A 57,671-nucleotide genomic window follows, 5' to 3' on the forward strand; every position below is an offset into this window, starting at 1 on the left:
TTCGGCCAAAGATGCTCAAGGCCTTCCCACAACTCAAGGATGTGAAGATCGACTACGCCTGGACCGGCAACTTCCTGCTGACCCTGTCACGCCTGCCGCAAGTTGGCCGCCTGGGGGACAACATCTATTACTCCCAGGGCTGCAGTGGCCATGGCGTGACCTATACCCACCTGGCGGGCAAGGTCCTGGCAGAGGCCCTGCGCGGCCAGGCAGAGCGTTTCGACGCCTTCGCCGACCTGCCCCACTACCCCTTCCCTGGCGGCCAGCTGTTGCGCACGCCATTCACCGCCCTGGGCGCCTGGTACTACAGCCTGCGGGATAAATTCGGTTTCTGAGCAAAGGCTTTTCGCAACCCCAAAAAAACCGCCATGCAGGCGGTTTTTTTATGGTTTGTCATCGCGGCCGACAACCGCCGGAAAAACATGAATCCCGAAAACAAAAAACCCCGGTCTTTCGACCAGGGTCTTTGCTATCGATCCGAAACAAGCCTTCGGCTTTTTTCGTTGCTTCAAGGCGTTCAGTGATCCTTGAGGCAGATATGGCGCAGCGGACGGGACTCGAACCCGCGACCCCCGGCGTGACAGGCCGGTATTCTAACCTACTGAACTACCGCTGCGTATCGCTTGGACTTGCGTCCATGTGAACCTTTTGAATTGTCCGACTGATCAGCCTAGAGGCTTTTCAATCTCAAACCAGGCAAGCCTGATCTGGAAAATATGGCGCAGCGGACGGGACTCGAACCCGCGACCCCCGGCGTGACAGGCCGGTATTCTAACCGACTGAACTACCGCTGCGCGTCGGTTGGATGCTTCTGTGGAAGCTTCCACCTTTCTTGCGAAAGGTACTCAGGAAGTGGTGGGTGATGACGGGATCGAACCGCCGACATTCTGCTTGTAAGGCAGACGCTCTCCCGGCTGAGCTAATCACCCTTTGCTTCGTTGAGGCCGCGAAATTTACGCAGGTATCGAAGCTAAGTCAATAGCAGGGTTGAAGTTTTTTTCAAAAACAGCGGTAAACCCCACGCTTCAGACCAGCAGCAAACACAACCACGTCATCAGGCCTTTCCCTGTCGCTCGAAGCCTGAAGCGTGAAGCTCGCCACACCTTAGCCCTGATAAATCATTTTCCTGGTCATGCCGCCGTCCACCACGAATTCCTGGCCGGTGACAAAACCCGAATTGCGCGACAGCAGCCAGGCCACCATCGACGCCACATCCTCCACCGTCCCCACCCGCCCCGCAGGATGCTGGGTATGGTCGGCATCAGACAGAGGCTCGGCACGGCGCGCTGCAGGGTCACGGGCATCGATCCATCCAGGGCTGACCGCATTGACCCGGACCTCCGGGCCCAGGCTGATCGCCAGGGCGTGAGTAAGGGAGAGTAAACCACCCTTGCTCGCCGCATAGGCCTCACTGTCGGGTTCCGATTGCCGGGCACGGGTGGACGCCAGATTGACGATCGAGCCGCCATGGGCCCGCAGGTAGGGTGCACAATGCTTGGCCAGCAGCATGGGGCCACTCAGGTTCACGGCCAGCACCCGATTCCAGTACGCCAGATCCAGGCTTTCCAGGGTGATGTTGTGCGGCTCGGCCATAGCAGCGTTGCACACCAGGCCGTCGAGACGCCCGAACTGCCCCAGCACCTCGGCAATACCTCGAGCCACCTGTTCTTCATCCGCCACATCCATGGTGATGAACCAGGCGCTGTCACCCAACGCCTTGGCCACCTTGGAGCCCCGCTGCCGATCCAGATCAGCCAGGACCACCTGCCAGCCTTCACTGATCAGCCAGGCCGCGATACCAAGGCCAATTCCCCGCGCCGCGCCAGTAACCAGCGCGACACGACCGATGCCAGCCACCTGAGGTGCGGACAACTCGATCACAAGGCTGCCAACCCGCGGGCCAGGTCGGCCTGCAGGTCAGCCACATCCTCAAGCCCCACGGCGATACGGATCAGGCTGTCGCGAATACCCGCCGCTTCACGTTCCTGGGGTGCGAGGCGTCCATGGGAAGTGGTGCTCGGGTGGGTGATGGTGGTCTTGCTGTCACCCAGGTTGGCGGTAATCGAAATCAGGCGAGTGGCATCGATAAAGCGCCAGGCCCCCTCCTTGCCTCCCTTGACCTCGAAACTCACCACCGCGCCAAAGCCACGCTGCTGGCGCTTGGCCAACTCGTGCTGCGGGTGGCTGGCCAGGCCGGCGTAGTGCACCTTCTCGACTCCGTCCTGCCGCTCCAGCCACTCGGCCAGGGCCAAGGCATTGGAGCAATGGGCGCGCATCCGCAGGTTCAGGGTTTCCAGGCCCTTGAGGAAAATCCAGGCATTGAACGGACTCAGGGTCGGCCCCGCGGTACGCAGGAACCCCACCACTTCCTTCATCTGCTCGCTGCGCCCCGCCACCACGCCGCCCATGCAACGACCCTGGCCGTCGATGAACTTGGTTGCCGAGTGCAGCACCACGTCTGCCCCCAGCTTCAGCGGCTGCTGCAAGGCCGGCGTGCAAAAACAGTTGTCGACTACCAGCATTGCGCCCTTGGCGTGGGCCACCTCGGCCAGCGCGGCGATATCCACTAACTCAGCCAGGGGATTGGACGGCGACTCGACGAACAGCAGCTTGGTATTGCCCTTGATTGCCGCATCCCAGCCGGAGAGATCCGCCAGGGGGACATAATCGACTTCCACACCAAAACGCTTGAAGTACTTCTCGAACAGACTGATGGTCGAACCGAACACGCTGCGCGACACCAGCACATGATCACCCGCACTGCACAAGCTCATGACCACCGACAGAATCGCTGCCATGCCGGTGGCCGTGGCCACCGCCTGCTCCGCACCTTCCAGCGCCGCGATACGCTCCTCGAAAGAGCGCACGGTCGGGTTGGTGTAACGGGAATAGACATTGCCCGGCACTTCGCCAGCGAACCGTGCGGCCGCATCGGCGGCCGTGCGGAACACATAGCTGGAGGTGAAGAACATCGGATCACCGTGCTCACCTTCCGGCGAACGGTGCTGGCCGGCGCGCACCGCCAGGGTATCGAACGCTACGCCTTCAAGGTCGCTGTCCAGCCGACCGGCATCCCAATCCTGACTCATGCCGCCTACTCCTAATGTCTTCTTGAATGCTCTGAATCAGTTGTTGTACAGATCGATGATGGCGCTGACCGCCTGGGTCTTGACCTTGGACGCGTCGTTACGGGCGTTCTCGATCTTGTTCAGATAGGCCTCGTCGACGTCGCCGGTGACGTACTTGCCATCGAACACGGCGCAATCGAAATGCTCGATCTTGATCTTGCCGCCACCGACCGCCTCGATCAGGTCAGGCAGGTCCTGGTAGATCAGCCAATCGGCACCGATCAGGTCGGCCACATCCTGGGTCGAACGATTGTGGGCAATCAGCTCGTGAGCACTCGGCATGTCGATGCCGTACACGTTTGGATAACGCACGGCCGGCGCTGCGGAACAGAAGTAGACGTTTTTCGCACCGGCTTCACGGGCCATCTGAATGATCTGCTTGCAAGTGGTGCCACGCACGATGGAGTCATCCACCAGCATCACGTTCTTGCCGCGGAACTCCAGCTCAATGGCGTTGAGCTTCTGGCGCACGGATTTTTTCCGTGCAGCCTGGCCCGGCATGATGAAGGTCCGGCCGATGTAGCGGTTCTTCACGAAGCCTTCGCGGAACTTGACTCCCAGGTGGTTGGCCAGCTCCAGGGCAGCGGTGCGGCTGGTGTCCGGGATCGGGATCACCACATCGATATCGTGCTCGGGACGCTCGCGTAGGATTTTCTCCGCCAGCTTCTCACCCATGCGCAGCCGGGCCTTGTAGACCGATACACCGTCGATGATCGAATCGGGACGCGCCAGGTACACGTGCTCGAAGATGCACGGAGTGAGCTGCGGATCGTTCGCGCACTGACGGGTATACAGCTTGCCCTCTTCAGTGATGTAGACCGCCTCGCCCGGGGCCAGGTCGCGGATCAGGGTGAAACCCAGCACGTCCAGGGACACGCTTTCCGAGGCGATCATGTACTCCACGCCCTCGTCGGTATGGCGCTGGCCGAACACAATCGGACGGATGCCATGAGGATCCCGGAACCCCACGATGCCGTAGCCGGTGATCATCGCCACCACCGCATAGCCGCCTACACAACGGTTGTGCACGTCGGTTACCGCGGCGAACACGTCTTCTTCGGTAGGCTGCAGCTTGCCGCGCTGGGCCAGCTCGTGGGCGAACACGTTGAGCAGCACTTCAGAGTCGGAGTTGGTGTTGACGTGGCGCAGGTCAGACTCGTAGATCTCCTTGGCCAACTGCTCGACATTGGTCAGGTTGCCGTTGTGCGCCAGGGTGATGCCATACGGTGAGTTGACGTAGAACGGCTGGGCCTCGGCCGAGGTCGAGCTGCCCGCGGTTGGATAGCGGACATGACCGATGCCCATGTGACCGACCAGGCGCTGCATGTGGCGCTGCTGGAACACATCACGGACCAGGCCATTATCCTTGCGCAGGAATAACCGGCCATCATGGCTGGTCACGATACCGGCAGCGTCCTGGCCGCGGTGCTGGAGGACGGTTAGCGCGTCATACAGCGCCTGATTGACGTTCGACTTACCGACGATACCGACGATGCCACACATGCGACGCAACCCCTACTTAATGAAACTGAACTGAACCCATCTTACTGAGGCGTTTTGGCCGGTAAGAGGTGCTCCTTGAACGGTATATCAGCGGGTACGCTGATACCGCTGGCCAGCCACTGACTGCTCCACCCCAGAATGAGGTTCTTGGACCAGTCTGCAACCAATAGAAATTGTGGCACCAGTCGCGACTGTTGCCACCAGGAATCCTGCTGTACCGGCCCCAGGCTCAGAAGCCCGACCGCCACGACCACCAGCAACGCGCCACGCGCCGCGCCGAAGGCCATGCCGAGGAATCGATCGGTTCCGGAGAGGCCGGTGACGCGAATCAATTCGCCGATGAGATAGTTGACCATTGCCCCCACCAGCAAGGTGGCGACAAACATGATTGCGCAGCCCGCGATCACGCGAGCCGAAGGAGTTTCGATATAACCGCCGAGGTACTCGGACAGTGAGCCACCAAACATCCAGGCAACGACTCCTGCGATGATCCAGGTAAGCAACGACAAGGCTTCTTTGACGAAACCGCGGCTCAAGCTGATCAAAGCGGAGATGGCGATTATTGCAACGATCGCCCAGTCAACCCAGGTAAATGGCACAGTGCAGCCTACAGACGGATAAGGCGGCGCATTTTAACAGAGCGCTTGGCTGTCGGTAAGCTGCGATTCACTGTGCTTTTAAAATCAGCCAGATAGCTTCAGCCACGCTCTGGCTGGAAGCGCACCACGAAGCCCTTGAGGTTCTGCTGACGCCCCAAAAGGTCACGCAGGCGATCTGCCTCGGCACGCTCGATCAACGGGCCGACAAACACTCGATTCTTACCTTCGGCCGAACGGATATAGGCGTTATAACCCTGGCTGCGCAGGGTTTTCTGCAGGTTTTCCGCACTTTCACGACTCGACAGGCTGGCCAATTGCACCGACCAGCTGACGGACAGGCCATTGGCATCTACCCGGCTCTGGGTCGTATCGGGCTTGGCCACGGCCACCGGCTGAGGTGGCGCCGGAACAGGTTTCGGCGCCGGCGTCGGCTTGCTCGCCACAACGGGCGCCGCAGCGGCCACTGGCGCGCTTGGAGCAATCGGCATCGAAGGCGCCGACTGCTGAACCACTGGCTCATCGGCCGGCACCGAGCCTTCAGGCAACGCCTGAGGCTCGGGCACCACCACCGGCTCGACCTGAACCTGGGGCATCACCGAAGCCTGAGGCGCCGGCGGTGCTTCGACCGTAACACGGCGCTGCTCGTCCTCTCGCGAGAACAGCATCGGCAGAAAGATCACCGCCAACGCCACCAACACCAGAGCCCCCACCATTCGCTGCTTGTAGACGTTATCCAACATAGCCATGTGCAGCTTCCTCCGTGGAGCGCCGGGCGAGCCACTCGAGCGCCTCGGCAACACAATAAAAAGACCCGAACAGCAGGATTTCGTCATCGGCATCCGCTTGCGCACACTGCCCTTCCAACGCTGCCGCCACACTGGCATAGGACGTTACTGGCGCCCCCAGGTTCTCCAGCGCCGCTTGCAGATCCTCGACCGGGCGTGCCCGCGGCGAATCCAGAGGTGCCACCGCCCAGTGCTGGACAGCCGCCTGCAGGCAGCCAATCACACCAGGAAGATCCTTGTCCGCCAGCAAACCGAACACCGCCAGGCGCCTGCCCACCACCGGACGACGCGCCAGGCGCTCGGCCAGATACTGCGCCGCATGGGGGTTATGACCAACATCCAGCAACAGGTTCAGGCGCTTGCCATGCCAATCGATCTGTCGACGATCCAGTCGACCGGTTACCCGGGTCTGCTGCAAGGCTGCCGCGATCTGCCCAGGCTGCCAAGGCAAGCCCATGAGCAGGTAGGCCTGCAAGGCCAGCGCGGCGTTTTCCATCGGCAGATCGAGCAGCGGCAGCCCTCTCAGTTCGACCTGGTTGCCCTGGGCATCAAGACCGCGCCACTGCCAATGCTGCTCAGTCAGGCCCAGGTCGAAATCCCGCCCGCGGAGAAAGAACGGACAGCCCAGTTCCCGCGCCTTGTCCAGCAACGGCTGCGGCGGATTCAGATCGCCACAGAGTGCCGGCGCGCCAGGACGGAAGATCCCGGCCTTCTCGAAGGCCACGGACTCACGAGAATCACCCAGGTATTCGATATGGTCGACGCCAATGCTGGTGACCAATGCCAGGTCGGCATCCACCAGATTGACCGTATCCAGGCGACCGCCCAGGCCGACTTCCAGGACCACGGCATCCAGTGCCGACTGCTGAAACAGCCAGAACGCAGCCAGTGTCCCCATCTCGAAGTAGGTCAGGGTAATGTCACCGCGCCCCGCCTCGACCGCCGCAAAGGCCTCGCACAACTGCTGGTCAGTGGCTTCCTCGCCATTGACCTGCACCCGCTCGTTGTAACGCAGCAGGTGCGGAGAGCTGTAGACACCGACCTTCAGGCCCTGGGAGCGCAGCAAGGACGCGACAAAGGCACAGGTGGAACCCTTGCCGTTGGTCCCCGTGACCGTGACGACCCGGGGCGCCGGTTTGCCCAGCCCCATCTGGGACGCTACCTGTTGCGAGCGCGCCAGCCCCATGTCGATGGCCGAAGGGTGCAACTGCTCGAGATAGGCGAGCCATTCGCCCAGGGTACGTTCGGTCATAGGTTTGCAGGAATCGGCGGAACCACGATCGGCTCGACAGGTGCAGCCACGAACTCCGGCGTCGGCAGGCCCATGAGCTGAGCCAGCAGGTTACCCAAGCGCGGACGCAGTTCCTGACGGGAAATAATCATGTCGATCGCACCGTGCTCCAGCAGGAACTCGCTGCGCTGGAAACCTTCCGGCAGCTTTTCCCGCACGGTCTGCTCGATCACGCGAGGGCCGGCGAAGCCAACCAGGGCCTTGGGCTCGGCAACGATCACATCACCCAGCATCGCCAGGCTGGCGGAAACACCACCATAGACCGGGTCGGTCAACACGGAGATGAACGGAATGCCCTCTTCACGCAGGCGCGCCAGCACCGCGGAGGTCTTGGCCATCTGCATCAGGGAAATCAGTGCCTCCTGCATCCGCGCACCACCGGATGCGGAGAAGCAGATCATCGGGCAGCGGTTTTCCAGGGCATAGTTGGCCGCACGCACGAAACGCTCACCGACGATGGCGCCCATGGAACCGCCCATGAAGGAGAATTCGAAAGCCGAGACCACCACCGGCATGCCCAGCAGGGTGCCGCTCATGGAGATCAGCGCATCTTTCTCGCCGGTCTGCTTCTGCGCCGCGGTCAGGCGGTCCTTGTACTTCTTGCCGTCGCGAAACTTCAGGCGATCCACGGGCTCCAGGTCGGCCCCCAGCTCATCGCGGCCCTCGGCGTCGAGGAAGATATCGATACGCGCGCGTGCGCCGATCCGCATGTGATGGTTGCACTTGGGGCAAACATCCAGGGTCTTTTCCAATTCTGGGCGATAGAGCACCGCCTCACAGGATGGGCACTTGTGCCAAAGACCTTCGGGCACCGAGCTTTTCTTCACCTCGGAACGCATGATCGAAGGGATCAGTTTGTCTACCAACCAGTTGCTCATGCTTTCTTTCTCCAGTACCGGCGACCCGAACGCTTTGGTTCGCAGCCCCGTGTATGCCCTTGAGCTAAATTCATGTGTGCGGCGATGATCGATTCGCTACCGCGGTCAGCACCCGGCTCGACCTGCCTGCAGCGAACCTTTCCTCAGCCATCCCGGCACCCGCAATAGAGCGGTTGCCACTCGATTCCAACCCCGCCTGAAGGCGGCGCCTGCCTGTTTTGTACAGTGGTGTTATGGACGGCGGCAGACTGCCAGCCGTCACATCGACTCACTGCCGCGACGCACGGCCTGCATAAATGCATGAATCTTCGCCTGATCCTTGATGCCCTTGCTTTGTTCCACGCCACCGCTGACGTCCACGGCATAAGGACGAACCTGGGCGATGGCCTCACCGACGTTTTCCGCCGACAGGCCACCGGCGAGAATCAGCGGCTTGCTAACCTCCCGAGGAATCAGGGACCAGTCAAAGGTCTCGCCGGTTCCGCCCGGCACACCTTCGACGTAGGCATCCAGCAGAATCCCGCTGGCCCGAGGGTGCGCCAGGCAGGCCGCGGCGATATCGTCCCCGGCCTTGACCCGCAAGGCCTTGATATAGGGCCGGTGATAGCCTTCGCAGTCAGCCGCCGACTCATCACCGTGAAACTGCAGGAGGTCCAGCGGCACCGCATCGAGTATCTCCCCCAACTCGCAGCGACTGGCATTGACGAACAGGCCCACGGTGGTCACGAACGGCGGCAAGGCGGCAATGATCGCCCGCGCCTGCTGCACCGTTACCGCCCGCGGGCTCTTGGCGTAGAACACCAGGCCGATGGCGTCAGCCCCCGCCGCCACTGCCGCCAACGCATCTTCTATGCGGGTAATCCCGCAAATCTTGCTGCGAACAGCTGGCATGTCGTTTGAACCTCAGGGGTAAATCCGGAAAGTCCCGGATGGTAGCAAATGCTTTTCCGGGCGTCAGCCGTCAAGTTCCGAGAATCCACTGAGGAAATGTGGCCCGATGTATCGCTCGGGCAACTGGAACTCATCGTTGTATTCGACCTTGACCAGGTACAGGCCGAAAGGATGGGCCGTCACCCCACCGGTACGGCGAATGCGGCTCTCCAGCACCTCCCGCGCCCACTCCACCGGGCGCTCGCCGGCACCGATGGTCATCAATACACCGGCGATATTGCGCACCATGTGATGAAGGAAGGCACTGGCACGAATATCCAGGACGATCATCTTGCCGTGCCGGGTGACCCGCAGGTGATGAAGCTCCTTGATCGGCGACTTGGCCTGGCACTGCCCCGCCCGGAACGCACTGAAATCATGGGTACCGACCAGAAACGCAGCCGCCTGGGCCATCCGCTCGACGTCCAGCGGCCGATGGTTCCAGGTGATTTCTTCGTTGAGATGGGCCGGGCGGATCTGATCGTTATAGATCACATAGCGGTAGCGCCGGGCAATCGCCTTGAACCGCGCATGAAAATGCGCCGGCATCTCCTGGGCCCAGCTGACGCTGATGTCATGGGGCAGGTTAATGTTGGCGCCCATGACCCAGGCCTTCGCCGAGCGCACGGCCTGGGTATCGAAATGCACCACCTGACCACAGGCATGCACACCGGCATCGGTGCGCCCGGCACAAGAAAGCAGTACCGGAGAGTCCGCCACTCTGGACAGGGCCTTCTCCAGGGTTTCCTGGACACTGGGCACGCCAGACGCCTGGCGCTGCCAGCCGCGATAGCGCGAACCCTTGTATTCAACACCCAGAGCGATTCGGGAAAAGCCTGCGGCCGCCATTTCGGCGGCCGCGTTATCTATATTTGCCAAGAACTTACAGCCTGCTGATATGCGCAAAGGCGCCCATTATAAGGCCGTCGGAAACAGACGCCATGCACTGCCGAGCTTTAGTTGCCGATTACCCCCCAAGACAGCCGGGCCACAGGAAGATTGCATGACCTTCAGGCAATCGCTATATAGAAAAATATATATCGAAAACAACAAAGCACCTGATCGAGAATCGACGAATGATCGCAACCAGCAAAGAAGCCGTAGGCCTGGCCTACAGCCTGGAGGGCATGCTTCACGCCAAGCGCATGACCTGGGAAGCCATTGCGCAAATGGCCAGGCAGATCAAGCCGGGCATGCATGAATCCTGCGCCAGGGAAATGGGTCTTGAGGTGTTGCGGGAACTGGGCATGGAACGGATCTGGCACCCGCTGCTGATCCGTTTTGGCGCCAACACCTTGAAAACTTTCAAGCAGCGCTCCGATGGCGATCCGCAACTAGGGGAAAACGACCTGTTCTTCATCGACCTGGGGGTTGTCTGGGACCGCCACGAAGGCGATTGCGGCGCCACATTCGTCAGCGGTGACGACGCCGAGATGCACGCCTGCGCCGCCGCGGCCAAGAACCTGTTCGATCAGGTGCATGAGCAGTGGAAGACCCATCAGATGGCCGGCCCGGAACTGTACCGCTATGCCGCAGAACAAGCCCGCGCCATGGGCTGGGTGCTCAACCTGGACATCAAGGGACATCGGGTCAGCGACTTCCCCCACGCCATTTATCGCGCCGGAGACCTGGGAGATTTCGCCGACTGCCCACAAGTGGGGCTGTGGATCCTGGAAATACAGATCGCCCATCCCACCCGCCCTTTTGGCGCCTTCTACGAAGACCTGCTGATCTGAGCAGCGCCTAGGTCAGCATCAACAAAAACGGCAGCCTCATCGGCTGCCGTTCTGTTCAAGCATCGAATTGCTTCAAGCCAATCGCGCCAGCATTTCCTGCGCTTCGCTCTTCTGCCCTTCGCTGCCCTCGCTCAACACTTCACCCAGGATGTCCCGCGCGCCGTCGTTATCACCCATATCGATGTAGGCCTGAGCCAGATCCAGCTTGGTGGCGACCTCATCACTGCCGGAAAGGAAGTCAAAATCCGCCTCTTCAGGTTCTGCCGCCGCATCTTCAGCGGTGAAGCTCGGCGCATCCAGCGGCTGATCAAGGCTCTGGGACAGGCGATCCAGCTCGGCGTTGACATCATCCAGCTCGGAAGCGAAAGCGTCCTTGGGCTCTGCAACCGCGTCCATCTCGTCCGCCAGGGACAGATCGAAGTCCGCCGACAGATCCAAGTCATCCAGGGCCGATTCGGTGACGGTTGGCACGTCGCCAGCCGGCAGGTCCTTGAGGTCATCTTCCAGGCTCAGCAGGAAGTCGTCGTCGCTCTGGGTCGCGGCAGGCAGGTCAGCCCCCAGATCCAGATCGAAGTCTCCCAGGTCATCGAGGTTCTCCTCTGGCGCCGTCTGCTGCTCGAGCACCGAACCGAAGCTCAGGTCATCATCCAGCGGGAAGTCTTCCAGCTCGGGCTCAGACTCAGGTTCAGCCGCTACCACTGCCGGCGAAGCCACTTCCAGATCATCCAGGCTCAGATCGAAGTCGGCGTCCAGGCCTTCCATAGGCGCAGCAGGCTCGGGAGCCTGTGGCTCATCCAGCAACAGGTCCTTGACATACTGGGCGTCCAGCTCGGCAGCCACCGCCGCGGTAGCCAGGCCGGCCGCCGCTGCCACTGCAACCATTGCCGGGAAGCGACTTTTCAGTTCCTCGACCCGGGCATGGTTATCACCATTGGCCACCAATTGCCGCTCTTCAGCGACAAAAGCACTGCGGTCCCCCTGATGCGCGTAGACCTCCATCAGCTTGAGACGCAGATCACTGCGCTGGGGCTCGAGCTTGACGGCCTCTTCAAGAATCGCCGCCGCCTGGTTCAGGCGGCCGCCATCGATGTGGTTCTGCGCCTGCCCCAAGACATCGGTTGCCCGCTCGACCGGCGCCGCAGGCACCGGCACGGGCTCCACCACCGGAGCTGGAGCTGGAGCTGGAGCTGGAGCTGGAGCTGGAGCTGGAGCGAGCTTGACGCTTGGCGGCGGAACTTCAAGGCCTTCGAAACTGCCTTCCGGCAGCTCCATGTCCTCGCTGAACTCATTTTCCTCGGACAATGCCCGAGCCATGCGCAGATGCTTTTCCGCCTCCTGCTGGGCCTTGCGCCGGCGCGCCCACAGCAGCAGCAACAACAGCACGACCAATACGCCGCCACCGCCCACCAGACCCAACAGGATCGGATTGCTCAGCAGATCGCCGTACTTGTCTTCGTCCGTCTTCGCAGCGGCCGCATCCGGCACCGCAGCGACAACGGGCTCAGCCACCGGGGCGGCAGGAGCCGCTGCAGGCGCTTCAGGCTTGGCCACCAGTTCCGCCGGCATCGCCGGAGCGGTTGGAGCCGCAGGAACAGCAGCCGAGCCATCGGCCTGCAGCTTGGCCAACTGGTTGTTTTTCAATTCGATCAGGCGCTGCAGCTTGTCCAGCTGGCTTTGCAGGTCCGCCATGCGCTCCTTGAGCTCGGCATTGTCGCGACGGGTCGCATCCAGGCTTTCCTGGGTCACTGCCAGCTTGTTGTTCAGCGCCTTGCTGTCACCCGCGGCCCCCTTGCCACGCGCTTTGCCGCTCTCCGCAGAGACCAGGCTGAGGTTGTCCTTGGCGTTGGCCTGCTTGGGCGCCTTGTCAGCACCCGCACGCCGGGTTGCATCCACTTGCTGCTGGCCGCGGGCACCGGAACGACGCCCCTGGCGCCAGGCGGCGTTTTGCGCGGCAACTTCGGCAATTGCCTTGGGCTGCGGCAGCGCGGTGCTCTGCACCACATCGGGCAGGCGCAGGACCTTGCCGGTCTTCAAGCGGTTGATGTTGCCATCGATGAAGGCATCCGGGTTCAGCGCCTGGATCGCCAGCATGGTCTGCTGGATCGAAGCACCATTACGGTTCTTCGCGGCGATTTCCCAGAGCGTGTCACGGGCCGAGGTGGTGTATTGCTCAGGCTTGCTGACCTTGCTTGCACCCGTCGCCGGGGCGCTGATCGCCGGGGCGGCTTGAGCCGCGGCGGCCGCCTGCGGGGAAAACTTCGAAGGATCCAGCAGCACACTGTAATCGCGCAGCAGACGGCCGTTGGGCCACATCACCTGCACCAGGAACTTGACCATCGGCTCCGACAGCGGCTGGCTCGAGGTCACCCGCAGCACACTCTTGCCGCCGGGATTGAGGATCGGGGTAAAACTCAAGTCGTTGAGGAAGGCCTGGCGATCGACGCCGGCCTTGGCGAACTCTTCTGCCGGGGCCAGGCTAGGCACCACCTCCGCAGCAGTAAGGTCCTTGATATCGAGCAATTCGATTTCTGCTACCAGAGGCTGGTTCAGACTCGACTTCAGGGTCAGCTCCCCGAGCCCAAGCGCCTGCGCCATACCGGAGGACAGCGCCGAGGCGGCCGCTATTGCTAACACCAGTTTGCGAACTTGAACCATAGCCTCATCCTTTGTTTGAACATTCCTCGGCCAGCGAGAAGGTTTTGTAGCGGCTGCCATAAGGCACTGCGCGGGGCCATGAACGACCACGACGCGCGACTATTTCCTGCATGCCCCGGGAGCACCTGACGGCCACTCACCTCCAGCAACTTGCCAAGCATAGCGCCCAGCTAGATTCATTCTGCAAATTGTTGCCAAGTATCTTTTACAGCTGGTCTTTTATCAACAATTCAGCCAACTGCACAGCGTTCAACGCCGCGCCTTTGCGGACGTTGTCCGAGGTCAGCCACAGATTCAGTTCCGTCGGATCATCGACACCGCCGCGAACCCGTCCCACATAGACTACGTCCTGGCCCACGGCGTCACCTACAGCCGTTGGATAATCCCCGGCTTCCACCAGCTCCAGGCCGGGAGCCGCCTCCAGTGCAGCATTCACGGCCGCCAGATCAACAGCGCTGGCTGACTGCAGAGTCACGCTATAGCTATCGCCAAAAAACACCGGCGCTTGAATGCAAGTGACAGAAATCTTTAATAAAGGTTGCCGCAGAACCTCGCGCAGCTCCCTGACCAGACGCTTTTCCAGCAGGGTATGACCCTGGGCATCGGGCGTACCAACCTGGGCCAACAGGTTGAAGGCCACCTGACGATCAAAGACCCGCGGCTCCAGCGGGCGCACATTCAGCAGCTCAGCGGTCTGCCGGGCCAGTTCGCTGACGGCTTCGCGACCCTGGCTGGAAATCGCCAGGCTGGCGGTCAGGTTGACCCGCTGGATGTCCAGCAATCCCTGCAAAGGTGCAAGCACTACCGCCAGCGCGGTGGCCGAAGCACTGGGACTGCTCAATTGCACCGGCTTCTTCAGGCCTGCCAGAACCTCGGCATTGGCTTCAGGCACGACATTCGGCGCCTGGGCCGAAGGCAAGGCGCCCGACAGATCGATGACCGTGCAATTGGCCGCCGTGGCCCGCGAGGCAAAACTCAGGGTCACCGCCGGCCCCGCTGCGAAAAACACCAGCTGGACCTTGCTGAAATCGAACTCGTCGACCTCACGCACCCGGACATTCTTGCCGCGAAACGGCACCGAATGACCGGCCGACTCGCTGCTCGCCAACAGGTGCAGATTGCCAATGGGGAAATCACGCTCTTCGAGAATCTGCACCAGGGTTTCGCCGACCGTGCCGGTGGCACCGATCACGGCAATATCAAAGGACGGGGTCATGGTGCTTACCTCAGGTAGAACGGGGGAGCGGCACTTTACCCGGCACAGGGTGGCGAGGCAATTCATGGGGCCCTCGCAACGGCAGCGAGAACCGCCTCAGAAGCCACTGAGCCCCAGCGCGCCCATAAAAAAACCCGCACCTGGCAGCAGGGGCGGGTTCTTTCAGAGCCTCAGGCGATCAACGCTCGAGCAGGATCCGCAGCATGCGGCGCAGCGGCTCGGCCGCGCCCCACAGCAGTTGGTCGCCCACGGTGAAGGCGCCAAGGAACTGCGAGCCCATGTTGAGCTTGCGCAGACGGCCAACCGGCACGTTCAGGGTGCCGGTAACCTTGGTCGGGCTCAGCTCCTGCATGCTGATCTCGCGCTGGTTCGGCACCAGTTTGACCCAAGGGTTGTGCTGGCTGATCAGCCCTTCGATATCGGCGATCGGTACGTCCTTGTTGAGCTTGATGGTCAGCGCCTGGCTGTGGCAGCGCATGGCGCCGATACGCACGCAGATGCCGTCCACCGGGATCGGGTTCTTGAAGCGACCGAGGATCTTGTTGGTCTCGGCCTGGGCCTTCCACTCTTCACGGCTCTGGCCGTTGGGCAGTTCCTTGTCGATCCACGGGATCAGGCTGCCGGCCAGCGGCACGCCGAAGTTCTCGGTCGGATAGGCATCGCTGCGCATGGCCTCGGCCACTTTGCGGTCGATGTCGAGGATGGCGCTGGCCGGGTTGGCCAGGTCATCGGCAACCGCAGCGTGGGTTGCGCCCATCTGCTTGATCAGCTCGCGCATGTTCTGCGCACCCGCGCCCGAGGCCGCCTGGTAGGTCATGGCGCTCATCCACTCCACCAGGCCGGCTTCGAACAGGCCGCCCAGGCCCATCAGCATCAGGCTGACGGTGCAGTTGCCGCCGATGTAGTTCTTGGTCCCGGCATCCAGCTGCTGATCGATGACCTTGCGATTCACCGGGTCGAGGATGATCACCGCGTCATCCTGCATGCGCAGGCTGGAAGCGGCGTCGATCCAGTAGCCCTGCCAGCCGGCTTCGCGCAGCTTGGGGAAGACTTCACTGGTGTAGTCGCCACCCTGGCAGGTCAGAATCACGTCGAGGGTTTTCAACTCTTCAATGCTGTAGGCATCCTTCAGCGGAGCAATGTCCTTGCCCACCGACGGCCCTTGGCCACCGACATTGGAAGTGCTGAAAAACACCGGTTCAATAAGATCGAAGTCCTGCTCTTCCAGCATCCGCTGCATGAGCACGGAACCGACCATACCGCGCCAACCGATCAGACCTACACGTTTCATCGCAACTACACCTATACAAAAGTGGGCCACTGTCTGTGCAGTGGGCCGCAAAGATTACAGATTCCGCAGCGCGGCGACTACTGCATCGCCCATTTCCTGCGTACCGACTTTGGTGCAACCTGCCGACCAGATGTCACCGGTGCGCAAGCCTTGATCCAGCACCCGGCTCACGGCCTGCTCGATGGCGTCCGCCGCCTCGTTCAGGTTGAAGCTGTAGCGCAGCATCATCGACACCGAGAGGATGGTCGCCAAGGGGTTGGCAATGCCCTGCCCGGCAATGTCCGGCGCCGAGCCGTGGCAAGGCTCGTACATGCCCTTGTTGTTGGCATCCAGGGAGGCCGAGGGCAGCATGCCGATGGAACCGGTGAGCATCGAGGCTTCGTCGGACAGGATGTCGCCGAACATATTGTCGGTCACCATCACGTCGAACTGCTTTGGGGCGCGGACCAGTTGCATGGCGGCGTTGTCGACGTACATATGGCTCAGTTCGACATCCGGGTAGTCCTTGGCCACCTCCTCGACCACTTCGCGCCACAGCTGGCTGGAGGCCAGGACATTGGCCTTGTCCACCGAGCAGAGCTTCTTGCCGCGCACCCGCGCCATGTCGAAGCCGACCCGGGCGATGCGACGGATCTCGCTCTCGCTGTATGGCAGGGTGTCGTAGGACTGGCGCTCGCCGTTTTCCAGCTCGCGGGTGCCGCGGGGCGCACCGAAGTAGATGCCGCCGGTCAGCTCGCGAACGATGAGGATGTCCAGGCCGGAGACAATTTCCGGCTTCAGGCTCGAGGCATCCGCCAGTTGCGGGTAGAGAATTGCCGGGCGCAGGTTGCCGAACAGGCCCAATTGCGCACGGATCTTCAACAGGCCGCGCTCAGGACGGATGTCACGTTCGATCTTGTCCCATTTCGGACCACCCACAGCCCCCAGCAGCACCGCGTCGGCGGCACGAGCGCGCTCCAGGGTCTCATCGGCCAGCGGCACGCCGTGCTTGTCGATGGCGGCGCCGCCGATCACGTCGTGGCTCAGCTCGAAGCCCAGGCGGTACTTGTCATTGGCCAGTTCCAGCACCTTGACCGCCTCGGCCATGATTTCCGGGCCGATACCGTCGCCAGGGAGAATCAGAATCTGTTTGCTCATGGGTTCCTCATTTACTCTGTCGGCACGCCCGCAGGCGTACCCGGAAAAATTCTATCGTTCGGCCCACAGCACCAGTACATCTGTACTGAACGAACCATCGGCCTCGATCTCAAAATATTCGCGCACTTCATTGCCCATGGCCTGCTGCAGCTCGCGGATCGCCGCACGCATGACCTGGGGCGTACGCATGCGTTCGACCCAGGAGCTGTACTCCAGGCGCAGGCGCTGACGAGCGGTGCTGCGCGTGTGCAAACCGGCCTCACTGACCTGGCGCAACCACTCCCCTGCCGAATAATCGCGCACATGGCTGGTATCACGCAGCACTTCCACGCTCTGCAGGTAAGTGTCGAACAGCGGACTGCCCGGCGACAAGACATCGATGAACGCCGCCACGCCACCCGGTTTCAATACCCGGCGCACCTCGCGCAGGGCCAGGCCCAGGTCGCTCCAGTGGTGAGCCGAATAACGGCTGAACACGAAGTCGAACTCGCCATCGGCGAACGGCAAGCGTTCGGCGGCGCCATGCCGGGTGCTGATATTACCCAGATTGCGCTCAGCCGCTGCACTGGCCACCACATCAAGCATCTGCGGCGAAAGGTCATAGGCCACCACCTCCCTGACCAGCGGTGCGACATGAAAGCTCACATGCCCAGCGCCACAGCCCAGGTCCAGCACTCGCGCATCGCCGCGCTGCGCAACCTCGGCCTGTAGCAGGGCGAACTCGACACCTTGAGCGTGCACCGCACTGCTCAGGTAGGCCGAAGCCTGCTCGCCGAATTGCGTCTGTACCACTTGGCTATGGGCCTTGCTGGTCATGATGCGGTCCTTTTGATCAGGGAAAAACAGCATTCACCGGCCAGCCGCCAGCTGCACCGATCGGCAGCCAGCGGCCAGCAGGCAGACAGTCACTCAGGCGTCGCGGAACAACCAGGGCTGGCTGGCGCGATGCTTGGCCTCAAAGGCGGCGATGGCATCACCGTCCTGTAGGGTCAGGCCGATGTCGTCGAGGCCGTTGAGCAGGCAATGCTTGCGGAACGCGTCGATCTCGAACGTCAGCACCTTGCCGTCAGGACGGGTCACGGTCTGCGCCTCAAGGTCGATGCGCAACTGGTAGCCCGGGGTGCCTTCCACCTGCTGGAACAGCTCGTCGACCTCCTCGTCGCTCAAGATGATCGGCAGCAGGCCGTTCTTGAAGCTGTTGTTGAAGAAGATGTCGGCATAGCTCGGCGCGATGATGCTGCGAAAACCGTACTCTTCCAACGCCCAGGGCGCGTGTTCGCGGCTGGAGCCGCAACCGAAGTTTTCCCGCGCCAGCAACACGCTGGCGCCCTGGTAACGCTCGGCGTTGAGCACGAAGTCCTTGTTCAGCGGACGCTTGGAGTTGTCCTGGTACGGTTGCCCCACATCCAGGTAGCGCCACTCGTCGAACAGGTTGGGGCCAAAGCCGGTGCGCTTGATCGACTTGAGGAACTGCTTGGGGATGATCTGATCGGTGTCGACGTTGGCACGATCCAAGGGCGCGACCAAACCAGTGTGCTGGGTGAAAGCTTTCATGCTGCGCTCCTTTAGATCAATTCACGGACGTCGACGAAACGACCGCTGACAGCGGCGGCGGCGGCCATGGCCGGGCTGACCAGGTGGGTACGGCCACCTGCGCCCTGGCGCCCTTCGAAGTTGCGGTTCGAGGTCGAGGCACAATGCTCGCCGGATTCCAGGCGGTCCGGGTTCATCGCCAGGCACATCGAGCAGCCCGGCTCACGCCATTCGAAACCGGCCTCGAGGAAGATCTTGTCCAGACCTTCCGACTCGGCCTGAGCCTTCACCAGGCCCGAGCCCGGGACCACGATCGCCTGCTTGATGGTGGAAGCCACCTTACGGCCCTTGGCGATCACTGCGGCAGCGCGCAGGTCTTCGATCCGCGAGTTGGTGCAGGAACCGATGAACACCCGATCCAGCTGGATATCGGTGATCGCCTGGTTGGCGCTCAAGCCCATGTACTTCAAGGCACGGACGATGGAATCGCGCTTGACCAGGTCCATTTCCTTGGCCGGATCCGGTACGTTCTGATCCACCGCCAGGACCATTTCCGGGGAAGTGCCCCAGCTGACCTGCGGCTTGATCTGTGCGGCATCGAGTTCGACCACGGTGTCGAATCTGGCATCGGCATCGGACACCAGGTCTTTCCAGGCCTCGACAGCCAGGTCCCATTCCGCGCCCTTGGGGGCGAAAGGACGGCCCTTGACGTATTCCACGGTCTTTTCATCCGCAGCGACCAAGCCGACACGGGCACCGGCTTCGATGGACATGTTGCAGATGGTCATGCGGCCTTCGACCGACAGGTCGCGAATCGCGCTGCCAGCGAACTCGATGGCATGGCCGTTGCCGCCGGCGGTGCCGATCTTGCCGATCACCGCGAGGACGATGTCCTTGGCGGTCACGCCGAAAGGCAAGATGCCTTCGACCCGCACCAGCATGTTCTTCATCTTCTTGGCCACCAGGCACTGGGTGGCGAGTACGTGCTCCACCTCGGAAGTGCCGATGCCGTGGGCCAGGGCGCCAAAAGCACCGTGGGTGGAGGTGTGCGAGTCGCCGCAGACCACGGTCATGCCCGGCAAGGTCGCGCCCTGCTCCGGGCCGATCACGTGGACGATGCCCTGGCGCACGTCGTTCATCTTGAATTCGACGATGCCGTATTCGTCACAGTTGTCATCGAGGGTCTGCACCTGAAGACGCGACACCTGGTCGGCAATCGCCTCGATTCCGCCCTTGCGTTCAGGGGTGGTCGGCACGTTGTGGTCCGGGGTGGCGATGTTGGCATCGATGCGCCACGGCTTGCGCCCAGCCAGACGCAGGCCCTCGAAGGCTTGCGGGGAGGTCACTTCGTGGATGATGTGACGATCGATATAGATCAGCGCCGAACCATCGTCGCGCTGCTTGACCAAATGCGAATCCCAGAGCTTGTCGTAGAGCGTCTTGCCGGCCATCGGACCATTCCTCATCAGCTTGTTTCTATGCCCCGGGCCCTGATCGCCTGCCGATCAATAACCCCTTGGCTTGTGAGGCTGATGCTATGGGGTTAGATTAAATAACTCAAATTCATATTTTTCATGCTTTGGATAACCAACTGGAATGCGACCATGGACCTGGCCAACCTCAACGCCTTTATAGCCATTGCCGAGACCGGCAGTTTTTCCGCTGCCGGAGAACGCCTGCACCTGACCCAGCCCGCCATCAGCAAACGTATCGCCGGGCTGGAACAGCAGCTCAATGTGCGGCTGTTCGACCGCCTGGGCCGCGAGATCGGCCTGACCGAGGCCGGACGCGCCCTGCTGCCCCGGGCCTACCAGATCATTAACGTGCTGGATGACACGCGCCGAGCCCTGACCAACCTCACGGGCGAAGTCAGTGGGCGCCTGACCCTGGCCACCAGCCATCACATCGGCCTGCATCGCTTGCCGCCACTGCTGCGGGCCTTCACCCGGCGCTATCCGCAAGTGGCCCTGGATATCCAATTCCTCGACTCCGAAGTGGCCTATGAGGAAATCCTGCACGGCCGGGCCGAGCTGGCGGTGATCACCCTGGCGCCCGAACCCCACAGCCTGATCCAGGCCACGGCGGTCTGGGACGACCCATTGGACTTCGTCGCGGCCCCGGAGCACCCGCTGGTCAGCAATGGCCAGGTCAGCCTGGCGGACATTGCCCTGCACCCCGCTGTATTTCCCGGCGGCAACACCTTCACCCACCATATTGTCCAACGCCTGTTTGAAGCCCAGGGCCTGACGCCGAACATCGCCATGAGCACTAACTACCTGGAAACTATCAAGATGATGGTCTCCATCGGCCTGGCCTGGAGCGTGCTCCCGCGCACCATGCTCGATGATCAGGTGGCGCGCATTCCTTTGCCGGGCATACAACTGCGACGCCAGCTAGGCTATATCCTGCACACCGAACGGACGCTGTCGAATGCGGCGCGGGCTTTCATGGCCTTACTGGATGCACAAGTCGATTGGCCAGGGACCCCGGCATAGATTTCTGGGTTTTGTCCGTGCCAGATCACACCACCATGAGTACCCCGCCCAAACGAACTACTCAGCCCAAGGCCTGACCCCATGCCCAAACCCGCTGACCGTATTCCGCCCTTGCCGCGCATTCACGCTGTCGACCCCCGGGAGTCGGAGCAGAGCTGGGAAAGCGCGCCGCAGCTGCTCGCCGCACTCAACGGTGCGCGGTTGGGGGCCTGGTATTGGGATATCGAAAGCGGGCAGATCAGCTGGTCCCGGGGGACCCAGGCCCTGTTTGGCTTCGACCCGCGCCAACCGCTGCCGGAAAACCTCGAGTACCTCGACCTGCTGCCGATCGAGGACCGGGCCAGGACCGTACGCGCCTTCCACTCGGTACTGGCTGGCGCGCCCCTGGAGCACGCCATGCATCACCGCATTCGCTGGCCTGACGGCAGCCTGCATTGGCTGGAAATCAGCGGCAGTGTCCAGCCGGACAAGCACGGCAAGCCCCGAATGATCGGGGTGATCCGCGAGATCACCCACCAGCGCCAGCGTGAAGAAGCCCTGAGCAGCTCGGAAAAACGCTTCGCCACCCTGTTTCACCTGTGCCCCAACACCGTACTGCTGAGCCGCCTGGAAGACGGCCTGATCAGCGAGGCCAACCAGTACTTCGAAAGCCAGTTCGGCTGGCCCGCCGCCCACGTGATCGGCCGCACCACCCTGGAGATCGGCCTCTGGGTCAACCCCGAGCAACGCGCCCAACTGATCAAGGCCGTGCAGAAAAAGGGCCAGACCGCGAGCCTGGAAGTCCAGTTCCGCGCCAGCAACGGGCAAATCCACGATGGCATTCTCAGCGCGCAGAAGGTCGAACTGGAAGGCAAGGCCTACCTGTTGAGCACCTTCCTCGACACCAGCGAACGCAAAAGAGCCGAACAGGCCCTCAAGGACAGCCAGGAACGCCTTGACCTGGCCCTGGACTCGGCGCAATTGGGCACCTGGGACTGGCACATTCCCAGCGGCATGCTCTACGGCTCGGCCCGTGCAGCACAATTGCACGGCCTGGAACCGGCGCCCTTTCACGAGTCCTTCGATGCCTTCTTCGAAGGTGTACCCACCGAAGAGCGCAATTCCATGCGCGATGCCTACCGCAGCCTGCGCGAGGGCCCGGCAGGCAACTACCAGTTGACCTACCGGGTGCAACTGCTGGACGGCAGCTCGCGCTACCTGGAAAGCCGGGCGCGCCTGTACCGCGACGAACAGGGCAATCCGCTGCGCATGGCCGGCACGCTACTGGACATCACTGAACAGGTGGAGCGCGAACAGCGCCTGATCACCTCGGAAGAAAAGTTCGCCAGCCTGTTCCAGGTCAGCCCAGACCCGATCTGCGTCACCTTGCGGGAAACCGGCCAGTTCATCGAGATCAACTCCAGCTTCACCCAGACCTTCGGCTGGACTCTGGAGGAGGTGATCAACCGCAGCGCCGAGCAGATCGGGCTCTGGGAAGATCCCGCCCCGCGCCTGCGACGGATCGAGCAAGTGATTCGTGAACAGGCACTGAACAACGTGGCGGTGGTGGTCAACCACAAGGACGGCCAGCCCCTGACCTGCATCATTTCCAGCCGCCAGATCACTGTCGACAAGCAACTGTGCATCGTCACCACGCTGCGGGACATCACCCAGCAACAGCGCTCGGAAGCCGCCCTCAAGGCCAGCGAGGAGAAGTTCGCCAAGGCCTTCCACTCCAGCCCCGACGCCATCACCATCACCGAGCGTGACACCGGGCGCTACCTGGAGGTCAACGACGGCTTCTGCCGCCTGACCGGCTATCGCACCGATGAAGTGATCGGCCGCACCATGTATGAAATTGGCATCTGGGCCGAAGAGGCCCAACTTTCCACGTTGCTGGCCGAGCTCAAGCTCAAGGGCCGGGTGCATCACCTGGAGATGCTGGGGCGCAACAAGCGCGGGGAAATCCTCACCCTAGAAGCCTCGGTCGAACCGATCACCCTCAATGAAACCCCGTGCCTGCTGCTCACCGCACGGGATGTCAGCCTGCTGAAGAACGCCCAGGCGCAGATCCGCCACCTGGCCTACCACGACCCCCTGACCAACCTGCCCAACCGCGCCCTGCTGATGGACCGCCTGAGCCAGCAGATTGCCCTGCTCAAGCGCCACAACCTGCGGGGCGCCCTGCTGTTCCTCGACCTCGACCACTTCAAGCACATCAACGACTCCCTTGGTCACCCGGTGGGCGACACGGTACTGAAGATCATCACGGCGCGGCTGGAGGCCAGCGTGCGCATGGAAGACACCGTGGCCCGCCTGGGCGGCGATGAATTCGTGGTGCTGCTGAGCGGCCTGGAAGGTTCGCGCAACGAAGTCAGCGACCAGGTCCGGCAACTGGCCGGCACCTTGCGCGAGCTGCTCTCGGAGCCCATGTTCCTCGACGGCCAGCGCCTGCAGGTCACCCCCAGCATCGGCGTAGCACTGATTCCCGATCACGGCTCGACCCCCACCGACCTGCTCAAGCGCGCCGACATCGCCCTCTATCGGGCCAAGGATTCGGGGCGCAACACCACGCAGATGTTCCACAACACCATGCAGAAAGCCGCCAGCGAGCGCCTGCGCATGGAAACCGACTTGCGCCTGGCCTTGTCTCGCGGCGAATTCAGTGTGCACTTCCAGCCCCAGGTGGACGCCCGCGACAACCGCATCGTCGGCGCCGAAGCCCTGGTTCGCTGGCAGCATCCGGAGCTGGGCGCCCAGTCACCCACCGAGTTCATCAAGGTGCTGGAGGACAGCGGGTTGATTCTCGAAGTAGGCACCTGGATTCTCGACGAAGCCTGCCTGGCCTTCAGCCAATTGATCGATCAGCAACTGGTGGACCCTCATCACTTCAGCCTGTGCGTCAACATCAGCCCGCGGCAGTTCCGCCAGAACGATTTTGTCGAACGAATCGAGCACAGCCTGACCGCCTACGCCCTGCCCTCGTCCCTGCTGAAACTGGAGATCACCGAGGGCATCGTGATCCAGAACCTGGACGACACCATCAGCAAGATGCGCCGACTGAAAAAGCTCGGGGTCAGCTTCGCCATGGATGATTTTGGCACTGGCTACTCCTCGCTGACCTACCTCAAGCGCCTGCCGGTGGACACCTTGAAGATCGACCAGTCTTTCGTCCGCGATGCGACCCACGACCCCAACGATGCGGAAATCATCCGGGCGATTGTCGCCATGGCCCGCAGCCTGGACCTGAAGGTGATTGCCGAGGGGGTGGAAACCCCGCAGCAACTGGAGTTCCTGCAAGGACTGGAGTGCCACCTGTACCAGGGATACCTGCACAGCCGGCCCCTGCCCCTGAGCGAGTTCAAGAAACTGCTGGAATGACAGGCACAAAAAAGGGCGCCACCAGGGCGCCCTTTTTCATGCAGCGGTCTTAGTGTTGCAGAGCCTGCTGCTGCGCACCGTTGATGGCGATGCGCTTAGGCTTGGCCTCTTCCGGCACGACCCGCAGCAAGTCGATACTCAGCAGACCGTTGCTCAGGCCGGCAGCCTTGACCTCGATATGGTCGGCCAGGCGGAAGGACAGCTTGAATGCACGCTGGGCAATGCCCTGGTGCAGGTAGGTCACACTGTCATTGGCGTCGCGCTTGCCACCGCTCACGGTCAACACACCTTTCTCCACTTGCAGCTCCAGGTCTTCTTCCTGGAAGCCGGCAGCGGCGATGACGATGCGGTATTGATCGTCGGCGTGCTTCTCAACGTTGTAGGGTGGGTAGCTGCTGCCAGGCTCGTTGCGCAGTGCCGATTCGAACAGATCGTTGAAACGGTCGAAGCCGACAGAGGAACGGAACAGTGGAGCCAGGGAAAATGCAGTACTCATGGGTCTATCTCCTGATATTCAGCGAGTGGTTGTCTACGCGACCCGAATTCGGCATCGCGTACCCAAGAGATAAGGATCGACCCTGGTATTTCAAGAGAGGCCCGCTGAATTTTTTAAGCGGCTTCCGGCTGGGGCATACCCAACAGGCGACCGACCTGATCCAGATCGGTTTCCCGGCGCAGGGCGGTAAACAGCTCGACCGCTTCCGGGTAATTGCGGGTCAGCATTGCCAGCCACTGCTTCAAGCGCCCAGGTGCCGAGCGCGGGGTCAACTGCACCACCACCTGGGCCCAGAAGTCTTGCAGCATGGGCTGCAAATCAGCCCAGGACATTGCCATCACTTCTTCACCGGCCCGGGCTGCGGCAATCTGCCGGGCAAGGTCCGGGCGCGAGACCAGGCCGCGCCCCAGCATGATGTCCTCGACGCCACTGATTTCCCGGCAGCGCCGCCAATCCTCGACGCTCCAGATATCACCGTTGGCGAACACCGGCACCTTGACCACCTCTTGCACCCGGGGAATCCACTCCCAGTGGGCCGGTGGCTTGTAGCCGTCGACCTTGGTCCGTGCGTGCACAACGATGTGCTCGGCGCCGCCCTCGGCCAGCGCCGTGGCGCACACCAGCGAGCCGTCCGGACTGTCGAAGCCCAGGCGCATCTTCGCCGTGACCGGGATATGCGCCGGCACCGCCCGCCGTACGTGCTCGACGATCTGGTTGAGCAGCTCGGGCTCCTTTAGCAGCACCGCGCCACCTCGGGACTTGTTGACAGTCTTGGCCGGGCAGCCGAAATTCAGGTCGATGACCTCGCTGCCCAGCTCGCAGGCCAACGCCGCGTTCTCGGCCAGGCACACCGGATCGGAGCCCAGCAACTGCACCCGCAGCGGCACACCGGCAGCAGTCTGCGCGCCCCGCAGCAGTTCGGGAGCGAGCTTGTGGAAATAGGCAGGCGTGAGCAGGCGATCATTGACCCGGATGAACTCGGTGACACACCAGTCAATCCCGCCAACATGTGTCAGTACATCCCGCAGGATGTTGTCGACCAACCCCTCCATGGGCGCCAAGGCAATTTGCATGAAACACACTCAATGAAAAACACGGGCGAAAAAACGGGCGCCAGTCTACTGGGTTTCGCCCGCTAGCAGGGATTTTGCAGGTTGCGGCCGGTCGGCCAACAGGCCCGCGATCCAGGCGCCCCCTCGTCTCAGAGGCAGCGCAGCCTGGCTCTGCGCAAGGGCAGGAAAATTATTCAGGGGACTGCAGGGCCGGACCATAGCCTTCAAGGAATTCGGCAGGCATGCGTTTGGGCTTGCCGGTAGACAGTTCGATGCAGACAAAGGTGGTCTGCGCCCGTAACAGCGTCGTGCCATCGCTCGGGCGGACCAGCTGGAAGCGCCGGGTCATCTTCAAGCGCTGGTCCCAATCGACAATCCAGGTCGCCAGTTGCAACTCATCCCCTTCATACCCCGCCGCCAGGTAGTCGATCTCGTGACGCACCACCGCCATCGCTCGATCCAGACGACGATATTCTGCCAGGTCCAGCCCCAGGCGCTGCGAATGCCGCCAGGCGCAACGCTCCAACCAGGTCACGTAGACCGCGTTGTTGGCGTGCCCCAGGCCATCGATATCCTCGGCTGCCACCTGCAGGTCGATAGTGAATGGCGTTGCCAGATCCCAACTCATGCCCAACTCCCGGTCAGATTTTTTTGACCGGGGCAGTGTAACGGATGCTCAGGCCGATTGGCGTGCTTGCAGATGCCGGCCGCTGACCAGAGCGACCACGGCATCAACCACCCGAGGATCGGCCAGCACTCGCTGATGCCCTCCGTCGCTCAAGCGCAGCAGGCGACTGTCGAACCAGGCCTGATGGATCACTTCCGACTCCCTGACCGGGACAAACCGATCGTCTTCGGCGTGCACGATCAAGCCGGGCATTTCCAACTGATACTGGTCCACGTCCAGCGTCGCAGCACGCATCCCCACCTCTTTCTCCACCTGGCGGATAAACGCCGAACGGGCCTTGGGCGGCAAGCGCATAGAGCGGGCAAAACCTCGCAGTACGCCCAGGATTCGGGCAGGAGCCGCAATGCTAACCAGGGTTTCGGTACGCAGCCCCAACTGCACCGCCAGCATGGCACTGGCGCCGCCCATGGAGTGACCGATCACGCTCCGCAAGGGCGGCAACTCTGCCGCGGCCTCCAGCATGGCCCGGGCAAACAGCACCACATTGGCCTCATCCCCGGGAGACCGGCCATGGGCAGGTCCGTCCAGCGCCACCGCGGTATAGCCGGCCGCTACCAGCGCCTGGATCAGGCTGGCGAACTGCGTCGGACGCCCTTCCCAACCATGCATCAAGAGCACTGTCAGCCCCTGCCCCCAGCGCAGGGCCGAGAGCCCGAAACGCAGGGTGAGGCGCTCGGCACTCTCGAGCAGCGGCAACTCCCAGTCTCGAGGAGGAAGCTCGCGCGGTGTCATGAACAGTTGGCGCATCCGATTCGCCGCCCAGTGGGGGGCCACCCAGCCCAGGGTGCCATTGACGCCACGAATCCAATTCAATCCGCTCATCACCCGCTACCTCGCCATTGAACGCCCGATCAAAGAACTGCCGACTTGGCAGCCCGCAGCAAACGATCGGACAACTCGCCCGGCCCCAGGGCTCGCGCCAGGGACAGCCCGCCGACCATCAAGGCCATGTCCGCCAGGGCCTTGTCCGTATCCTCGGGACTTGCGGCCAATTGCGCGACCATCAACTCCATATGCTCGCTCAAGGCGTGACGGAATGTCTCCGGCAAACGACCCAGCTCACCGACAGACGCAGGAATCGGACAAGCCTGCTCAGTGGAATCACGGTGCTTGCGAGACAGATAAAATGCCGCCGTCAACGCCCGACGCTCTTCACCGCTCAGGGTCGAGTCCATTTCATCCAGCAGGCCACGACGATGGGCCAGCAGTTGAGTGAAGGCCTCAAGCATCAGCGCGTCCTTGCTCTCGAAGTGCGCATAGAAGCCGCCGACCGTCAGCCCGGCAGCCCCCATCACCTCACCGACACTCGGCTCGGCCGGGCCACGCTGGATCAGTGCGGAACTGGCAGCCTGAAGTATCCGTTCGCGGGTTTGAGCTTTTTTATCGTTCATCATCACCTCCGAATATTACGGACAAAATATTATTCCCATAATAATTTTCCGCAAGCCGCCAGTGCGACCGTCGGTCAGAAGCGCAGGCGGAGGAAGAAAGGGAGAATTGGCTGAACGCCAGACAAACAAAAGGGCCATTCAATAATCGAATGACCCTTATAAATCCCGCAGAGCGGGTAAACGTGGCGTCCCCTAGGGGACTCGAACCCCTGTTACCGCCGTGAAAGGGCGGTGTCCTAGGCCACTAGACGAAGGGGACACAAACCTTCTGACAGCTGATCAGTGCTGAGTACTGATCGATTCAAGGCCGGTGTGGCCAGGCCTTGAACTGTGATTTGGTGGAGCTAGACGGGATCGAACCGTCGACCTCTTGCATGCCATGCAAGCGCTCTCCCAGCTGAGCTATAGCCCCGGATTTTCGCCTCGCGGCGCAGCGATATCTTGCAACATCGCTTGTGTGAAACTGGCGTCCCCTAGGGGACTCGAACCCCTGTTACCGCCGTGAAAGGGCGGTGTCCTAGGCCACTAGACGAAGGGGACGCAAACCCTTCTGTACAACTGATCAGTGCTGAGTACTGATCGATTCAAGGCCGGTGTGGCCAGGCCTTGAACTGTAAATTGGTGGAGCTAGACGGGATCGAACCGTCGACCTCTTGCATGCCATGCAAGCGCTCTCCCAGCTGAGCTATAGCCCCGGATTTTCGCCTCGCGGCGCAGCGACATCTTGCAACATCGCTTGTGTGAAACTGGCGTCCCCTAGGGGACTCGAACCCCTGTTACCGCCGTGAAAGGGCGGTGTCCTAGGCCACTAGACGAAGGGGACGCAAACCCTTCTGTACAACTGATCAGTGCTGAGTACTGATCGATTCAAGGCCGGTGTGGCCAGGCCCTGAACTGTAAATTGGTGGAGCTAGACGGGATCGAACCGTCGACCTCTTGCATGCCATGCAAGCGCTCTCCCAGCTGAGCTATAGCCCCTCGTCGGTGAGGACGGGGCGAATCTTAAGGGGCGATCGGGAGGCTGTCAATTTTTTTTGCGCTTTTTGGAAAAAAATTTGCCGGGATAACAATCACTTACCGCCCCGCCCGGAAAACCCGGGGTTTTGCGGCTCTCTGCGCCTGCGGCGAGTTGCACAAAACACTCGCCGCAAGCCTCAAAGAACCATCAGAAGCCGCAATCAACCCGCCTGGCGCTTGAGTTTCAAGCGTAGTCGAAAAGCTCACCGCCCCTGTCGGTTCCCCTTCGGCAAAAACGCCTCAGGCGATGGCGCCGAGGAGTTTTTCCCATTCCTTGTTTTCTTTCTTCGACACACCACCCAGCAGATCGATGGCCTGGCGCAGACGGAAACGGGTCAGGTCCGGACCGAGGATTTCCATGGCATCGAGCACCGACACCGAACTGGCCTGGCCAGTAATGGCAGCAAACATCAGCGGCATGGCATCGCGCAGTTTCAGCTCCAGAGACTCGACCACCGCCTGGATGGTCGCGGTGATGCTGTCTTTCTCCCACTGACGCAGGCTTTCGAGCTTCCACAGGATCAATTGCATCAGCTGACGCACCTGATCGCCGGACAGCTTCTTGGACTCGAACAGCTTGGCATCCGGGTTCACGCCACCGGCGAAGAAGAAGCCGGCCAAGGGTGCGATCTGGCTGAAGGTCTCGACCCGGCCCTGTACGTGCGGTGCGATCTTCATCATGTATTCGGGGTTCAGCGCCCAGGTTTGCACCCGGCTGGCGAACTCTTCCACCGGCAGGTCACGCAGCCACTGGCCGTTGAGCCAGGAAAGCTTCTCGATATCAAAAATCGGACCGCCCAGGGAAACCCGCGACAAGTCGAAGTTGTCGACCATTTCCTGCAGCGAGAACTTCTCGCGCTCATCCGGCATCGACCAGCCCATGCGGCCCAGGTAGTTGAGCATGGCTTCAGGCATGAAGCCCATGCGCTCGTAGAAGGTCACCGAGGTCGGGTTCTTGCGCTTGGACAGCTTGCTCTTGTCCGGGTTGCGCAGCAGCGGCATGTAGCACAGCTGCGGTTGCTCCCAGCCGAAGTATTCGTACAGCAGGATCAGTTTCGGCGCCGACGGCAGCCACTCTTCGCCGCGCAGTACGTGGGTGATGCCCATCAGATGGTCGTCGACCACGTTGGCCAGGAAGTAGGTCGGCAGGCCATCGGTCTTCATCAGGACCTGCATGTCCATGCGATCCCAGGGGATTTCGACATCGCCGCGCAGCAGGTCCGGCACCACACAGACACCTTCGGTAGGCACCTTCATGCGGATCACGTGAGGCTCACCTGCCGCCAGGCGCTGGGCCACTTCTTCCTTGGACAGCAGCAAGGCACGACCGTCGTAGCGCGGGGTTTCGCCGCGAGCCATCTGCTCGGCACGCATCTGGTCCAGCTCCTCAGCGGTGCAGAAGCACGGGAAGGCATGCCCCAGATCCACCAACTGCTGGGCATACTTCTGGTAGATGTCGCCACGCTCGCTCTGGCGATACGGACCGTGCGGACCACCCACATCCGGGCCTTCGCTCCAGTTGATGCCCAGCCAGCGCAAGGCATCGAAGATCTGCTGCTCGGACTCACGGGTCGAACGCAACTGGTCGGTGTCTTCGATACGCAGGATGAACTCACCGCCATGCTGCTTGGCAAAGCAATAGTTGAACAAAGCGATGTAAGCGGTACCTACGTGGGGATCCCCGGTAGGCGATGGCGCGATGCGCGTGCGGACGGTGGTCATGGCATGTCTCGAAAAGAATAGAAAAGCGAAGAATAAAACAGGGGGCGAATGGTAACAGGCGACACCAGCCCGGCTCCAGTAAGGAGGGCATTTAAGCCAAGGTCGCGACTTCGAGGCGCTGCGCGCGCCAGGAATGGCCAATAATCAATACGGACCATTTACCACCCGGGAGCTATATGCCAGATTCGCCCGCTGATAAATCTCCTTACACTTTATTGGCTACAACCTGCCCATGCCTGCCCAACTCAAGCGCCGCCTGTTCACCTTCCTGTCCCTGGTCCTGTTGATCGCCCTGGGGTTCCTGGCCCATTGGTGGTTCCACGGACGCTTTTATGAAACCACCGACAACGCCTACGTCCAGGGCGAGATCACCCGAGTCTCCAGCCAGTTGAGCGCCCGCATAGATGAGGTGCTGGTACAGGACAACCAGCATGTAGAGAAAGGCCAATTGCTGGTGCGCCTGGAAGGCGAGGACTTCCAGCTGGCCGTGGACCGCGCCCAGGCAGCCCTGGCCACCCGGGAGGCCGAACGCCTGCAGGCCCAGAGCAAACTGACCCAGCAAGCCAGCCTGATTGCCGCCAGCGAAGCCCAAGTGGCCTCAAGCCAGGCCAGTCTCGGCCGCTCGCAGATCGATCTGTCCCGGGCACAGACCCTGCGCAAGCCCGGATACGTTTCCGAAGAACGGGTCACCACCCTCTCCGCCGACAACCATATCGCCCGCTCGCAAGTAGCCAAGGCCCAGGCCGACCTGCAAGGGCAGCGCCAGCAGGTCAACGCCCTGAGCGCCGAGATCAAGCGCCTTGATGCGCAGATTGCCAACGCTCGGGCCGACCTGGCCCAGGTCCAGCTGAATCTCACCCGCAGCGCGATCCACGCCCCCATCAGCGGCCTCATCGGCCAGCGCGCCGCACGCAACGGCCAGGTAGTCCAGGCCGGTGCCTATCTGCTGTCGATCGTCCCCGACCAGGACATTTGGGTCCAGGCCAACTTCAAGGAAACCCAGATCGGCCACATGCAGCCCGGGCAGCAGGCCGAGCTGACCTTCGATGCCTACGGCGACACGCCGATCCAGGCCCGGGTCGAGAGCCTGTTCGCCGCCTCGGGCGCGCAGTTCAGCCTGCTGCCGCCAGACAACGCCACCGGCAACTTCACCAAAGTGGTACAGCGTATCCCGGTCAAGCTGACCTTCGCCGCCGACAACCCGCTGCAGGGCAAGATTCGCCCGGGCATGTCCGTGACCGTCAAGGTCAACGTCAAAGACCCAGTCGATGGCCGGTGATCAACTGCTGCGCCCGGAGGGAGAGCCCACCCGGCGCGACTGGATCGCAGTGATGAGCGCCATGCTCGGCGCGTTCATGGCGGTGCTGGATATCCAGATCACCAACTCTTCGCTCAAGGACATCCAGGGCGCACTCTCCGCCACCCTGGAGGAAGGCTCGTGGATCTCCACCTCCTACCTGGTGGCGGAAATCATCATGATCCCCCTCACCGCGTGGCTGGTGCAGTTGCTCTCGGCACGCCGGCTGGCGGTCTGGGTCTCGGTGGGTTTCCTGATTGCCTCCCTGCTCTGCTCCATGGCCTGGAGCCTGGAAAGCATGATCGTGTTCCGCGCCCTGCAAGGCTTCACCGGTGGTGCGCTGATCCCCCTGGCGTTCACCCTGACCCTGATCAAGCTCCCCGAGCATCACCGAGCCAAAGGCATGGCGATGTTCGCCATGACCGCCACCTTCGCCCCCTCCATCGGCCCCACCATCGGCGGCTGGCTGACGGAGAACTGGGGCTGGGAATACATCTTCTATATCAACGTGCCGCCGGGCCTGCTGATGATTGCCGGCCTGCTCTACGGCCTGGAAAAGAAGGAAGCCCACTGGGAGCTGCTGAAAAGCACCGACTACGCTGGCATTCTCACCCTCGGACTGGGGCTGGGCTGCCTGCAGGTGTTTCTTGAAGAGGGCCACCGCAAGGACTGGCTGGAATCGAGCCTGATCGTGAGCCTGGGCAGCATTGCCCTGCTCAGCCTGATCACTTTTGTGATCGTGCAGGTATCCAGGCCCAACCCGCTGATCAACCTGGGCATCCTGCGCAATCGCAACTGCGGCCTGTCGAGCATCTCCAGCCTGGGCATGGGGGTCGGCCTGTATGGCTCGATCTATCTGCTGCCGCTGTACCTGGCACAGATCCAGAACTACAACGCCCTGCAGATCGGCGAAGTCATCATGTGGATGGGGGTGCCGCAGTTGTTCCTGATCCCCCTGGTGCCCAAGCTGATGCAGTTCATTTCACCAAAGTGGCTGTGCACCCTGGGTTTTGGTCTGTTCGGGCTGGCGAGCTTCTCTTCCGGGGTGCTCAACCCGGACTTCGCCGGGCCGCAGTTCAACCAGATCCAGATCATCCGCGCCCTCGGCCAGCCGCTGATCATGGTCACCATCTCGCTGATCGCCACGGCTTATATACAACCCCAGGACGCAGGATCGGCCTCCAGCCTGTTCAACATCCTGCGCAACCTCGGCGGTGCGATCGGCATCGCCTTGCTGGCGACCCTGCTGGACGCCCGGACCAAGACCTATTTCGACTACCTGCGCGAAGCCGTGGTGCCGAGCAACCCGCAGGTGGCGGAACGCCTGGCCGCACTGACCGAGAAATTCGGCAGCGAAACCGCGGCCCTGGGCAAGCTCAGTGAGATCACCCACCAGCAGGCGCAGATCATGGCCTACAACGACGCCTTCCATTTTGTCGGGATTGCCTTGGGGGTCAGCATGCTGGCTATCCTGCTGACCAAGGCCCTGCCCAAAGGCTTGAAGGCCGGCGAAGCTCACTGACCTGAAGTTGCCAGGTGTGGGAGCTGGCTCGCCAGCGAAGAGGCCACCACCCCTTGCACAGGACTTGAGGACCTCTTCGCCGGCGAGCCGGCTCCTACGGGATGGGCGAGATCAGAGGGTCAGCAGGCGCTCGCGCAACTTGCTGATCTCGTCACGCATCTGCGCTGCCGCTTCGAACTCAAGGTCGCGGGCAAGCTGGTACATCTTCTCTTCAAGCTGGCGAATACGCTTGGTGATCTCGCTCGGCGAACGCAATTCGTTTTCGTAGCGGGCGTTTTCCTCGGCGGCCTTGGCCATGCCCTTGCGCTTCTTGCTGCGCGAGCCCGGCACGGTGGCGCCTTCCATGATGTCGGCGACATCCTTGAACACGCCCTTGGGGGTGATGCCGTTGGCCAGGTTAAAGGCGATCTGCTTGTCGCGGCGACGCTCGGTTTCGCCGATCGCCCGCTCCATCGAACCGGTGATGCGGTCGGCATAGAGAATCGCCCGGCCATTGAGGTTACGCGCGGCCCGGCCGATGGTCTGGATCAACGAACGTTCGGAACGCAGGAAACCTTCCTTGTCGGCGTCGAGAATCGCCACCAGGGACACCTCCGGCATGTCCAGACCTTCGCGCAGCAGGTTGATCCCCACCAGCACGTCGAATGTCCCCAGACGCAGGTCGCGGATGATTTCCACCCGCTCCACGGTGTCGATGTCCGAGTGCAGGTAGCGCACCCGCACGCCGTGGTCGGCCAGGTAATCGGTGAGGTCTTCGGCCATGCGCTTGGTCAGGGTAGTGACCAGCACTCGCTCTTCCACTGCAACCCGCTTGGTGATTTCCGACAGCAGGTCGTCCACCTGGGTCAGGGCCGGGCGCACTTCCACTTGCGGGTCCACCAGCCCGGTGGGGCGCACCACCTGCTCCACCACGCGGCCGGCGTGCTCGGCTTCATAGTTGCCCGGAGTGGCGGAAACGAAGATGGTCTGTGGACTCACCCCTTCCCACTCGTCAAAACGCATTGGCCGGTTATCCAGAGCCGATGGCAGGCGGAAGCCGTACTCAACCAGGGTTTCCTTGCGCGAGCGGTCGCCCTTATACATGGCGCCGACCTGGGGCACGCTGACGTGGGATTCGTCGATCACCAGCAAGGCATCCGCCGGCAGGTAGTCGTACAAGGTAGGTGGCGCGGCGCCAGCGGGACGCCCCGAAAGGTAGCGCGAGTAGTTCTCGATGCCGTTGCAGTAGCCCAGTTCGAGGATCATCTCCAGATCGAAACGGGTGCGCTGCTCCAGGCGCTGGGCTTCCACCAGCTTGTTGTTGGAACGCAGGTACTCCAGGCGTTCCTGCAACTCCACCTTGATCCCTTCGATGGCATCCAGCAGGGTTTCCCGCGGGGTCACGTAGTGGCTCTTGGGGTAGAAGGTGAAGCGCGGCAGTTTGCGGATCACTTCGCCGGTCAGCGGATCGAAGGCACTGATGCTTTCCACCTCGTCGTCGAACAGCTCGATGCGGATCGCTTCCAGGTCCGATTCCGCCGGATAGATGTCGATCACGTCGCCACGCACGCGGAAGGTGGCGCGGGCAAAGTCCATGTCGTTGCGGGTGTACTGCAAGTCCGCCAGGCGGCGCAGCAAGGCGCGCTGGTCGAGCTTGTCGCCACGGTCCACGTGCAGGACCATCTTCAGGTAGGTTTCCGGGCTGCCCAGGCCATAGATGCAGGACACCGTGGTAACGATGATGGCGTCCTTGCGCTCCAGCAGCGCCTTGGTCGCAGACAGGCGCATCTGCTCGATATGGTCGTTGATCGAGGCGTCCTTCTCGATGAAGGTATCGGACGACGGCACATAGGCCTCGGGCTGGTAGTAGTCGTAGTAGGAAACGAAGTACTCCACCGCATTGTTCGGGAAGAACGCCTTGAACTCGCCGTACAACTGCGCCGCCAGGGTCTTGTTCGGTGCCAGTACCAGGGTCGGGCGCTGCACCTGGGCGATCACGTTGGCGATACTGAAGGTCTTGCCCGAGCCGGTTACGCCGAGCAAGGTCTGGTGCGCCAGCCCGGCCTCGATGCCTTCGACCATCAGGCGGATGGCTTCCGGCTGGTCGCCGGCGGGCTGGAAGCGGGTGACAAGCTGGAATTCAGACATAACGTACCTCTGGGATCATTCCTGCGCGGCGGGACCGGACAGCAACGAGAAAGACCGCGCACGACCCATGTCGCCGAGGAAAAAAACGGGAATATCCATGATGTGGAGCCAAATACCACAGCTTTCAAGGTAAAGGCCTGACAACCGCCATTCACCTGTTTATTGCAATAAGACTAACGGTCGAAAAATAAAGCGAAAAACTTGTCGCAAAAGGTCATTAGCCTGTCGCCCCCCGCGATGATGGCCTCTATACTAGCTCCCCGTTTGTGCACCGCTCTAGTGCATTCGGCTGGAGCGCGACACGTCCCTCCACACTCCATTCAGAGCCGCCGTAAAAATGAGCCTGTTCTCCGCTGTCGAAATGGCACCACGCGATCCAATCCTGGGCCTCAACGAAGCATTCAACGCCGACACCCGTACCAACAAGGTCAACCTTGGGGTGGGCGTGTACTGCAACGAGGAGGGACGCATTCCACTCCTGCGCGCCGTTGTCGAAGCCGAGACGATTCGCGCCGCCCAACACGCTTCCCGTGGCTACCTGCCGATCGACGGCATCGCCGCCTACGACCAGGCGGTACAGAAGCTGCTGTTCGGCAACGACTCGCCATTGCTGGCCGCTGGCCGCGTGGTCACCACCCAGGCCGTGGGCGGCACCGGCGCACTGAAGATCGGTGCCGACTTCCTCAAGCAACTACTGCCCAACGCCGTAGTGGCCATCAGTGACCCGAGCTGGGAAAACCACCGCGCGCTGTTCGAAACCGCCGGCTTCCCGGTGCAGAACTACCGCTATTACGACGCCGCCACCCACGACGTGAACCGTGCCGGCCTGCTGGAGGACCTCAACGCCCTGCCAGCCCAGTCGATCGTGGTGCTGCACGCCTGCTGCCACAACCCGACCGGTGTCGACCTGAGCCCAGAGGACTGGAAAAACGTCCTGGACGTGGTCAAGGCAAAAAACCTGGTGCCATTCCTCGACATGGCCTACCAGGGCTTTGGCGCCGGCATCGACGAAGACGCCGCAGCGGTGCGCCTGTTCGCCGAATCGGGCCTGACCTTCTTCGTATCCAGCTCCTTCTCCAAGTCGTTCTCGCTGTACGGCGAACGTGTAGGCGCACTGTCCATCGTCAGCAGCTCGAAAGAAGAAAGTGCCCGCGTGCTGTCCCAGGTCAAGCGCGTGATCCGCACCAACTATTCGAACCCGCCAACCCACGGTGCAACCATCGTTGCCGCCGTGCTGAACAGCCCGGAACTGCGCGCCCAGTGGGAGCAGGAACTGGCAGAAATGCGCCTGCGGATCCGTGGCATGCGCACCCAGATGGTCGACCTGCTGGCCAAGGGCGCGCCAGCGCACGACTTCAGCTTCGTCGGCCGCCAGTGCGGCATGTTCTCCTACTCCGGCCTGACCGTTGAGCAAGTCACCCGCCTGCGCAACGAGTTCGGCATCTATGCCCTGGACACCGGCCGCATCTGCGTTGCCGCGCTGAACCAGAACAACATCGACGTGGTGACCAAGGCCATCCTCCAGGTGATCTGATTCACAGCCGTCGCAAAAAAGGGGAAGCCGCCAGGCTTCCCCTTTTTTATGCTCACAATTCTGTTGATCGCGGCCGCCCTCGCACCCGCTAGACTGTGACCTTGCCTCCAGCTGAACGAGACCTCCAATGAAAGACGATGACCTGCGGGCTGACCGCGATGAACTGGAGCACTACCTGCCCCGCACGCAGAAACGCCAGAAGAGCCTGGTGCTGCAAATTGCCCTCGGGGTATTTCTCGGCGGGCTGGCGCTGTGGCTGGTGCAACTGGCCGCCACTTCGCTGATGGCCAAACTCATGCTCGGAACCCTGACCTTCGGTGGCTGAAGCACAGGACTCAGGGCGGCAGAAAATCATTTTTTCATCGCAGCCGCTTGACTTCCCTTTTTGAATCAGTAAGATACGGCGCATTCCGCGATAGCTCAGTTGGTAGAGCAAGTGACTGTTAATCACTGGGTCCCTGGTTCGAGTCCAGGTCGTGGAGCCATATTCCTACACTGATTTGCCTTTCGTCCTATAAGAGCGCCCTGCTCTTTCAGCAAACCAGTTCCAGCACTACCCCCACTTCGATGACCGATCCGCCTGCCATCCTGGCCTGCGGATACAGTTCGTTCTGCCTCCGAAATGCTCATTCCAAGGTCGGGTTGCTTGCCGCAAATGCCTGTCGTAGGCTGTGCGCTTGTTTTTTCAACCAGTCAGACCATGATGTTCCTGCCAGCACAGTCACCGTGCCCTTCCCCCTCGTTGAGCCCTTCGGCAACCCTGGCCGTTGCCCAGCATGACTGTGCGATCAATCGCCGGCGCCGCAGCGTCCTGTTTGCCTTCACCTTCTCTCCTCCCCGGCCCGCTCACTGATAGCGATTGAGCCCGGCACCTCGCTGAACACCTCCCGGTAGCGAAGGCCTGCCGAACAAGCCCCAGCCAACGGCGTGGGTCTCGCGTCGGCAAGCTGGCGCCTGCATGGCAATCGCTCACCCATCGGTCTGCGTGGTTACGCAGTACCTGCAATCACCGCCTTTTCAGCGCCCGTACTTCAGGCGTGAGTCTTGACCATGAACAAAGCCCTGCTAGCCGCCCTGATCCTGGGCATTTCGATTGTCGGCCTGAGCATCGGTTCGACCGTGCCGATCCTCGCCCTGCGCCTGTATCAGGCCGGCGCTTCCAACAACCAGATCGGCCTGATGTCGGCCCTGCCCGCCGCCGGCATGATGCTTTCGGCCTTCCTGGTCAACGGTATCTGCCAACGCCTGACCCGTCGGCAGATCTACCTGCTGTGCTTCGGCCTCTGTGCCCTCAGTGTCGCCGCCCTGGAATGGCCGGGGGCTGGCCTCTACAGCCTGGGCCTGGCGCGAATCGCCATGGGCCTGGGGGCGGGGCTGATCATCATTCTCGGGGAAACCTGGGTCAATGAAATGGCCGAGGACGCGACTCGCGGACGGCTGGTGGCGGTCTACACCACCTGCTTCACCTTTTTTCAACTGCTGGGCCCTGGCCTGGTGTCTCTGCTGGGCACCGAGGGGCCGGCGGTCCTGGCCATCGTCAGCATCGGCTACGCCGTGGCGATTGCCGTGGTCTGGCTGACTTTGCCCCGGCAAGATGCCCACTCGCCCCATGCCGAAAGCCGCACTTTCTCAGTGCTGGGCTTCTTTCGCATCGCCCCGGCGCTGTGCGTGGGCATCCTGTTCTTCGCCTTCTTCGACAGCGTGGTGCTGTCGCTATTTCCGGTGTACGCCGCCACCCACGGCTACAGCATCAAGCTTGCAGCGCTGATGGTGACCATCATTCTCCTGGGGGACACGGCGTTCCAGTTTCCCCTGGGCTGGCTCTCGGACAAGCTCGGCCGACCCGGCATCTACCTGGGCTGTGGCATCATCGCCCTGCTGATCGGCCTGTGCCTGCCGCTGTTGATGGCAACCCCCCAGCTGCTATGGCCAAGCCTGGTGATTCTCGGCGCAGCGGCCGGCGGTATCTATACCCTGGCTATCGTACTGATCGGACAGTCCTTCAGCGGCGCCGACCTAGTGACCGCCAACGCCAGCGCCGGATTGCTGTGGGGCATCGGCAGCCTGCTCGGGCCTCTGCTCAGCGGTGCGGCCATGAGCGGTGGCAGCTATGGCCTGCCCCTGACGTTATCGGCCGCAGCTGCCGTAGTGGTGCTCTTTGCCCTGTCCCTGGTGCGCCAGGGGCAATTGAGCAGGACCGTCGAATAATATCGGTCGCGCCCAGGACCTTTTCTCGTGGACGCGGCCCGTGAGCATTCACAGGCCGCGCCTTTGTCATTACCATCGCGCCATCCGCCTCCAGATGGACCCTTCTCGATGGATCGAATCCTGCGTCTTGTGCCCCTGTACGGGCTGCTCTCCCTGCTGCCGTTGCCAGCCCAGGCCGACGCGCCGGTGGATTGCGACACCCTCAGCGACAACGCTTCCCTGGAAGCCGGCGAATACCGCCCGCCCCTTGAGGCCAAGGTGATCGGCGAAGGGCGCCTGCACTTTCACAGCGGCCCCGATGCAGCCTGCAAGAACAACAAGCTCTATGTGATCCCCGGCGACGGCCTCACGGTGTATGCCTCCAGTGACAAGGGCTGGGCCCAGGTCATGTACATCGCCAAGGACGGTGAGGACTACACCGGCTGGGTCGAGGAAAAACGTCTGCAACTCGGTGGTCATTACGGCGGCACGCAACTGCCGGCCGAGGTCACGGCCTTCATCCAGCGCCACGAAGAATGCCTGCACTTTGCCGGCGAAGAGCCCTACGACGCCGAGCGTCGGGCAGAGCTGGAGAAAGCGGTCAACGAGGTCTGTGTCGGCCATGATCGCCAACTTGGCAGCTTGCGCGAACAGTACAAGAACGATCCCGACGCCCTGCAAGCCCTGGCGCCCCTGGAGAACCTTGAATAACCAGCCTCGAAAAAAAACCGGCGCCTTCAAGGCGCCGGTTTTGCGTGAGCCTGATGCGCAGGCTCAGTGGGTCGCTTCAGTACTGCCACGGGCGTGGCTCGACGGGGCGCCGTCCCCCGTCGGGTTCGCGACCTCTGCCAGCAAGGGCACTTCGTTGCCTTCGGCATCGTGCAGCTTGCCGCCACTGAAGTAGTCCCCTTCACGCAACAGGGCAATGTCCTGGAAGCGCAGGCTGCGCTCGGTACCAGCAACGAACACCGACTGCTGGTCGGAGTTGCCCGCGGTGAAGTGGTTGAACACCAGGTTCAGCAGGATCGCCATGATCGCCGAAGAACTGATGCCCGAATGGAAGATCGTCGCGAACCAGCTGGGGAAGTGATCGTAGAAGCTCGGTGCGGCAATCGGGATCATGCCGAAGCCAATGGAGGTGGCAACGATGATCAGGTTCATGTTGTTGCGGTAGTCGACCTTGGACAAGGTACGGATGCCGCTGGCAGCCACGGTGCCGAACAGTACGATGCCGGCACCACCGAGTACCGAGGTCGGCACGGCGGCAATCACCCGCCCCATGAATGGCAGCAGGCCGAGGATCACCAGGAACAGCCCGCCGGTGGCCACCACGAAGCGGCTCTTGATCCCCGTGACCGCCACCAGCCCGACGTTCTGGGCAAAGGCACTCTGGGTGAAGGAGCCGAAGATCGGCGCAATCATGCTCGACAGCATGTCCGCGCGCAGGCCATCGCCCAGACGCTTGGAGTCAACCTTGGTGTGGATGATCTCGCCCACCGCAAGAATGTCCGCCGAGGTTTCCACCAGGGTCACCATGACCACGATGCACATCGACAGGATGGCCGCGATATGGAAGGTCGGCATGCCGAAATGGAACGGCGTAGGCAGGCCGAACATCGGCCCCTGGGTGACACCGGAAAAATCCGCCATGCCCAGGAACAGCGCGATCACGGTACCGATGATCATGGCCAGGAGAATCGACAAGCGGGAAATGGTGGCGCTGCCGATCTTGCTCAGCAGCAACACCAGCACCAGGGTGACGGCCGCCAGGCCGATGTTCGACATGCTGCCGAAGTCCGGCGAACGACTGTTGCCTCCCATGGCCCAGCGCGCCGCTACCGGCATCAGCGTCAGGCCGATGGTGGTGATGACGATGCCGGTGACCAGTGGTGGAAAGAACTTGGTGATCCGGGAGAACACCGGAGTGATCAGCAGGCCGATCAGCGAGGCGACAATCACGGCCCCGAGAACCGACTGGAAACCGCCTTCACCACCGCTGGTGACGATCGCCACCATGGTCGATACCCCCGCGAAGGATACCCCCTGTACCAACGGCAACTTACAGCCGAAAAACGGCACGCCGAGGGTTTGCAGCAACGTTGCCAACCCCCCTGCAAACAGCGATGCGGCGATCAGCAGGCCAATCTCCGCCGGCGATAGACCGGCCGCCTGGCCGATGATCAGCGGTACTGCAACGATGCCACCGTACATGGTCAGAACGTGCTGCAGGCCGTAGGCCATATTCGCGCCAACCCCCAAATTTTCATCTTCGGGACGTTGCGGTGAAACCTGGGACGTATTCATGGTGTGCGGTTCCCTGTTTTTGTTATGCGCACACTGTATGCAAGTTCAAAGACAACTGCCCATAGAATTGTATACAGTTTATCGGTCAACCTTCAGGCCTGTTTCCTTTGCCGATTTGCCATGAAAAAGCCCTCTCGAAGCGCAGAGAATGTTGCCTTTTAGTGCATTAAGCACCATTCCAGAGCCTGCGAAAAACACTCGGCCACACATCCGTGCCTGGCCGTTTCGCCATCCCCTCTCGGAGCAAGACACCTTGAGCACAGCGAAAAAAAAGGGCCGTCCCAGGCATTGGTTCGACCCTCTATGCAGATAATGTGCCCAATCAGTTGGCTGGTACGCGGATCTTGTACACATTGGGAGCGACACGGATCCACTGGTCACTGACCAGCGGGTAGACCCGGGTCCGTGACGACAAACGCAACAATTGCGAGTTGATGTCGCCCAGGGTCTTCACATTGCCATCGCGCATATAGCTCTGCATGTTGCTGCGCAGGTTGAGGATGGTGTTCCAGGTGTCCTTGTTGTTGACGATGTACTGGGCATTGGTTTCGAAGTTCTCCCCCGGGTCGTCATTGCGGCCATTCGGACCGAGGAACAGGTTCCACGGCATCCAGGTGTAAAAGCCATGGAAGGTGTCCCAACCCAGGGGCCGTGGCGGAACGCCCGCATTGGCACGGACCACACCGCGGCCGATCTCTTCGAGCAACGTCTTGGCCTGGTCGTAGTCCGCGGCCACTGGCGGCGTGACGTTGACCCCGTTATCACGTCCGTAGCTGGTGAAACGTCCGCCAAAGCCATCCCAGAAGCCCTTCAGCTCCTTCAGATGCCCACGCTGCACCACGGACATGTAGAAGTCCCGCAACTGGTTATAGGCGATGATGTGATGCCGGCTCACCGGCACCGTGTAGGCCGGCCCGACGCCCGAGGTCTTGAGATCGGCGCTGTAGTTGTCGGACGGCGGATAGGGTGAGCCGGCCCGGGCGTCCATGCTCAGGTTGTAGTCACCGGCAGGGTTGGGGACTGCAAAGCTGTTGCTCGAGCACAGGCCAAGCAGCCCCAGCAGGCCGGCAAACAGCCCCAGACGCAGGCGTTGTAGCGGGGAGGCAAGGCTCCGGGATCCGCTTGAACGGGTTATCTTCTGCATGATTCTCTCCATAGAAAAGTGCCATTGCGGCGCTCGATTCTAGGGAGCGAAGGTCTCCGGCTTTAATCGGGAACCGCTTCCGTACCCGACCATTGCCGGCACAGAGAGCACAGCGGCTCAGGCTTCCAGCAACTGCTCCAGCACTCGCGGCAGATCCGGATGGGACGGCAGGCGCAGGCCGAACTCGCCCTGCAGCAGGCTCATCAGCTCCTCGGCACTGGTGATTTCCCGCCGCTCGCTGGGCAACCCCAGCCGATGCAGCGCATAGCTGCCATTGTGCAAGGTACGACGCACACCCGGGCCGATCAGCGCGACCTTCAACTGCCCCACGAAAGGCGAGTCGTGATGGGTCGAGACGTACCAGTTGCCCATTTCGTAATCCACATCTCCCTGCACCTGCAGGTCGAAGACATACATCGCCCGCCATTCACCCGCGACCTTGGCGCGCAAGGTGTAACTGCCCTCACGCGCCGTGATGCGGTAGGGCTCATGGGGCGTGGCCTGTTCGTCCTCGGTATCCAGGAGCAGCGGCGCAGTGGGCACCATGCCACCGAAGCCGACATCGACGACATAGCGCTGCCCATCCAAGTCCAGTACCGACAGGCGATGACTGCGAGAGGTAAGCGCATCTTCCGGCCCGCCCATCACCACCCGTCCGGTGATGCCCCGTGCCTCATAACCCAGGTGCTGCAACAGCGCCAGGAAGCTCTGATTGAGCTCGTAGCAGTAGCCGCCGCGCCCTTCCTGGAGAATCTTGCGTTCCACCGACGCCAGATCGATGGGCACTGGCAGGCGCAACAGGCTCGAGAGGTTCTCGAAGGCAAACTGACAGACGTGGCGCAGTTGCAGCTCCCGCAAGGTGTCCAGAGTCGGCGGCGGCGCACTGTGGTAACCGAGTCGGTGCAGATAGAGATCGAAGTTCATCAGGTGCGGCTGGCTCATGCACAAATCCTTGAAATGAGGGTCGCGCAGGGCCCAGGCGTTATTCCTCGGGCCCTGACAGGTCGGCAATATGTATAAGCCAAAAGCGCGGAGTTTCAACAATCAATGCGGCTGATATTTTTTATTGCATTGGCTCTGGATTGGATCTTGCCAAGCATCGGCGGGGCTCCTGTAATAGCCGCTGCTTTCTTCCCCTCGCTTTACCTGGAGAGCCGTACGCCATGCAGCCATTGGAAGGCCGGAGAATCATATTGCAACCTTTGCAACCCGGCGACGCCAGCGCCCTGGTGGAAGCCGCAAGGGACGGCGAGCTGTGGAACCTGCCCTTCACCCAGGTGCCCTCCCCCGACACCATCGATCACTACCTGGCGGCAGCGCTCAACAATCGCGACGCCGGTACTGCACTGCCCTTTGTCACTCGACTCAAGTCCACCGGCGAGGTGATTGGCTATACGTGTTTCGGCAAGATCGAGCGCCATAACCACACGCTGGAAATCGGCAACACCTGGATCGCCAGAAGCTGGCAGCGCAGCTTCGTCAACACCGAGGCCAAGTACCTGATGCTGAGCCATGCCTTCGAAGACATGGCTTGCATACGGGTACAATTCACCACCGACGAAATCAATCACCCCTCTCGAACGGCGATCCTGCGCCTGGGGGCGCAACAGGAAGGCATTGTGCGCCATGAGCGCATCATGCCCGACGGCCGCAAGCGCAATGCCGTGCGCTTCAGCATCATCGACGATGAGTGGCCCCGGGTACGCCAACACCTGCTGCAACTGCTCGGCCAACCCTGGCCGCGCTGAATGCCAATAACTGCCTACAAGGATGCAGTCATGCCCACCTCTCTTTCCCTGCGCCTCGCTGAAAGCCAAGACGCTCTGTGCATCAGCGGTCTCGCCACCCAGGTTTTCCTCGATACCTATGCCGTCGACGGCATGCGTGCAGACCTGGCCGAGGAAGCCTTGAGCGTGTATGCGCCCAAGCAGTTCCAGCAGCGGCTGGCGGATCCCCACAGGACCCTGCTGCTGGCGGAGCGTAATGGCCATTTGCTGGGCTTCGTGGAAGTCGCGCAGAACACCCGCGCGCCCCAGGCGCAGTTGGCTCAAGGCCTGGAACTGGTGCGCCTGTATGTGCAGCGTCATGCCCACAGGCAGGGCGTCGGCCAGGCCCTGCTGCACCAGGTCGAGAACCTGGCCCGGGCGCAGCAGGCCTGCTGCCTGTGGCTGACCGCCTGGGCGGAAAATCATCCGGCACTGGCCTTCTACCTGGCCCAGGGCTATGACGTCGTCGGTACCACGGCGTATGAATTCGGGGGCAACGCCTACGCCAACCAGATCTTCTGCAAAACCTGGTAACGGCTCAACGGTCGGAGCGCTGCAAATGCTCTCCGGCCTTTTCCACCGCCAGGGCCGCCACCCGGTTGCGGCCCGAGGCCTTGGCCTGGTACAGCGCCGCATCCGCGCGTTCGATGAACATTTCACTGCTGTCGCGTCCCGTGGGCACGAAAGCGTAGCAACCCAGGCTGATGGTCACGCGTCCTTCCGGGGAACCGGAATGAGCGATGTTGCGCGCCATGACGCTCTGGCGAATCTGCTCGGCCATGGCCAGGGCACCGTGAATGTCGGTGTCGGGCAGCAGCACCGCAAACTCTTCGCCACCGTAGCGCACCGCCAGGTCGGCCTTGCGCTGGCAACAGGCTTTCAGGGCCTGGGCCACTTCAGCCAGGCAATGGTCCCCCGCCACATGGCCGTAGGTATCGTTGTAGCGCTTGAAGTAGTCGATGTCGGCCATGATCAGGCTCAGCGGACTGCTTTTTCGTGCGCCACGGCCGAACTCGATCTCCAGGGAGCGCTCGAACAGGCGTCGATTGGCCAGGCCAGTCAGGCTGTCATGGGTGGCAATCACCTCCAGGGCCTCCTGGGCCTCGCGCAAATCGCTCTCGATCCGCTCGTTGTTGCGCACCTGATGCACAAACACCCAACCGAACAGCCCCACCCCCAGCAACACCAGGGCGACAATTGCCGAGGACTGATAGGCCGAGGCATACCAGCCCTGGAGAATCGAGCTCTGGGAGTTCGCCGCTGCCACCACCAGCGGATACGCCTGCAACTGGCGATAACCATACAGGCGCGTCACTCCGTCGACGATCGAGGTGATCATCGCATTGCCCGCAGGGGCCTCCGGCAGGTATTTGCCGAAGATCTCGCCACGGGACAGGGAGGCGCCCACCTGGCGCTCCTCGAACGGTCGTCGGGCCAGCAAGGTACCGTCGGACAGGGCGAGGAACATCACGCCATGTTCATCGATATTGAAGCTTTTGAAGAACTGATCGAAATACGCCAGCTTGATACCGGCCATCAGCACGCCCTGGAAGTTTCCGTCCTGGTCATTGATCCGCCGAGAAATAGGGATGATCCATTCGCCATTGGCACGGCTGCGAATCGCCGGGCTGATGTGCGCCTGCAACGAAGCGTTCTGCTGGTGGAACCTGAAATAGTCGCGGTCTGCCACATCATCGCCATGGGGCGAGTCATCAAAGGAACTGACCACCCAGCGGCCCTGCCTGTCGTAGAGAAACACGCCGCTGAGTTGCGCCAGGGCCTGCACGCGCCGGGCAAAGATCTGCTGCAGACGAAGCCGCTGCTGGGGCCCATCGCCCAAGGCCTGGATCCATTCGGAGAGGCTCATCAATACCAGGTCGGCCTCCATGAAGGTGTCTTCGGCCTGCTGGGCAATGGCCCGGGTCAGGTTGGTGGAGTTGACTTGCGCCTGGGCCAAGTCATGGCGCCAGGACTGCTCCAGCTGGAGATACAGCAGCCCGCACAGGCACAGAAACACCGTGGCGATGAACGCCACTGCCGCCTTGAGCAGGGGCAGGCGCTTCAGGGTGCCGCCAGGGGCATGATGAGGATCGTATATGGGGACAGGCAAAAGGGTCGTCCTGACGGGAGAGGCCTGAACAGTGGCACAGATCCCTTGTTGTTTTCGAGACTGGCTCATCCGCCAGCGCCGTACAAAATATCGCATCCATGATGAGTCGAACACCGACTCCAGGCCCGGTCGCAACCACACACCGCTTGCCCGCAATGGATTATCGGCCGCGCAAGGCAATGCCTAAAGCCCGGAACGTCGACCGGAGCAATATTCGACAATGACCTGAGCCAGCGCCGCCGTCATAGTCTGATCCGCCTCGGGCGCGGTGAACAGCCGGAACTGAGCCTCGGGCAGCTCCGGTAGACCATGCTCCACTCCCAGGACACAGAGCCCCGCCCCCAGTTGGCTGACCGCCATGGGCGCCACTGCAAAACCCGAGAGCACCGCCGCGCGCAACGCCGAGTTGCTGCTGCAGAGCATCGCCGTGCGCTGCGCGATACCGGCCCTGGCCAACCGCCCCAGGGCCACGGCGCGGTAGGGACAGGGTTCGGGAAACAGCGCCAAGGGCAACGGTGTGGGCAGGGTTGCGACTGCAGCCGGCAGCCCGGCCCAGACCAGCGGTTCGGACCACAGCAGTTGGCCAGGCGCCGCCGTTTCGCATAACGACCCCACCACCACTTGCAGGCTGCCCTGGGCCAGCAAGTCCAGGAGCGTGCCGGGAATGCTGACCTGAATATCGAGCTGGAGGCCCGGGTATTGCCCGGAAAACGCCTGCAGCGCACGCAACAGGCGAGGTTCGGCAAAGTCCTCGGACAGGCCGATCCCCATTCGCCCGTGAAATGGCACTCGAGTCAATTCAGTCCAGGCATCGTGATTCAGCGCCAGGATTGCCCGGGCATAGGCCATCAGCCGCTCCCCGTCCGGGGTCAATTGCTGCGAGCGGGTGGTGCGTTGAAGCAGCGGCTTGCCCACCTGCTGCTCCAAGCGACGCAGATGCCCGCTGACCGCCGACTGGGTCAGGTGCAGCTTGTGCGCGGCACGACTGAATCCCTGCTCATCGACGACGGTGACAAAAGTCCGGAGCAGCAGAGCATCAAACATATTTTATTTCACGATCAATAAGTGGCCGAATGACAATTTATATTTAAAAACAAGCTATGTTGCAATAACGGTCATTGCTGTCCACCCAGAGACTCGTCCATGACCCAGCTCCTGCACATCCAATGCTCTCCCCGCTTGCGCCGTTCCGCCTCGATGGAGATCGCCCGCCAGTTCATTCAACGCTACCAACAACAGGTACCGAGCACCGAAGTTCGCACCCTGGACCTGTGGAGCCTGGACCTTGCGGAGCTCGACCAGACCGCCATGGACGCCAAATACGCCCTGCTCGGTGGCCAACCGCTGAGTCCCGCCGAACAACAGGCCTGGGCCGGGCTCCAGGAACTGGCCGCGCCCCTGCATGAAGCCGATTTGCTGGTGTTCTCGGTGCCACTGTGGAACTTCAGCATTCCCTACAAGCTCAAGCATTTCATCGACCTGGTGTCCCACCAGGGCATCCTCTTCAGCTTCGACCCCGAGCGAGGCCTGCAGGGCCTGCTGAACAACAAGACAGCCGTGGTCAGCTATGCCCGGGGCCTGGATTTTTCGGCCCGCTCGGACACCCCCGCGCAGGCATTCGACTTCCAGAAGCCCTATATCGAGGCATGGCTGAATTTCATCGGCGTCAATGAGCAACATTCGCTGATCGTTGAAAAAACCATCCTGGGAGCCGAGATGGACCTGGCATCCCGACAGGCAGCCACGTGCCAGGCACACGCCCTGGCGGATCAGATGGCAGCGCGCGCACTCTGAGCCGAGAAATGGGGACGCAGTGAGTCAGCCGGCTCGCCGCGCCCTTTCGGCCCCCCCGTGGCAGCGTTCGACCGATGCGCCAATTCGCGGCTTCAGGTGTGGCCACCCCTGCCCGAGGCCCCTCCCATGGGCCATCACTGCAGCGCCTTGCAGCCGACTGCTGGCATCGATGCGTCGACTATTGCTGCTCATCCAAAAAGTCATTGCGGCCATTCACTTCATGGATTCCTGGTCTATAAACAACTCATAAGAATACTTCGCCTCAAACCACCCTCTTGCGCCTGTGTATCTCCAGAGCGCGGATTGAACGGTGTTGAGAACTGAATGAGCAAGGAGCTGCCGTTGACTGGGAGGATTGTGCTTGACCGCTTCACCTTCAGGCCCTGGCGCCACCAAGAACTGCTGCTGGCGCTGATCGAACGCGAAATCATCGGCCGCTATCGCGGCTCGATCGCCGGGCTGCTCTGGTCCTTCCTCAACCCTCTGTTCATGCTGCTGGTGTACACCTTTGTCTTCAGCGTGCTGTTCAAGGTGCGCTGGGGCAGCGAGGACGACTCAAAAAGCCAATTCGCACTGCTGGTGTTCGCCGGGATGATGGTTTTCAACCTGTTTTCCGAGTGCCTTACCCGTGCTCCGAAACTGATCCCGAGCAACGTCAACTACGTGAAGAAAGTGATGTTTCCCCTGGACATCCTGCCCTGCGTGACCCTTGGGGCGGCGCTGTTCCACACCCTGGTGAGCTTCGTCGTCTGGCTGGCATTCCATCTTTTGGCCTTCGGCCTGCCTCCCCTTACCGCCCTGCTGTTTCCACTGGTGCTGCTGCCACTGGCACTCTTCACTCTCGGACTGTCCTGGATACTCGCCTCCCTCGGCGTCTACATTCGGGATATCGACCAGGTCATCGGGGTGCTGATGTCGGCCTTGATGCTGCTGTCGGCGGTGTTCTATCCGGTCAGCGCATTGCCGGCGTCCTATCAGCACTGGCTCTACCTGAATCCGCTGACCCTGGTGATCGAGTCCTCCCGAGACGTAATGATCTGGGGGGTAGTGCCCGATATCCGCCTGTGGTTCGGTGAGTTGATAGTCGCAAGCGCCGTAGCGGTGCTCGGACGGATATGGTTCGAAAAGACCCGCGAGGGGTTTGCCGATGTGCTCTGAGCTGGCGATCAAGACCCAGCAACTGGGCAAGTGCTATCACATCTACCAACAGCCCCGGGACCGCCTGCTGCAATTGCTGCTGCCTCGCGGCAAACGCCGCTATCGCGAATTCTGGGCCTTGCAAGGTGTTTCCCTGGAAGTTCATCGGGGCGAGACCCTGGGCATCATCGGACGCAACGGCAGCGGCAAGTCGACCTTGCTGCAACTTATCTGCGGCACCGTCACCGCCTCGTCCGGCAACGTCGTCAGCCATGGCCGTATCGCCGCCTTGCTGGAGCTGGGCTCGGGCTTCAATCCGGAGTTCACCGGGCGTGAAAACGTCTACCTGAACGGCGCACTGCTGGGGCTCAAGCGCGCAGAAATCGAGGCGCGCTTCGATGAAATTGCCGCGTTCGCCAGCATCGGCGAGTTCATCGACCAACCGACCAAGACCTACTCCAGCGGTATGCTGGTACGCCTGGCCTTTGCCGTATCGGTCTGCGTCGAGCCGGATATCCTGATCGTCGACGAGGCTCTGGCCGTCGGTGATGCATCGTTTCAATTCAAATGCCTGGAGCGCCTGGACCGCCTGACTCGACAAGGCATGACCCTGCTGTTCGTGTCCCATGACATGAGCATGGTCAAGCGCTTCTGCAACCGGGCCCTGTATCTGCGTGATGGCCAAATCCGTGCCAGCGGCGCCCCGGAGGAGATGGCCGAGCTCTACCTGCTGGACATGCGTGATGAACAGCGACGCTGGGCCAGCAACGGCGCCATCCAGGTGACCCCCAAGACCGCCCTCAATCCGGAACACGGCATGGCCTTCGGCACCGCGGAAGGGCGTATCACCGCGGCCTCCTTCCATAGCACCGGGACGCAGTACTCGAGCTTCGCCCATGGCGACACGATCGAGATCGCCATCGACACCCTGATCAGTGACGCCATCGCCCGGCCCAACCTCAGCCTGACCCTCCAGGAAGCCAGGCTGCTGGTGGTCAGCGGAGTCAATGTCGCGCTGCCCTGCGGCCCGTCCCACGGAGGCTGGCGCAGCGCCTCTGTACGTTTGCGCTTCGCTGCCAACCTGGCTGCCGGGCGCTACCACATCACCCTCAAGTTGATGAATGGCGAGACGGAAGAGACCTCTCAGCTGATTGAAAAGCAGGTGGCGGTCCTGGCCTTCGACACTTTGCCAGGCAATACGCATTTCCTCGGAATCGTCGATTTGCATATCGAAAGCGTCACCAGTGAATTGCAAAAATCCATGGCCGTCGAGGAGCGTTCATGAGCAACAAGGTGTGGCAAGTCGGCATTTTCGGCACCTTTGACGTGGCCAACTACGGAGACCTGCTGTTTCCCATCATCGCCAAGGCAGAGTTGCAGGCGCGCCTGGGTGATGTGCAAGTGCATGCCTTCTCCTACCACGACCGCACCCCACCGTCATGGCCTTATCCGGTGACCTCGGTCAGCCAGTTGCCGCAGTTGATCGAGTCCCTGGACGGGGTGTTGATCGGCGGTGGCTTCATCATCCGCTTCGACAAGCTGGTGGCCACTGGGTATTACCCGCCGACTCCGCAGATCCATCACCCTACCGGCTATTGGCTATCGCCCGCATTGATAGCCCTGCAACACAACGTGCCGCTGATCTGGAACGCTCCAGGCATGCACTGCAATGAAATTCCGACCTGGGCCGCGCCCCTGGTCAAGCTGACCCTGGAGCTCAGCCCCCATGTGCAGGTCCGCGATGCCCTGTCTCAAGCCAGTCTGTCGGCCTTGAGTGAGCAGGCTCGGGTGGAGGTACTGCCAGACAGCGCCTTTGGCCTGCCCAACCTGATCGACCTGCAGCAGCCGTCCATCGAGTATCGACAGTTGTGTAGACAGGCAGGCTTGAGCGGCCCCTATCTGGTGGTGCATTCGATTGCCGGCCTGGAAAACTTTCTCCACCTGTGGAAAACCCACTCGGCACTGTTTGCCCAGTGGCAATTGCTGCTACTGCCCATCGGTCCGGTGCTGGGTGATCACGAATCGATCCTCGGTAACGACCTGCCGCGCGCGGCGAGCCTGCCTACCTGGCCGGCGCCACTGCTGCTGGCGGAGGTCCTGGCCCATGCCCAAGGCGTAATTGGCCACAGTTATCACCTGGCAATCACCGCCCTGGTCTTCGGCGTGCCGATCTTCAGCTCGGCCAACCTGGACCAGGGCAAATACACCGCCTTGCGGGACTACCCGGGCATCTACCCTCTGCATGCCGGGCAGGCCATCGACCCGCAATGGCTGCTGGAACGCCTGGGACGGCAGCCTCCCTGCTCTCGGCTGAGCGCAGCCCAGGAACAACTGCGTCACCACTGGGACCAGGTCGCCGAACTCATCCGCCAAGGTCGCCGCCACACCCATCCGGCGATGGATCAACTCTGGCAATCACTGCCTGGCCTGCTGGAGGAAACCCGTCTGGGCGGGCGTGAAGAATGCCTGGAACAGAAAACCGAGCTGGAAGAACTGCGTGCCCAATTACAGCAACTGACGCAAGTGCATCACCACCAGTTGGAACTCATCGGCCAGGTAAACAGGGAGCTGCGCCGAATGCATCGCTCCAACTCCTTTCGCCTCACCGCGCCGCTGCGTTCGATCCGGCGCAGCCTGCAACGCCTTCTAGGAGGATGAACATCATGTTGGACCTGACCATGCTCAGCCGACAGCCATTGCATTCCCAGCCTTTTCGCTGGGGACAGATCAGCCACCTGTTTTCGCCGGAAAACGCCGCGGCGCTGGCCGCGACCTATCCCCATGACGCGTTCAAGACTGTCTCCGGCTATGGCGGCGAAAAGGACTACGAGTATCAGGCGCGGCAGTTGGTGGAAATGGGCACCGGGCGCATTGTCCACGAACCGGGGTTGAGCCCCGCCTGGCAGGAACTGGCCAGGGAGCTGACTGCTCCCGGTTATCGCCTGGCCCTGTCGACGCTGACCGATATCGATCTGCGTACCGTACCGATGGAAATCAACGTCTTCCATTACGGACCACGGGCCTGCCTCGGCCCCCACCCGGACCTCGGCGACAAGCTGGTGACCCACATTCTGTATTTCAACGAGTCCTGGAACATCGAGGACGGTGGCTGCCTGAACATCCTGCGCTCTGCCGACCCAACGGATGTGGTGGCAGTGATACCGCCCTTGGTGGGCCACTCCGCGGTGTTGGTGCGTGCCGACCATTCCTGGCACGCGGTATCGCAAGTGGTGGACAGTTGCAGGACTTCACGACGCAGCATGACCGTGACCTTCTACCGCCCCGGCGCTGTCAGCTCCATGTGGCCGGCCGGAGACCAGCCCTCCCTGCACAGCTATGTGAGCCAACATGGATAAATCGCCCACCTCGCGGCAGGAAAGCGGTGTGGCGCAGCAGGAACGTCGGCAGGCGATCCTGGAACGCGATGCGGCCCTGACCCATATCGAACATATGCGTCGCTCGCGGTCCTGGCGCCTGACCCGGCCCCTGCGCATGCTCCTGCAGTGGCTGCGCCACGGCAAGATCAACGGGGACAGCGAGTACCCCTATCACCATGCCGAACCACTCCAGCCATTGCCGTCCCCACCCGTGCCCGCTTCTGACGACACGCCAGCAGAAACGGCGCAGCCGCTGACCCAGCCCCGTCATTTCGACTTGCTGTGCTTTGCCAACATCGACTGGTCCGCAAGATTCCAGCGGCCCCAGCAACTGATGAGCCAGTTCGCCGCGCACGGTTATCGAGTGTTCTACATCATTCTCTCCCCGTCACCGCTGGCCGATCGGCCCTACTGCGTGCAACAAGTGGCCCCTGGTGTCTTCGAAGTCTGCTTGCGCGGGCATTCACGGCAGGACTACTACGCCACCTGCATCACCGAAGACAACCTGCAGAGCAATGCCAGGGCGCTGCAAGCCCTGGTTGACGACTTCCAGATCAGGACCGCGGTCTCGGTGGTTCACCTGCCCTATTGGACCCGCCTGGTCCTGCACCTGCGCCAGGCACATGGCTGGCTCGTGCAGTACGACTGCATGGACGAATGGCAGGATTTCCCGAACATCGGCAAGCCGCTTCTGGCCCAGGAACAGGTCCTGGTGGAACAAGCCGATCTGGTCACCGTCACCGCTGCCGTGCTTCAGGCCAAATGGGCTCGCCAGAGTCGCCGCTGCCTGCTGGTGAGGAACGGTGTGGACTTCGACTTCTTTGCCAGCCATTGCTCGCCCAACTCACTGCTGGCAGACCTCAAAGGCCCGGTGATCGGTTTTTACGGCGGCCTGGCCGAGTGGGTCGACTTCGAGCTGCTCGCGGCCATCGCCCGGCTACGACCGCAGTGGAACCTGGTGCTGATCGGTGATGTGTTCGTGGACGACCTGGCCGGCCTCGACAACTTGCCCAATGTGCATCTGCTGGGGCGCAGAGCCTATGCGCAGATGCCGCAATATCTCTATCGCTTCGACGTCTGCATCATTCCATTCCGGCTCTACGATGTGACCCACGCGGTGGATCCAGTGAAGTTCTACGAGTACATCAGCGCCGGAAAACCCGTGGTATCGGTGCCACTCCTGGAAATGCAGATCTATGCCCCCTATGTGTACTTTGCCGAGGGACCTACAGGTTTCGTGACGCAGATTGAAGCGGCCCTGGGAGAAACCGATCCCGAGCGCTGGAAACAGCGAATCGCGCTGGCCCGGGACAATGACTGGCGACAGCGCTTCGAGGAAACCCGCAACGCCCTGGTCGATCTGCACCCGAAGGTCTCGGTGATCATCGTCACCTACAACAACGTGCACCTGACCCAGGGCTGCATCGACAGTCTGCTGCGCAATACCCTGTATCCGAATGTCGAACTGATCGTCGTCGACAACAACTCCCGGGACGACACCCGCAACTACCTGCGCTACCTGGCCCGCACCGAGCCCAGGGTGAGCATTGTGTTCAACCAGGACAATCTCGGTTTTGCCGCTGCCAACAACCAGGGGCTGCGCCTCGCCCGGGGCCACTATCTGGTGCTGCTCAACAACGACACCGTGGTGCCCAAGGGCTGGCTGGCGCCCTTGCTGCGACACCTGGACGACCCGCAGATAGGGCTCGTGGGCCCTACTACCAATGCAGTGGGCAACGAGGCCAAGGTTGCCATCGACTACAACGACCTTGCCGATCTGGAAGCCTTCGCCGACCGCCGCGCCAGCCGGTATCAGGGACGCTGCTTCGATATTCCGATGCTGGCGATGTTCTGCGTGGCCCTGCGCCGCGATGTACTGGAACAGGTGGGCTGGCTGGATGAAACCTTCGGCATCGGGATGTTCGAAGACGACGACTATAGCCGTCGCATCCAGGCTGCAGGGTTGCGCACGGTGTGCGCCGAAGACAGCTTCATCCATCACTACGGCCAGGCCTCGTTCAAGCACCTGATCGCCAGCGGGGAATACCAACGCCTATGGGAGAAGAACCAGGCCTATTTCGAAAGCAAGTGGGGCACCTGGCAACCCCATGTCCAGGTACGTAGGCAGGTAGAAGACCGCAAGCCGGGAATACGTCTCGTTGACTGAGCCGGAAAACCGGCTTGAACCAAAGGAAGAGGCCGAACGTGCTGAAAAAAATAATTCACAAGCTCAGTGGTCGAACGCTGGAAACAGTCCATGCCCTACCGGAAGACGACGCCGAGGAGCGCCAGCGCAAGGCGCTGACCGCCGAGCACTGGTCCGAGAACCAGGCCGGATCAGACGCGTTTTCCGCTGATGTCTATTGGCTTGCGGTGCCAGCCGTGCAGCGGCGTCACCAGCACAAGGCGACAGCCGGCAGCGGCCATGGCCACTGGGTAACCTACTGCCTGAATACCTTCCTGGCGGGCCGGCTGCCGGTACAGCGCATGCTGAGCATCGGCTGCGGCACCGGTAGCCTTGAGCGCGAACTCTACGGCCTCAATGCCTTCCAGCACTGCGACGCCCTGGACATCGCACCGGCAGCGCTGGAAACGGCCCGGGCACAAGCGGCGGCTCTCGGTGCCGACAGCCTGGAGTACAGCCTCACCGACGTAGAACGGGTGAGCCTGCCCAGCGCTCATTACGACGCGGTCTGGTTCAACGGTTCACTGCACCACATCCGCGAACTGGAGAGTGTCTGCGCCAATGTCCGCCAATCGTTGAAGGCTGACGGCTGGCTGTTTTTCAATGAGTACGTGGGCGCCAATCACTTTGCCTTCGACGCGCCACAATGCGCGGCCATCAGCCATGCCTTCGCGCTGATTCCTCCCCCCCTGCGCCGCTCCTTCGTCCAGGGTTCCTATGGCCAGTTGCAGCACGACGTACCGCTGCCCGATCCGCTGGAAGTCGTGAAGGTAGACCCCTCGGAGGCCGTGCGCTCCCAGGACATCCTCAAGGTGGTTGGCGAGCATTTTGATATCCAGGTCCTCAATGCCTGCGGCGGCACCCTGCTGCAGTTCCTGCTGCACGGCATCGCCGGCAACTTCAAGGCCGACGATCCGCAATCGATGCGAGTCCTGCAGATGCTCTTCGACATCGAGGATGGGCTGATCGAATCGGGGGCGCTGCACAGCGATTTCGTGATCGTCGCCGCCACGCCCAAAAAAACCGGGCCACGCCATTGAACGCTCCTGCACCGGGAGGCCGACGATGAACGAAAACGTACAGCTCTCACTGCTCAAGCGGTTGCGCGGTGCCTATCATCGCCTGCCATTACCCTCTGCGCTGAAGACCCTGCTGCGACGCCTGTACCACGGCGCCCTGATGCCCCCCTTGCGCGCCCTGCGTCGGCGGCGCCAGGCAGCCAAGGTTTTCCTGGCGCCGAACATCCCTTTGCAGGCACAGCGCCCGGGGCTACCGGACTATGTGATCTGGGGCGTCATCGACTGGGATTTTCGCCACCAGCGCCCACAACACCTGGCCCGGGGATTGAGCCTTGAGCGCCGGCGAGTGTTCTATGTCTCGGCCACCCTGGAGGACGACCTGCGCGACGGCTTCTCGCTGCGCCCGCTTGACGGCCAGGGATGCCTGTTCGAGGTGCGCTTGTTTGCCTGTGGCGCACCGTCCATCTACCTCCAGCCAGCCAGTGAGCCAGAAGTCCGACAACTGCGACGCAGTATTGGTGAACTCTTGAGCTGGGCCGATTCCACTGGGGTCATCTCACTGATCCAGCACCCCTTCTGGTCGACGGTCGCCGGGCGGCTGCCCAACAGCCGGGTGGTCTACGACTGCATGGATCATCATCAGGGATTTGGCCACAACGCCCCGGGCCTGCTGCAGCTCGAACGCGAGCTGATGCACCAGGCCGATGTGACGCTGTTCGCCTCGGCCTGGCTTGAGCAGCACTGGAACGAGCAGTGTCCCGCCAGTGCCTTGCAGCAGCGTGCGGTGCTACGCAACGCTGCCGACTTCGCGTACTTCTCCTCGCGATCGGAGCAGCGCTACCAGGAACCCCAGGGACGTCCGGTAATCGGCTACTACGGGGCACTGGCCCATTGGTTCGATGTAGAGCGGGTTGCGGCGATTGCCGAGGCCTTTGCCCACTGCACTGTCCTGCTGATTGGCGCGGACACCGCCGAGGTCGGCGCGCGCTTGCGCAGCCATGCCAACGTCAGGCTGACTGGCGAAGTCCCCTATGCACAGCTGTCCAGCTACCTGCAGAGCTTTGACGTCTGCATCCTGCCCTTTCGCACCGAACCCCTGACCCTGGCCACCAACCCGGTCAAGGTCTACGAATACCTCAGTGCCGGCAAGCCGGTGGTGGCAGTGGACCTTCCCGAGCTGCATGAATTCGCCCAGCAGCTGTGGATCGCCGGGGATACCCCCGCCTTCATTGCAGCCATCGCTCAGGCGCTGCAAGAGCCTGCCA

At 61.8% G+C, this 57,671-nt stretch carries 48 protein-coding genes and 10 tRNA genes (2 of these 58 running past the window's edge); 21 read left to right on the forward strand and 37 right to left on the reverse strand.

The genetic code is table 11. The annotated features are described in order from the left end of the window. Positions 1-335, forward strand: partial view of an FAD-binding oxidoreductase gene (locus U873_RS0121350; protein WP_025130176.1) — the 3' portion only. The gene continues 949 nt to the left of window position 1, outside the view; only the last 335 of its 1,284 coding nucleotides appear in the window; its start codon lies beyond the left edge, outside the window; it ends in the stop codon at positions 333-335. Between the two features lie 204 nt (positions 336-539). Here U873_RS0121350 and U873_RS0121355 read toward each other — a convergent pair. The 12 genes from U873_RS0121355 to truA form a co-directional block, all read right to left on the reverse strand. Further along, positions 540-616: transfer RNA gene (locus U873_RS0121355), tRNA-Asp, on the reverse strand. 101 nt (positions 617-717) lie between these two features. Next, positions 718-794, reverse strand: a tRNA-Asp gene (locus U873_RS0121360). A gap of 59 nt (positions 795-853) precedes the next feature. Next, a tRNA-Val gene (locus U873_RS0121365) sits at positions 854-929 on the reverse strand. A gap of 175 nt (positions 930-1,104) precedes the next feature. After that, positions 1,105-1,881, reverse strand: a complete 777-nt coding sequence (locus tag U873_RS0121370) for an SDR family oxidoreductase (protein WP_025130177.1) — start codon at positions 1,879-1,881, stop codon at positions 1,105-1,107. Continuing rightward, positions 1,878-3,089 carry an O-succinylhomoserine sulfhydrylase gene (locus U873_RS0121375; RefSeq protein WP_025130178.1) on the reverse strand — a complete coding sequence of 404 codons (1,212 nt, stop codon included), beginning with the start codon at positions 3,087-3,089 and terminating at the stop codon, positions 1,878-1,880. Before U873_RS0121375 ends, U873_RS0121370 begins: the two co-directional genes overlap by 4 nt. Before the next feature lie 36 nt (positions 3,090-3,125). After that, complete coding sequence (gene purF / locus U873_RS0121380) at positions 3,126-4,631, reverse strand: amidophosphoribosyltransferase (RefSeq protein ID WP_025130179.1); 1,506 nt, start codon at positions 4,629-4,631, stop codon at positions 3,126-3,128. Positions 4,632-4,672: 41 nt separating this feature from the next. Continuing rightward, on the reverse strand, positions 4,673-5,230 hold the full coding sequence (locus U873_RS0121385; protein ID WP_025130180.1) for a CvpA family protein: 558 nt from the start codon (positions 5,228-5,230) through the stop codon (positions 4,673-4,675). A 98-nt stretch (positions 5,231-5,328) separates the two neighbouring features. Continuing rightward, positions 5,329-5,976, reverse strand: a complete 648-nt coding sequence (locus tag U873_RS0121390; RefSeq protein WP_025130181.1) for an SPOR domain-containing protein — start codon at positions 5,974-5,976, stop codon at positions 5,329-5,331. Then, on the reverse strand, positions 5,960-7,267 hold the full coding sequence (gene folC / locus U873_RS0121395) for a bifunctional tetrahydrofolate synthase/dihydrofolate synthase (protein WP_025130182.1): 1,308 nt from the start codon (positions 7,265-7,267) through the stop codon (positions 5,960-5,962). Before folC ends, U873_RS0121390 begins: the two co-directional genes overlap by 17 nt. After that, positions 7,264-8,184, reverse strand: a complete 921-nt coding sequence (gene accD, locus U873_RS0121400) for an acetyl-CoA carboxylase, carboxyltransferase subunit beta (protein WP_025130183.1) — start codon at positions 8,182-8,184, stop codon at positions 7,264-7,266. The genes folC and accD overlap by 4 nt, the downstream gene beginning before the upstream one ends. A gap of 258 nt (positions 8,185-8,442) precedes the next feature. Further along, entirely contained in the window at positions 8,443-9,075 is a 633-nt protein-coding gene (locus U873_RS0121405) for a phosphoribosylanthranilate isomerase (RefSeq protein WP_025130184.1), read from the reverse strand. A gap of 63 nt (positions 9,076-9,138) precedes the next feature. After that, positions 9,139-9,963 carry a tRNA pseudouridine(38-40) synthase TruA gene (truA, locus tag U873_RS0121410; RefSeq protein WP_025130185.1) on the reverse strand — a complete coding sequence of 275 codons (825 nt, stop codon included), beginning with the start codon at positions 9,961-9,963 and terminating at the stop codon, positions 9,139-9,141. A gap of 227 nt (positions 9,964-10,190) precedes the next feature. Between truA and U873_RS0121415 the strand changes: the two genes are divergently transcribed. Then, a complete protein-coding gene (locus U873_RS0121415) occupies positions 10,191-10,850 on the forward strand; it encodes a M24 family metallopeptidase (RefSeq protein WP_025130186.1) in 660 nt (219 codons plus the stop codon). A gap of 72 nt (positions 10,851-10,922) precedes the next feature. Here the strand turns inward: U873_RS0121415 and U873_RS0121420 are convergent, their stop codons facing one another. From U873_RS0121420 to leuC, 7 genes are all read right to left on the reverse strand, one after another. Beyond that, positions 10,923-13,505, reverse strand: a complete 2,583-nt coding sequence (locus U873_RS0121420) for a FimV/HubP family polar landmark protein (protein ID WP_025130187.1) — start codon at positions 13,503-13,505, stop codon at positions 10,923-10,925. Positions 13,506-13,710: 205 nt separating this feature from the next. After that, on the reverse strand, positions 13,711-14,721 hold the full coding sequence (locus U873_RS0121425; RefSeq protein ID WP_025130188.1) for an aspartate-semialdehyde dehydrogenase: 1,011 nt from the start codon (positions 14,719-14,721) through the stop codon (positions 13,711-13,713). 178 nt (positions 14,722-14,899) lie between these two features. After that, on the reverse strand, positions 14,900-16,012 hold the full coding sequence (asd, locus tag U873_RS0121430; RefSeq protein ID WP_025130189.1) for an aspartate-semialdehyde dehydrogenase: 1,113 nt from the start codon (positions 16,010-16,012) through the stop codon (positions 14,900-14,902). Positions 16,013-16,066: 54 nt separating this feature from the next. After that, positions 16,067-17,149: a 3-isopropylmalate dehydrogenase gene (leuB, locus tag U873_RS0121435; RefSeq protein ID WP_025130190.1), complete on the reverse strand. Its 1,083-nt coding sequence runs from the start codon at positions 17,147-17,149 to the stop codon at positions 16,067-16,069. 51 nt (positions 17,150-17,200) lie between these two features. Then, positions 17,201-17,965 (reverse strand): class I SAM-dependent methyltransferase, encoded by a 765-nt coding sequence (locus U873_RS0121440; RefSeq protein ID WP_025130191.1) that lies wholly within the window; start codon positions 17,963-17,965, stop codon positions 17,201-17,203. A 93-nt stretch (positions 17,966-18,058) separates the two neighbouring features. Further along, a complete protein-coding gene (leuD, locus tag U873_RS0121445) occupies positions 18,059-18,703 on the reverse strand; it encodes a 3-isopropylmalate dehydratase small subunit (protein ID WP_025130192.1) in 645 nt (214 codons plus the stop codon). A gap of 11 nt (positions 18,704-18,714) precedes the next feature. Further along, entirely contained in the window at positions 18,715-20,133 is a 1,419-nt protein-coding gene (gene leuC, locus U873_RS0121450) for a 3-isopropylmalate dehydratase large subunit (protein WP_025130193.1), read from the reverse strand. 153 nt (positions 20,134-20,286) lie between these two features. Here leuC and U873_RS0121455 point away from each other — a divergent pair, with 153 nt between their 5' ends. Beyond that, on the forward strand, positions 20,287-21,177 hold the full coding sequence (locus tag U873_RS0121455) for a LysR family transcriptional regulator (protein WP_025130194.1): 891 nt from the start codon (positions 20,287-20,289) through the stop codon (positions 21,175-21,177). Between the two features lie 81 nt (positions 21,178-21,258). After that, on the forward strand, positions 21,259-24,537 hold the full coding sequence (locus U873_RS0121460) for an EAL domain-containing protein (RefSeq protein ID WP_025130195.1): 3,279 nt from the start codon (positions 21,259-21,261) through the stop codon (positions 24,535-24,537). Between the two features lie 49 nt (positions 24,538-24,586). On the opposite strand, the gene U873_RS0121465 is transcribed toward U873_RS0121460, so the two are convergent. The 12 genes from U873_RS0121465 to gltX all read right to left on the reverse strand — a co-directional run bounded on the left by U873_RS0121465 (position 24,587) and on the right by gltX (position 30,903). Continuing rightward, positions 24,587-25,033: an Hsp20 family protein gene (locus U873_RS0121465; RefSeq protein WP_025130196.1), complete on the reverse strand. Its 447-nt coding sequence runs from the start codon at positions 25,031-25,033 to the stop codon at positions 24,587-24,589. A 113-nt stretch (positions 25,034-25,146) separates the two neighbouring features. Further along, positions 25,147-26,106, reverse strand: a complete 960-nt coding sequence (locus tag U873_RS0121470) for a tRNA-dihydrouridine synthase (RefSeq protein WP_025130197.1) — start codon at positions 26,104-26,106, stop codon at positions 25,147-25,149. Positions 26,107-26,275: 169 nt separating this feature from the next. Beyond that, the gene (locus U873_RS0121475) at positions 26,276-26,713 is read right to left on the reverse strand and encodes a thioesterase family protein (RefSeq protein ID WP_025130198.1); all 438 of its coding nucleotides are present in this window, start codon (positions 26,711-26,713) and stop codon (positions 26,276-26,278) included. A 48-nt stretch (positions 26,714-26,761) separates the two neighbouring features. Then, positions 26,762-27,595, reverse strand: a complete 834-nt coding sequence (locus U873_RS0121480) for an alpha/beta fold hydrolase (RefSeq protein WP_025130199.1) — start codon at positions 27,593-27,595, stop codon at positions 26,762-26,764. 29 nt (positions 27,596-27,624) lie between these two features. Continuing rightward, positions 27,625-28,164: a TetR/AcrR family transcriptional regulator gene (locus tag U873_RS0121485; RefSeq protein ID WP_025130200.1), complete on the reverse strand. Its 540-nt coding sequence runs from the start codon at positions 28,162-28,164 to the stop codon at positions 27,625-27,627. 183 nt (positions 28,165-28,347) lie between these two features. Beyond that, positions 28,348-28,423, reverse strand: a tRNA-Glu gene (locus U873_RS0121490). 77 nt (positions 28,424-28,500) lie between these two features. Beyond that, positions 28,501-28,576: transfer RNA gene (locus U873_RS0121495), tRNA-Ala, on the reverse strand. 52 nt (positions 28,577-28,628) lie between these two features. Then, a tRNA-Glu gene (locus U873_RS0121500) sits at positions 28,629-28,704 on the reverse strand. A 79-nt stretch (positions 28,705-28,783) separates the two neighbouring features. Continuing rightward, positions 28,784-28,859, reverse strand: a tRNA-Ala gene (locus U873_RS0121505). A gap of 52 nt (positions 28,860-28,911) precedes the next feature. Further along, a tRNA-Glu gene (locus U873_RS0121510) sits at positions 28,912-28,987 on the reverse strand. A gap of 79 nt (positions 28,988-29,066) precedes the next feature. After that, positions 29,067-29,142 (reverse strand) — tRNA-Ala (locus U873_RS0121515). 279 nt (positions 29,143-29,421) lie between these two features. Beyond that, entirely contained in the window at positions 29,422-30,903 is a 1,482-nt protein-coding gene (gene gltX / locus U873_RS0121520) for a glutamate--tRNA ligase (protein WP_025130201.1), read from the reverse strand. A gap of 232 nt (positions 30,904-31,135) precedes the next feature. On the opposite strand from gltX, the gene U873_RS0121525 reads away from it, so the two are divergent. Further along, a complete protein-coding gene (locus U873_RS0121525) occupies positions 31,136-32,182 on the forward strand; it encodes an HlyD family secretion protein (protein WP_025130202.1) in 1,047 nt (348 codons plus the stop codon). 49 nt (positions 32,183-32,231) lie between these two features. Beyond that, on the forward strand, positions 32,232-33,722 hold the full coding sequence (locus U873_RS0121530) for an MDR family MFS transporter (protein WP_177330300.1): 1,491 nt from the start codon (positions 32,232-32,234) through the stop codon (positions 33,720-33,722). Between the two features lie 111 nt (positions 33,723-33,833). On the opposite strand, the gene uvrB is transcribed toward U873_RS0121530, so the two are convergent. Continuing rightward, on the reverse strand, positions 33,834-35,849 hold the full coding sequence (uvrB, locus tag U873_RS0121535; RefSeq protein WP_025130204.1) for an excinuclease ABC subunit UvrB: 2,016 nt from the start codon (positions 35,847-35,849) through the stop codon (positions 33,834-33,836). 337 nt (positions 35,850-36,186) lie between these two features. On the opposite strand from uvrB, the gene U873_RS0121540 reads away from it, so the two are divergent. The 5 genes from U873_RS0121540 (at position 36,187) to U873_RS0121560 (ending at position 40,281) form a co-directional block, all read left to right on the forward strand. Next, positions 36,187-37,383 (forward strand): amino acid aminotransferase, encoded by a 1,197-nt coding sequence (locus U873_RS0121540; protein WP_025130205.1) that lies wholly within the window; start codon positions 36,187-36,189, stop codon positions 37,381-37,383. Between the two features lie 127 nt (positions 37,384-37,510). Continuing rightward, positions 37,511-37,708, forward strand: a complete 198-nt coding sequence (locus U873_RS0121545; protein ID WP_025130206.1) for a hypothetical protein — start codon at positions 37,511-37,513, stop codon at positions 37,706-37,708. Between the two features lie 84 nt (positions 37,709-37,792). Next, a tRNA-Asn gene (locus U873_RS0121550) sits at positions 37,793-37,868 on the forward strand. A 565-nt stretch (positions 37,869-38,433) separates the two neighbouring features. Further along, positions 38,434-39,591, forward strand: coding sequence for an MFS transporter (locus U873_RS0121555; protein ID WP_025130207.1), 1,158 nt, complete (start codon positions 38,434-38,436; stop codon positions 39,589-39,591). A 108-nt stretch (positions 39,592-39,699) separates the two neighbouring features. Continuing rightward, complete coding sequence (locus tag U873_RS0121560; RefSeq protein WP_025130208.1) at positions 39,700-40,281, forward strand: SH3 domain-containing protein; 582 nt, start codon at positions 39,700-39,702, stop codon at positions 40,279-40,281. Between the two features lie 63 nt (positions 40,282-40,344). On the opposite strand, the gene U873_RS0121565 is transcribed toward U873_RS0121560, so the two are convergent. From U873_RS0121565 to U873_RS0121575, 3 genes are all read right to left on the reverse strand, one after another. Continuing rightward, complete coding sequence (locus U873_RS0121565) at positions 40,345-41,874, reverse strand: nucleobase:cation symporter-2 family protein (RefSeq protein ID WP_025130209.1); 1,530 nt, start codon at positions 41,872-41,874, stop codon at positions 40,345-40,347. Between the two features lie 322 nt (positions 41,875-42,196). After that, entirely contained in the window at positions 42,197-43,018 is an 822-nt protein-coding gene (locus U873_RS0121570; RefSeq protein ID WP_025130210.1) for a hypothetical protein, read from the reverse strand. Positions 43,019-43,135: 117 nt separating this feature from the next. Continuing rightward, entirely contained in the window at positions 43,136-43,960 is an 825-nt protein-coding gene (locus U873_RS0121575; protein ID WP_025130211.1) for an arylamine N-acetyltransferase, read from the reverse strand. A 221-nt stretch (positions 43,961-44,181) separates the two neighbouring features. On the opposite strand from U873_RS0121575, the gene U873_RS0121580 reads away from it, so the two are divergent. Beyond that, positions 44,182-44,766 (forward strand): GNAT family N-acetyltransferase, encoded by a 585-nt coding sequence (locus tag U873_RS0121580; protein ID WP_025130212.1) that lies wholly within the window; start codon positions 44,182-44,184, stop codon positions 44,764-44,766. Positions 44,767-44,796: 30 nt separating this feature from the next. Continuing rightward, complete coding sequence (locus tag U873_RS0121585; RefSeq protein WP_025130213.1) at positions 44,797-45,318, forward strand: GNAT family N-acetyltransferase; 522 nt, start codon at positions 44,797-44,799, stop codon at positions 45,316-45,318. Positions 45,319-45,322: 4 nt separating this feature from the next. Here U873_RS0121585 and U873_RS0121590 read toward each other — a convergent pair whose 3' ends face one another. Next, positions 45,323-46,894 carry a GGDEF domain-containing protein gene (locus tag U873_RS0121590; RefSeq protein ID WP_025130214.1) on the reverse strand — a complete coding sequence of 524 codons (1,572 nt, stop codon included), beginning with the start codon at positions 46,892-46,894 and terminating at the stop codon, positions 45,323-45,325. A gap of 183 nt (positions 46,895-47,077) precedes the next feature. Further along, positions 47,078-47,938 (reverse strand): LysR family transcriptional regulator, encoded by an 861-nt coding sequence (locus U873_RS0121595; protein ID WP_025130215.1) that lies wholly within the window; start codon positions 47,936-47,938, stop codon positions 47,078-47,080. Positions 47,939-48,037: 99 nt separating this feature from the next. On the opposite strand from U873_RS0121595, the gene U873_RS0121600 reads away from it, so the two are divergent. The 8 genes from U873_RS0121600 to U873_RS0121635 form a co-directional block, all read left to right on the forward strand. Continuing rightward, entirely contained in the window at positions 48,038-48,688 is a 651-nt protein-coding gene (locus U873_RS0121600) for an FMN-dependent NADH-azoreductase (protein ID WP_025130216.1), read from the forward strand. Between the two features lie 342 nt (positions 48,689-49,030). Further along, positions 49,031-49,846 carry an ABC transporter permease gene (locus U873_RS0121605; protein ID WP_025130217.1) on the forward strand — a complete coding sequence of 272 codons (816 nt, stop codon included), beginning with the start codon at positions 49,031-49,033 and terminating at the stop codon, positions 49,844-49,846. Then, positions 49,836-51,110, forward strand: coding sequence for an ABC transporter ATP-binding protein (locus tag U873_RS0121610; protein WP_025130218.1), 1,275 nt, complete (start codon positions 49,836-49,838; stop codon positions 51,108-51,110). Before U873_RS0121605 ends, U873_RS0121610 begins: the two co-directional genes overlap by 11 nt. Then, the gene (locus U873_RS0121615; protein WP_025130219.1) at positions 51,107-52,483 is read left to right on the forward strand and encodes a polysaccharide pyruvyl transferase family protein; all 1,377 of its coding nucleotides are present in this window, start codon (positions 51,107-51,109) and stop codon (positions 52,481-52,483) included. The genes U873_RS0121610 and U873_RS0121615 overlap by 4 nt, the downstream gene beginning before the upstream one ends. Positions 52,484-52,488: 5 nt before the next feature. Next, entirely contained in the window at positions 52,489-53,181 is a 693-nt protein-coding gene (locus tag U873_RS0121620; RefSeq protein WP_025130220.1) for a 2OG-Fe(II) oxygenase family protein, read from the forward strand. Beyond that, entirely contained in the window at positions 53,174-55,369 is a 2,196-nt protein-coding gene (locus U873_RS0121625) for a glycosyltransferase (protein WP_025130221.1), read from the forward strand. The genes U873_RS0121620 and U873_RS0121625 overlap by 8 nt, the downstream gene beginning before the upstream one ends. A gap of 38 nt (positions 55,370-55,407) precedes the next feature. Then, on the forward strand, positions 55,408-56,427 hold the full coding sequence (locus U873_RS0121630; RefSeq protein ID WP_025130222.1) for a bifunctional 2-polyprenyl-6-hydroxyphenol methylase/3-demethylubiquinol 3-O-methyltransferase UbiG: 1,020 nt from the start codon (positions 55,408-55,410) through the stop codon (positions 56,425-56,427). Positions 56,428-56,452: 25 nt separating this feature from the next. Further along, a protein-coding gene (locus U873_RS0121635) for a glycosyltransferase (protein ID WP_025130223.1) crosses the window boundary here: on the forward strand, positions 56,453-57,671 show its 5' portion. 866 nt of this gene lie beyond the right edge of the window; 1,219 of the gene's 2,085 nt are visible here — the first part of the coding sequence; its start codon is at positions 56,453-56,455; the stop codon falls past the right edge of the window.

The organism is Pseudomonas sp. PH1b, assembly GCF_000633395.1.
In the GTDB taxonomy this organism is placed as follows: domain Bacteria; phylum Pseudomonadota; class Gammaproteobacteria; order Pseudomonadales; family Pseudomonadaceae; genus Aquipseudomonas.

Bases quoted from the DNA above. Each gene is read 5' to 3' on its own strand.
- U873_RS0121375 (WP_025130178.1), bottom strand. From the start codon at position 3,089: ATGAGTCAGGATTGGGATGCCGGTCGGCTGGACAGCGACCTTGAAGGC.
- purF (WP_025130179.1), bottom strand. From the start codon at position 4,631: ATGTGTGGCATCGTCGGTATCGTCGGTAAGTCGAACGTCAATCAGGCG.
- U873_RS0121390 (WP_025130181.1), bottom strand. From the start codon at position 5,976: ATGGCTATGTTGGATAACGTCTACAAGCAGCGAATGGTGGGGGCTCTG.
- folC (WP_025130182.1), bottom strand. From the start codon at position 7,267: ATGACCGAACGTACCCTGGGCGAATGGCTCGCCTATCTCGAGCAGTTG.
- accD (WP_025130183.1), bottom strand. From the start codon at position 8,184: ATGAGCAACTGGTTGGTAGACAAACTGATCCCTTCGATCATGCGTTCC.
- U873_RS0121405 (WP_025130184.1), bottom strand. From the start codon at position 9,075: ATGCCAGCTGTTCGCAGCAAGATTTGCGGGATTACCCGCATAGAAGAT.
- truA (WP_025130185.1), bottom strand. From the start codon at position 9,963: ATGGCGGCCGCAGGCTTTTCCCGAATCGCTCTGGGTGTTGAATACAAG.
- U873_RS0121415 (WP_025130186.1), top strand. From the start codon at position 10,191: ATGATCGCAACCAGCAAAGAAGCCGTAGGCCTGGCCTACAGCCTGGAG.
- U873_RS0121420 (WP_025130187.1), bottom strand. From the start codon at position 13,505: ATGGTTCAAGTTCGCAAACTGGTGTTAGCAATAGCGGCCGCCTCGGCG.
- U873_RS0121425 (WP_025130188.1), bottom strand. From the start codon at position 14,721: ATGACCCCGTCCTTTGATATTGCCGTGATCGGTGCCACCGGCACGGTC.
- asd (WP_025130189.1), bottom strand. From the start codon at position 16,012: ATGAAACGTGTAGGTCTGATCGGTTGGCGCGGTATGGTCGGTTCCGTG.
- leuB (WP_025130190.1), bottom strand. From the start codon at position 17,149: ATGAGCAAACAGATTCTGATTCTCCCTGGCGACGGTATCGGCCCGGAA.
- U873_RS0121440 (WP_025130191.1), bottom strand. From the start codon at position 17,965: ATGACCAGCAAGGCCCATAGCCAAGTGGTACAGACGCAATTCGGCGAG.
- leuD (WP_025130192.1), bottom strand. From the start codon at position 18,703: ATGAAAGCTTTCACCCAGCACACTGGTTTGGTCGCGCCCTTGGATCGT.
- leuC (WP_025130193.1), bottom strand. From the start codon at position 20,133: ATGGCCGGCAAGACGCTCTACGACAAGCTCTGGGATTCGCATTTGGTC.
- U873_RS0121455 (WP_025130194.1), top strand. From the start codon at position 20,287: ATGGACCTGGCCAACCTCAACGCCTTTATAGCCATTGCCGAGACCGGC.
- U873_RS0121460 (WP_025130195.1), top strand. From the start codon at position 21,259: ATGCCCAAACCCGCTGACCGTATTCCGCCCTTGCCGCGCATTCACGCT.
- U873_RS0121465 (WP_025130196.1), bottom strand. From the start codon at position 25,033: ATGAGTACTGCATTTTCCCTGGCTCCACTGTTCCGTTCCTCTGTCGGC.
- U873_RS0121470 (WP_025130197.1), bottom strand. From the start codon at position 26,106: ATGCAAATTGCCTTGGCGCCCATGGAGGGGTTGGTCGACAACATCCTG.
- U873_RS0121475 (WP_025130198.1), bottom strand. From the start codon at position 26,713: ATGAGTTGGGATCTGGCAACGCCATTCACTATCGACCTGCAGGTGGCA.
- U873_RS0121480 (WP_025130199.1), bottom strand. From the start codon at position 27,595: ATGAGCGGATTGAATTGGATTCGTGGCGTCAATGGCACCCTGGGCTGG.
- U873_RS0121485 (WP_025130200.1), bottom strand. From the start codon at position 28,164: ATGAACGATAAAAAAGCTCAAACCCGCGAACGGATACTTCAGGCTGCC.
- gltX (WP_025130201.1), bottom strand. From the start codon at position 30,903: ATGACCACCGTCCGCACGCGCATCGCGCCATCGCCTACCGGGGATCCC.
- U873_RS0121525 (WP_025130202.1), top strand. From the start codon at position 31,136: ATGCCTGCCCAACTCAAGCGCCGCCTGTTCACCTTCCTGTCCCTGGTC.
- uvrB (WP_025130204.1), bottom strand. From the start codon at position 35,849: ATGTCTGAATTCCAGCTTGTCACCCGCTTCCAGCCCGCCGGCGACCAG.
- U873_RS0121540 (WP_025130205.1), top strand. From the start codon at position 36,187: ATGAGCCTGTTCTCCGCTGTCGAAATGGCACCACGCGATCCAATCCTG.
- U873_RS0121545 (WP_025130206.1), top strand. From the start codon at position 37,511: ATGAAAGACGATGACCTGCGGGCTGACCGCGATGAACTGGAGCACTAC.
- U873_RS0121555 (WP_025130207.1), top strand. From the start codon at position 38,434: ATGAACAAAGCCCTGCTAGCCGCCCTGATCCTGGGCATTTCGATTGTC.
- U873_RS0121560 (WP_025130208.1), top strand. From the start codon at position 39,700: ATGGATCGAATCCTGCGTCTTGTGCCCCTGTACGGGCTGCTCTCCCTG.
- U873_RS0121565 (WP_025130209.1), bottom strand. From the start codon at position 41,874: ATGAATACGTCCCAGGTTTCACCGCAACGTCCCGAAGATGAAAATTTG.
- U873_RS0121570 (WP_025130210.1), bottom strand. From the start codon at position 43,018: ATGCAGAAGATAACCCGTTCAAGCGGATCCCGGAGCCTTGCCTCCCCG.
- U873_RS0121575 (WP_025130211.1), bottom strand. From the start codon at position 43,960: ATGAGCCAGCCGCACCTGATGAACTTCGATCTCTATCTGCACCGACTC.
- U873_RS0121580 (WP_025130212.1), top strand. From the start codon at position 44,182: ATGCAGCCATTGGAAGGCCGGAGAATCATATTGCAACCTTTGCAACCC.
- U873_RS0121585 (WP_025130213.1), top strand. From the start codon at position 44,797: ATGCCCACCTCTCTTTCCCTGCGCCTCGCTGAAAGCCAAGACGCTCTG.
- U873_RS0121595 (WP_025130215.1), bottom strand. From the start codon at position 47,938: ATGTTTGATGCTCTGCTGCTCCGGACTTTTGTCACCGTCGTCGATGAG.
- U873_RS0121600 (WP_025130216.1), top strand. From the start codon at position 48,038: ATGACCCAGCTCCTGCACATCCAATGCTCTCCCCGCTTGCGCCGTTCC.
- U873_RS0121610 (WP_025130218.1), top strand. From the start codon at position 49,836: ATGTGCTCTGAGCTGGCGATCAAGACCCAGCAACTGGGCAAGTGCTAT.
- U873_RS0121615 (WP_025130219.1), top strand. From the start codon at position 51,107: ATGAGCAACAAGGTGTGGCAAGTCGGCATTTTCGGCACCTTTGACGTG.
- U873_RS0121620 (WP_025130220.1), top strand. From the start codon at position 52,489: ATGTTGGACCTGACCATGCTCAGCCGACAGCCATTGCATTCCCAGCCT.
- U873_RS0121625 (WP_025130221.1), top strand. From the start codon at position 53,174: ATGGATAAATCGCCCACCTCGCGGCAGGAAAGCGGTGTGGCGCAGCAG.